Origin of the sequence: Thalassolituus marinus (genome assembly GCF_020320395.1) — a bacterium.
Lineage (GTDB): Bacteria > Pseudomonadota > Gammaproteobacteria > Pseudomonadales > Oceanobacteraceae > Venatoribacter > Venatoribacter marinus.
In genome coordinates, this window is the sequence record NZ_JAEDAH010000016.1 from 1 (window position 1) to 57,671 (window position 57,671).

General features: G+C 52.9%; 56 protein-coding genes (1 of these 56 running past the window's edge). 23 read left to right on the top strand and 33 right to left on the bottom strand.

The features are described 5' to 3' along the window. Positions 1-117: 117 nt before the first annotated feature. The gene (efpL, locus tag I9W95_RS03545; RefSeq protein WP_225671913.1) at positions 118-684 is read right to left on the bottom strand and encodes an elongation factor P-like protein EfpL; all 567 of its coding nucleotides are present in this window, start codon (positions 682-684) and stop codon (positions 118-120) included. 231 nt (positions 685-915) lie between these two features. Continuing rightward, complete coding sequence (gene ahpF / locus I9W95_RS03550) at positions 916-2,469, bottom strand: alkyl hydroperoxide reductase subunit F (protein ID WP_225671915.1); 1,554 nt, start codon at positions 2,467-2,469, stop codon at positions 916-918. A gap of 513 nt (positions 2,470-2,982) precedes the next feature. Between ahpF and I9W95_RS03555 the strand changes: the two genes are divergently transcribed. Then, complete coding sequence (locus I9W95_RS03555; protein WP_225671917.1) at positions 2,983-3,501, top strand: REP-associated tyrosine transposase; 519 nt, start codon at positions 2,983-2,985, stop codon at positions 3,499-3,501. 682 nt (positions 3,502-4,183) lie between these two features. Here the strand turns inward: I9W95_RS03555 and ahpC are convergent. Further along, positions 4,184-4,741 (bottom strand): alkyl hydroperoxide reductase subunit C, encoded by a 558-nt coding sequence (gene ahpC, locus I9W95_RS03560; RefSeq protein ID WP_225671919.1) that lies wholly within the window; start codon positions 4,739-4,741, stop codon positions 4,184-4,186. Positions 4,742-5,172: 431 nt separating this feature from the next. After that, positions 5,173-5,382 carry a 50S ribosomal protein L31 gene (gene rpmE / locus I9W95_RS03565; RefSeq protein WP_225671920.1) on the bottom strand — a complete coding sequence of 70 codons (210 nt, stop codon included), beginning with the start codon at positions 5,380-5,382 and terminating at the stop codon, positions 5,173-5,175. A 160-nt stretch (positions 5,383-5,542) separates the two neighbouring features. Between rpmE and I9W95_RS03570 the strand changes: the two genes are divergently transcribed. The 4 genes from I9W95_RS03570 (at position 5,543) to I9W95_RS03585 (ending at position 9,494) form a co-directional block, all read left to right on the top strand. Then, positions 5,543-7,753: a primosomal protein N' gene (locus tag I9W95_RS03570; protein WP_225671922.1), complete on the top strand. Its 2,211-nt coding sequence runs from the start codon at positions 5,543-5,545 to the stop codon at positions 7,751-7,753. A 58-nt stretch (positions 7,754-7,811) separates the two neighbouring features. Beyond that, positions 7,812-8,630 (top strand): chemotaxis protein CheW, encoded by an 819-nt coding sequence (locus I9W95_RS03575; RefSeq protein ID WP_225671925.1) that lies wholly within the window; start codon positions 7,812-7,814, stop codon positions 8,628-8,630. Beyond that, the gene (locus tag I9W95_RS03580; protein ID WP_404818737.1) at positions 8,627-9,124 is read left to right on the top strand and encodes a phosphatidylglycerophosphatase A family protein; all 498 of its coding nucleotides are present in this window, start codon (positions 8,627-8,629) and stop codon (positions 9,122-9,124) included. The genes I9W95_RS03575 and I9W95_RS03580 overlap by 4 nt, the downstream gene beginning before the upstream one ends. 115 nt (positions 9,125-9,239) lie before the next feature. Then, on the top strand, positions 9,240-9,494 hold the full coding sequence (locus tag I9W95_RS03585; protein WP_225671927.1) for a hypothetical protein: 255 nt from the start codon (positions 9,240-9,242) through the stop codon (positions 9,492-9,494). 16 nt (positions 9,495-9,510) lie between these two features. Here the strand turns inward: I9W95_RS03585 and I9W95_RS18580 are convergent, their stop codons facing one another. After that, a complete protein-coding gene (locus I9W95_RS18580) occupies positions 9,511-9,717 on the bottom strand; it encodes a phage integrase N-terminal SAM-like domain-containing protein (RefSeq protein WP_404818739.1) in 207 nt (68 codons plus the stop codon). A 339-nt stretch (positions 9,718-10,056) separates the two neighbouring features. Here I9W95_RS18580 and I9W95_RS03595 point away from each other — a divergent pair, with 339 nt between their 5' ends. The 9 genes from I9W95_RS03595 to I9W95_RS03635 all read left to right on the top strand — a co-directional run bounded on the left by I9W95_RS03595 (position 10,057) and on the right by I9W95_RS03635 (position 15,066). After that, complete coding sequence (locus I9W95_RS03595) at positions 10,057-10,803, top strand: sulfite exporter TauE/SafE family protein (RefSeq protein ID WP_225671929.1); 747 nt, start codon at positions 10,057-10,059, stop codon at positions 10,801-10,803. A 158-nt stretch (positions 10,804-10,961) separates the two neighbouring features. Beyond that, positions 10,962-11,324: a cupin domain-containing protein gene (locus I9W95_RS03600; protein WP_065761995.1), complete on the top strand. Its 363-nt coding sequence runs from the start codon at positions 10,962-10,964 to the stop codon at positions 11,322-11,324. A 126-nt stretch (positions 11,325-11,450) separates the two neighbouring features. Beyond that, on the top strand, positions 11,451-11,675 hold the full coding sequence (locus I9W95_RS03605) for an HTH-like domain-containing protein (RefSeq protein ID WP_225671931.1): 225 nt from the start codon (positions 11,451-11,453) through the stop codon (positions 11,673-11,675). A 681-nt stretch (positions 11,676-12,356) separates the two neighbouring features. Next, the gene (locus I9W95_RS03610; protein ID WP_225671933.1) at positions 12,357-12,638 is read left to right on the top strand and encodes a hypothetical protein; all 282 of its coding nucleotides are present in this window, start codon (positions 12,357-12,359) and stop codon (positions 12,636-12,638) included. After that, complete coding sequence (locus tag I9W95_RS03615; RefSeq protein WP_225671935.1) at positions 12,604-13,233, top strand: GNAT family N-acetyltransferase; 630 nt, start codon at positions 12,604-12,606, stop codon at positions 13,231-13,233. Before I9W95_RS03610 ends, I9W95_RS03615 begins: the two co-directional genes overlap by 35 nt. Before the next feature lie 17 nt (positions 13,234-13,250). Then, positions 13,251-13,688, top strand: a complete 438-nt coding sequence (locus I9W95_RS03620; protein WP_225671937.1) for a hypothetical protein — start codon at positions 13,251-13,253, stop codon at positions 13,686-13,688. Between the two features lie 89 nt (positions 13,689-13,777). Next, entirely contained in the window at positions 13,778-14,107 is a 330-nt protein-coding gene (locus tag I9W95_RS03625) for a hypothetical protein (RefSeq protein WP_225671939.1), read from the top strand. Next, positions 14,100-14,480, top strand: coding sequence for a hypothetical protein (locus tag I9W95_RS03630; RefSeq protein ID WP_225671941.1), 381 nt, complete (start codon positions 14,100-14,102; stop codon positions 14,478-14,480). The genes I9W95_RS03625 and I9W95_RS03630 overlap by 8 nt, the downstream gene beginning before the upstream one ends. Before the next feature lie 133 nt (positions 14,481-14,613). Further along, complete coding sequence (locus I9W95_RS03635; RefSeq protein WP_225671943.1) at positions 14,614-15,066, top strand: hypothetical protein; 453 nt, start codon at positions 14,614-14,616, stop codon at positions 15,064-15,066. A 151-nt stretch (positions 15,067-15,217) separates the two neighbouring features. Here the strand turns inward: I9W95_RS03635 and I9W95_RS03640 are convergent, their stop codons facing one another. Beyond that, the gene (locus tag I9W95_RS03640; RefSeq protein ID WP_225671945.1) at positions 15,218-16,213 is read right to left on the bottom strand and encodes a transposase; all 996 of its coding nucleotides are present in this window, start codon (positions 16,211-16,213) and stop codon (positions 15,218-15,220) included. A gap of 288 nt (positions 16,214-16,501) precedes the next feature. Here I9W95_RS03640 and I9W95_RS03645 point away from each other — a divergent pair, with 288 nt between their 5' ends. The 3 genes from I9W95_RS03645 to I9W95_RS03655 all read left to right on the top strand — a co-directional run bounded on the left by I9W95_RS03645 (position 16,502) and on the right by I9W95_RS03655 (position 17,915). Then, positions 16,502-16,861 (top strand): hypothetical protein, encoded by a 360-nt coding sequence (locus I9W95_RS03645; protein WP_225671947.1) that lies wholly within the window; start codon positions 16,502-16,504, stop codon positions 16,859-16,861. Positions 16,862-17,083: 222 nt separating this feature from the next. Further along, a complete protein-coding gene (locus I9W95_RS03650; protein WP_225671949.1) occupies positions 17,084-17,353 on the top strand; it encodes a hypothetical protein in 270 nt (89 codons plus the stop codon). 133 nt (positions 17,354-17,486) lie between these two features. Beyond that, positions 17,487-17,915: a hypothetical protein gene (locus I9W95_RS03655; RefSeq protein WP_225671951.1), complete on the top strand. Its 429-nt coding sequence runs from the start codon at positions 17,487-17,489 to the stop codon at positions 17,913-17,915. Positions 17,916-17,944: 29 nt separating this feature from the next. Here I9W95_RS03655 and nudC read toward each other — a convergent pair whose 3' ends face one another. From nudC to I9W95_RS03675, 4 genes are read right to left on the bottom strand one after another with little or no spacing between them, the layout of a single operon-like run. Beyond that, a complete protein-coding gene (gene nudC / locus I9W95_RS03660; protein WP_225671953.1) occupies positions 17,945-18,766 on the bottom strand; it encodes an NAD(+) diphosphatase in 822 nt (273 codons plus the stop codon). After that, the gene (locus I9W95_RS03665; RefSeq protein ID WP_225671955.1) at positions 18,763-19,584 is read right to left on the bottom strand and encodes a mechanosensitive ion channel family protein; all 822 of its coding nucleotides are present in this window, start codon (positions 19,582-19,584) and stop codon (positions 18,763-18,765) included. The genes nudC and I9W95_RS03665 overlap by 4 nt, the downstream gene beginning before the upstream one ends. Continuing rightward, a complete protein-coding gene (locus tag I9W95_RS03670; RefSeq protein ID WP_225671958.1) occupies positions 19,577-21,637 on the bottom strand; it encodes an ATP-binding protein in 2,061 nt (686 codons plus the stop codon). The genes I9W95_RS03665 and I9W95_RS03670 overlap by 8 nt, the downstream gene beginning before the upstream one ends. Before the next feature lie 47 nt (positions 21,638-21,684). Then, entirely contained in the window at positions 21,685-22,362 is a 678-nt protein-coding gene (locus I9W95_RS03675; protein WP_225671960.1) for a zinc metallopeptidase, read from the bottom strand. Positions 22,363-22,586: 224 nt separating this feature from the next. Between I9W95_RS03675 and ribA the strand changes: the two genes are divergently transcribed. Continuing rightward, positions 22,587-23,231 carry a GTP cyclohydrolase II gene (gene ribA, locus I9W95_RS03680; RefSeq protein WP_225671962.1) on the top strand — a complete coding sequence of 215 codons (645 nt, stop codon included), beginning with the start codon at positions 22,587-22,589 and terminating at the stop codon, positions 23,229-23,231. 66 nt (positions 23,232-23,297) lie between these two features. Here the strand turns inward: ribA and I9W95_RS03685 are convergent, their stop codons facing one another. From I9W95_RS03685 to I9W95_RS03705, 5 genes are all read right to left on the bottom strand, one after another. Then, positions 23,298-24,653, bottom strand: a complete 1,356-nt coding sequence (locus tag I9W95_RS03685; protein ID WP_225671964.1) for an HD domain-containing phosphohydrolase — start codon at positions 24,651-24,653, stop codon at positions 23,298-23,300. Continuing rightward, a complete protein-coding gene (locus I9W95_RS03690) occupies positions 24,643-26,313 on the bottom strand; it encodes a sensor histidine kinase (RefSeq protein WP_225671966.1) in 1,671 nt (556 codons plus the stop codon). The genes I9W95_RS03685 and I9W95_RS03690 overlap by 11 nt, the downstream gene beginning before the upstream one ends. Before the next feature lie 116 nt (positions 26,314-26,429). Beyond that, on the bottom strand, positions 26,430-28,322 hold the full coding sequence (gene dxs / locus I9W95_RS03695; RefSeq protein WP_225671968.1) for a 1-deoxy-D-xylulose-5-phosphate synthase: 1,893 nt from the start codon (positions 28,320-28,322) through the stop codon (positions 26,430-26,432). A gap of 146 nt (positions 28,323-28,468) precedes the next feature. Then, positions 28,469-29,350, bottom strand: a complete 882-nt coding sequence (gene ispA, locus I9W95_RS03700; protein WP_225671970.1) for a (2E,6E)-farnesyl diphosphate synthase — start codon at positions 29,348-29,350, stop codon at positions 28,469-28,471. A 1-nt stretch (position 29,351) separates the two neighbouring features. After that, on the bottom strand, positions 29,352-29,591 hold the full coding sequence (locus tag I9W95_RS03705) for an exodeoxyribonuclease VII small subunit (protein ID WP_225671973.1): 240 nt from the start codon (positions 29,589-29,591) through the stop codon (positions 29,352-29,354). A 227-nt stretch (positions 29,592-29,818) separates the two neighbouring features. Here I9W95_RS03705 and pomA point away from each other — a divergent pair, with 227 nt between their 5' ends. From pomA to I9W95_RS03725, 4 genes are all read left to right on the top strand, one after another. After that, entirely contained in the window at positions 29,819-30,577 is a 759-nt protein-coding gene (pomA, locus tag I9W95_RS03710) for a flagellar motor protein PomA (RefSeq protein ID WP_225671975.1), read from the top strand. Then, complete coding sequence (locus I9W95_RS03715; RefSeq protein ID WP_404818738.1) at positions 30,574-31,551, top strand: flagellar motor protein MotB; 978 nt, start codon at positions 30,574-30,576, stop codon at positions 31,549-31,551. The genes pomA and I9W95_RS03715 overlap by 4 nt, the downstream gene beginning before the upstream one ends. A 15-nt stretch (positions 31,552-31,566) precedes the next feature. After that, positions 31,567-32,121, top strand: coding sequence for a PilZ domain-containing protein (locus I9W95_RS03720; protein ID WP_225671979.1), 555 nt, complete (start codon positions 31,567-31,569; stop codon positions 32,119-32,121). A gap of 87 nt (positions 32,122-32,208) precedes the next feature. After that, positions 32,209-32,934 carry a 16S rRNA (uracil(1498)-N(3))-methyltransferase gene (locus I9W95_RS03725; protein ID WP_225671981.1) on the top strand — a complete coding sequence of 242 codons (726 nt, stop codon included), beginning with the start codon at positions 32,209-32,211 and terminating at the stop codon, positions 32,932-32,934. Positions 32,935-32,945: 11 nt separating this feature from the next. Here the strand turns inward: I9W95_RS03725 and I9W95_RS03730 are convergent, their stop codons facing one another. The 3 genes from I9W95_RS03730 to I9W95_RS03740 all read right to left on the bottom strand — a co-directional run bounded on the left by I9W95_RS03730 (position 32,946) and on the right by I9W95_RS03740 (position 35,255). Continuing rightward, positions 32,946-33,182 (bottom strand): TIGR02647 family protein, encoded by a 237-nt coding sequence (locus tag I9W95_RS03730; protein WP_225671983.1) that lies wholly within the window; start codon positions 33,180-33,182, stop codon positions 32,946-32,948. Positions 33,183-33,267: 85 nt separating this feature from the next. Further along, complete coding sequence (locus I9W95_RS03735; protein ID WP_225671985.1) at positions 33,268-33,933, bottom strand: Frag1/DRAM/Sfk1 family protein; 666 nt, start codon at positions 33,931-33,933, stop codon at positions 33,268-33,270. Between the two features lie 50 nt (positions 33,934-33,983). Continuing rightward, entirely contained in the window at positions 33,984-35,255 is a 1,272-nt protein-coding gene (locus I9W95_RS03740) for a bifunctional O-acetylhomoserine aminocarboxypropyltransferase/cysteine synthase (protein ID WP_225671987.1), read from the bottom strand. A 283-nt stretch (positions 35,256-35,538) separates the two neighbouring features. On the opposite strand from I9W95_RS03740, the gene radA reads away from it, so the two are divergent. Then, positions 35,539-36,909 carry a DNA repair protein RadA gene (gene radA, locus I9W95_RS03745; protein WP_225671989.1) on the top strand — a complete coding sequence of 457 codons (1,371 nt, stop codon included), beginning with the start codon at positions 35,539-35,541 and terminating at the stop codon, positions 36,907-36,909. Between the two features lie 12 nt (positions 36,910-36,921). On the opposite strand, the gene I9W95_RS03750 is transcribed toward radA, so the two are convergent. The 15 genes from I9W95_RS03750 to I9W95_RS03820 all read right to left on the bottom strand — a co-directional run. Then, entirely contained in the window at positions 36,922-37,281 is a 360-nt protein-coding gene (locus I9W95_RS03750) for a Na+/H+ antiporter subunit G (protein ID WP_225671991.1), read from the bottom strand. Between the two features lie 12 nt (positions 37,282-37,293). After that, positions 37,294-37,578 (bottom strand): K+/H+ antiporter subunit F, encoded by a 285-nt coding sequence (locus I9W95_RS03755; RefSeq protein ID WP_225671993.1) that lies wholly within the window; start codon positions 37,576-37,578, stop codon positions 37,294-37,296. Next, on the bottom strand, positions 37,575-38,057 hold the full coding sequence (locus I9W95_RS03760; RefSeq protein ID WP_225671995.1) for a Na+/H+ antiporter subunit E: 483 nt from the start codon (positions 38,055-38,057) through the stop codon (positions 37,575-37,577). Before I9W95_RS03760 ends, I9W95_RS03755 begins: the two co-directional genes overlap by 4 nt. Continuing rightward, positions 38,054-39,556, bottom strand: a complete 1,503-nt coding sequence (locus tag I9W95_RS03765; protein ID WP_318653588.1) for a monovalent cation/H+ antiporter subunit D — start codon at positions 39,554-39,556, stop codon at positions 38,054-38,056. Before I9W95_RS03765 ends, I9W95_RS03760 begins: the two co-directional genes overlap by 4 nt. Continuing rightward, positions 39,553-39,927 (bottom strand): Na+/H+ antiporter subunit C, encoded by a 375-nt coding sequence (locus I9W95_RS03770; protein WP_225671997.1) that lies wholly within the window; start codon positions 39,925-39,927, stop codon positions 39,553-39,555. Before I9W95_RS03770 ends, I9W95_RS03765 begins: the two co-directional genes overlap by 4 nt. Then, positions 39,927-42,716 (bottom strand): monovalent cation/H+ antiporter subunit A, encoded by a 2,790-nt coding sequence (locus tag I9W95_RS03775; protein ID WP_225671999.1) that lies wholly within the window; start codon positions 42,714-42,716, stop codon positions 39,927-39,929. The genes I9W95_RS03770 and I9W95_RS03775 overlap by 1 nt, the downstream gene beginning before the upstream one ends. A gap of 153 nt (positions 42,717-42,869) precedes the next feature. After that, positions 42,870-43,934, bottom strand: coding sequence for a uroporphyrinogen decarboxylase (gene hemE, locus I9W95_RS03780; protein WP_225672001.1), 1,065 nt, complete (start codon positions 43,932-43,934; stop codon positions 42,870-42,872). A gap of 161 nt (positions 43,935-44,095) precedes the next feature. After that, entirely contained in the window at positions 44,096-45,988 is a 1,893-nt protein-coding gene (locus I9W95_RS03785) for an Ig-like domain-containing protein (RefSeq protein WP_225672003.1), read from the bottom strand. Positions 45,989-46,150: 162 nt separating this feature from the next. Continuing rightward, on the bottom strand, positions 46,151-47,569 hold the full coding sequence (locus I9W95_RS03790; protein WP_225672004.1) for an FAD-dependent oxidoreductase: 1,419 nt from the start codon (positions 47,567-47,569) through the stop codon (positions 46,151-46,153). Between the two features lie 29 nt (positions 47,570-47,598). Continuing rightward, positions 47,599-52,050, bottom strand: a complete 4,452-nt coding sequence (gene gltB / locus I9W95_RS03795; RefSeq protein ID WP_225672006.1) for a glutamate synthase large subunit — start codon at positions 52,048-52,050, stop codon at positions 47,599-47,601. A 199-nt stretch (positions 52,051-52,249) separates the two neighbouring features. Next, positions 52,250-53,728: an SPOR domain-containing protein gene (locus tag I9W95_RS03800; protein WP_225672008.1), complete on the bottom strand. Its 1,479-nt coding sequence runs from the start codon at positions 53,726-53,728 to the stop codon at positions 52,250-52,252. Between the two features lie 15 nt (positions 53,729-53,743). Further along, positions 53,744-54,835: a 3-dehydroquinate synthase gene (gene aroB / locus I9W95_RS03805; protein ID WP_225672010.1), complete on the bottom strand. Its 1,092-nt coding sequence runs from the start codon at positions 54,833-54,835 to the stop codon at positions 53,744-53,746. 5 nt (positions 54,836-54,840) lie between these two features. Continuing rightward, a complete protein-coding gene (gene aroK, locus I9W95_RS03810; protein ID WP_225672012.1) occupies positions 54,841-55,356 on the bottom strand; it encodes a shikimate kinase AroK in 516 nt (171 codons plus the stop codon). Positions 55,357-55,359: 3 nt separating this feature from the next. Beyond that, positions 55,360-57,444 carry a type IV pilus secretin PilQ gene (gene pilQ, locus I9W95_RS03815; RefSeq protein WP_225672014.1) on the bottom strand — a complete coding sequence of 695 codons (2,085 nt, stop codon included), beginning with the start codon at positions 57,442-57,444 and terminating at the stop codon, positions 55,360-55,362. 4 nt (positions 57,445-57,448) lie between these two features. Next, positions 57,449-57,671, bottom strand: partial view of a pilus assembly protein PilP gene (locus I9W95_RS03820; protein WP_225672016.1) — the end only. The gene runs 314 nt beyond the window's last position; 223 of the gene's 537 nt are visible here — the last part of the coding sequence; the start codon falls outside the window, past its right edge; the stop codon is at positions 57,449-57,451.

Consider the following 57,671-nt stretch of genomic DNA (forward strand, 5'->3'; position numbering starts at 1 on the left):
GCGTTTCAGATTGAAAAACAGCAGCTGAGGAATGCTGCAGTTTGGAGTGACATCCAGTCACTCCAAACTGTGGGACAGCAGTGCGGCTGACGCCGGCTTTCCAGAATGGCAGCGGTATCAGGCGCGGCCAGTGAACTTGCACTCTTCAACGTTGATCTTCACGCGATCGCCGGTAGAGATATGTTCAGGCACCTGAATCACCAGACCAGTGGTCATGGTGGCAGGCTTGGTGCGAGAAGTTGCAGAAGAACCCTTCATAGACGGTGCTGTGTCGGTGATCACCAGCTCCACAGTGGATGGCAGATCGACACCAACAGCCGCTTCGTTCAGCACGATAGCCTGCAGACCCTGAGTATCGGTTTCGATAAAGGGTGCCTGCTCAGCGATGGTTTCTTTGTTCAGGCTGTAAGAGGTGTAATCCTCAGAGTCCATGAAGAAGTACTCATCGCCATCGATGTAAGACAGCGTTACCGGACGACGGATAACTTCAGCCAGCGTCAGCATTTCGCTGTCTTTGAATGATTCATCCAGCTTGGCACCAGTGACCACGTTGTACATACGCATGCGGTAGATGGAACCACCCGCGCGACCCTGCGGCACAGAACGCTCGATGTCCTTCACAAAATAAACAGCACCGTTGTATTCGATGGCAGCGTTCTTTTTGATTTCACTGGCCTTTGGCATACATGAACTCTCAATGTTGAAAAACGCGAGATTACTATATTCGCAGGCCGAAGCAAGCCTCCCGATAACGAGTTCTGGCTTGTTGCTGCAAAAAGAAAACCGGCCCGGGGCATTCATTGCCGCCGGGCCGGTTTGTTCCCATCCGGAGTGCCACACGACTGACATGGAGGGCCAGCCGTGCAGCACAAACGCGATAGCGCCGGGTGCTGCGGGATCGGGGTAAAACCTGACTCAGTTACGAATCAGGTAATCGAATGCGCCCAGTGCGGCAGTGGCACCTGAACCCATAGACACAATGATCTGCTTGTACGGTGCAGTCGTTACGTCACCGGCAGCAAATACACCAGCCATGCTGGTTTCACCGTGGCTATTCACCACGATTTCACCGCGGTTGGTCAGCTCCAGTGTGTCTTTCAGGAACTCACTGTTTGGCACCAGACCGATCTGAACGAAGATACCGGCAACGTCCACTACGTGGGTTTCGTCGGTCTTGCGGTCGGTGTATTTCAGACCAATCACTTTGCCGTTTTCACCCAGTACTTCAGTGGTCATCGCTTCTTTAATGATCTTAATGTTGGCAGTGGATTCTGCCTTCTTAACCAGCACCGCATCAGCGCGCAGGGTGTCACCAAATTCCAGTACGGTTACGTGCTCAACAATACCAGCCAGGTCGATGGCAGCTTCAATACCGGAGTTACCACCACCGATTACCGCAACAGGCTTGCCCTTGAACAGCGGGCCATCACAGTGAGGGCAGAAACACACGCCTTTCGCCTTGTATTCGCTCTCGCCTGGTACGTTCATTTCTCTCCAGCGCGCACCGGTCGCCAGGATTACCGTCTTACTTTTCAGGACTGCGCCGTTAGACAGTTCCACTTCTTTCATGCCATCGGCACCATCACGCAGAGCCACAACTTTCTGCGCTTTCATGATGTCCACGTCGTATTCTTTAACGTGTTCTTCCAGGTGCGCGACCAGCTTAGGGCCTTCGGTGTAAGGCACGGAGATAAAGTTCTCGATGCCAACGGTGTCAGACACCTGACCACCAAAACGCTCGGCGATCAGACCGGTACGGATACCTTTACGCGCAGCGTAAATGGCCGAGGAAGCACCAGCAGGACCACCGCCCACAACCAGCACATCGAAGGCTTCTTTTTCAGCCATCGCGGCTGCCGCTTTGGCATCCGCATCGTCGTCTACCAGGTTCAGAATGTCTGCCAGCGTCTGCTTACCGTTAGCCAGCAGTTCACCGTTCAGGTACAGCGACGGCACTGCCATAATTTCTTTTTCGGTCACTTCCTGTTGGAACACACCACCATCAATCATGGTGGCCGTCACATTCGGGTTCAGTGCGGCAATCAGGTTGATTGACTGCACAACGTCCGGACAGTTGTGGCACGACAGCGATACATACACTTCAAAGTTCAGTTCGCGGGTCAGACCTTTGGCCTGATCCTGCAGCGCCTGATCTTCCTTCGATGGGTGGCTACCCGCCTGCAGCAGCGCCAGCACCAGCGAGGTGAACTCGTGGCCCAGAGGAATACCAGCGAAGAATACGCGTGGAGCGTTGTCTTCTTTTGCAACTGCCATCACCGGCGCACGACCATTGATCGGCTCTTCCGTGATGGTCAGGGAGATCTTGTCATTCAGCTCAGCGATTTCAGTCGCCAGCTCTTCCAGTTCTTTAGCCTTTGGTGAACCGTCGGTGGCCACCAGCAGGGAAATAGGGTTACGCAGGTTGTTCAGGTATGCGCCCAGCTGTTGTTTCATAGTTGCATCAAGCATGATGGATTCCTTTTTGTGATCGGTTCAGCGCCAGACTTGAAGTTGCGCCGCTCAAATTCAAAGTACCTGATTATAGTAGCCAGATGATCTGAATAATTTAAATCAATCTTTTCTAACCAAGCGATAGGGAATAGCTAACAGATATTCTGGTGGGCAGTGCCCACCCTACGCAGCAGCGTATTTGGCTTCACCTGCAGGGTGCACATTACCCACCATCGACCAAGGCACCTGACTTCCCCCCGCAGGGTAGGCATTGCGCACCATCGACCAACGCACCTGACTTCCCCCTCAGGGTAGGCATTGCTCACCATTGACCAACGCACCTGACTTCCCCGCAGGGTAGGAATTGCTCACCATCGACCAACGCACCTGACTTCCCCCGTAGGGTGCGCATTGCGCACCTCTTGTAACTAAGATTGCCGACCGATTCATAACAGAACATAAGCAAGTACCATCATTGTAGGGTGCGCACCGCGCACCACTTTGTTCCAGATCATCACAGGGAGGTGATGCATGCCGGAGTACCGCCGCAGCCGTGTTTCAGGTGGAACCTATTTCTTCACGCTGGTCAGTGGTAGACGCCGCCCCATATTAACGGAGCAGCAAAGCAGATTGGCCTTGCGCTCTGCTATTGAAGAAATCAGAGAGTCGCTGCCATTTTCAATATCCGCCTGGGTTTTGCTGCCAGATCACCTGCACTGCATCTGGACACTTCCGGATGGAGATAGCGATTACTCAAAACGATGGGGAAAAATAAAAACCTGCTATTCACGCAGAATGGGAGCGCTCGGCATCAATAATCGCCACGAATCAGGCCTTTGGCAGCGCAGATTCTGGGAGCATCGGATTCGGGATCAGAACGACTTAAACAACCACATCAATTACATACACATTAATCCGTTGAAGCACGGCATCGTGACGGCCGTTAAGGACTGGCCTTACTCAACCTTTCATCGCTATGTTCGCGAAGGTATTTACCCACTAGACTGGGGAGGTGACGTCATCATTCCTGACATCAGTGCAGGGGAATAAATTTCTGGTGGGCATTGCCCACCCTACGCAATAGCGAATTTGGCTTCACCCGCAGGGTGCGCATTGCGCACCACACACAGAAACGGTTCACATAATCATCGGATATTGGTGGGCAGTGCCCACCCTACGCACCAGCGTATTTGGTTTAGCCCGCAGGGTGCGCATTGCGCACCACACACAGAAACGGTTCACATAATCACCGGATATTGGTGGGCAGTGCCCACCCTACTCAACAGCGTATTTGGTTTAGCCCGTAGGGTGCGCATTGCGCACCACGTACCGAAACGCTTCACATAATCACCGGATATTGGTGGGCAGTGCCCACCCTACGCAACAGCGTATTTGGTTTAGCCCGTAGGGTGCGCATTGCGCACCACGTACCGAAACGGTTCACATAATCACCGGATATTGGTGGGCAGTGCCCACCCTACGCAACAGCGTATTTGGTTTAGCCCGTAGGGTGCGCATTGCGCACCAGAAATAAAAAAGCCCCGATAAAATCGGGGCTTTTTTGTCTGGCCTAAAGAGCGTGATCCGCTCTCCGATAAGCCAGAGTGCTTACACAGGTTGTGGGATGAAATGCGCGGCGCGGTTTACGTGAGAGCCCGAGACATACCGTATTGGTAGGCGACGGGCCGAACGAAAACCGCAACAAAGCAGCTCGCCCACAAACGAAGTAAGCTTAGATTTTGCCAACCAGGTCCAGAGAAGGAGCCAGAGTCGCTTCGCCTTCTTTCCACTTAGCCGGGCAAACTTCACCTGGGTGAGCAGCAACGTACTGAGCAGCTTTCACTTTACGCAGCAGGTCGTCTGCGTCACGGCCGATGCCTTCAGCAGTGATTTCCATTGCCTGAATGATACCTTCTGGATCAACCAGGAAAGTAGCACGGTCTGCCAGGCCAACACCTTCGCGCATTACGCCGAAGTTGTTAGTGATGTTGCCGTTCTGGTCGCCCAGCATGTAGTAGTTGATCTTGCCGATAGTTTCGGAGCTATCGTGCCATGCTTTGTGACAGAAGTGAGTGTCAGTAGACACAGAGTAAACTTCTACGCCCAGTTTCTGCAGTTCTTCGTATTTATCAGCCAGGTCGCCCAGCTCAGTAGGACATACGAAAGTGAAGTCAGCTGGGTAGAAGAAGAAGATAGCCCACTTACCTTTTACGTCAGCGTCAGAAACTTCTACGAATTCGCCTTGTTTGAAAGCAGTAGCTTGAAACGGCTTGATTTCAGTATTGATCATGGTATCGCTCCATTGATTGCTTGAATGAGTGATTAGGAAACAGGGACCATACTAGGGGCTTATGATGCCTCTGTTAAATTGAAGTTCTTAAAGATAGGAATAGGTTTTACCTATAAAAGGTTTGAGATGCAATAGAGATGGTTTCGCAGGAAGGCCTGTGGTCGAGTTTGAGGCTTCTGACGCCTGACGCCTGACGCCTGACGCCTGACGCCTGACGCCTGACGCCTGACGCCTGATGCCCGACTTCCGACTTCCGACTTCAGACTTCAGACTTCAGACTTCCGACTTCCGACTTCCGACTTCCGACTTCCGACTTCCGACTTCCGACTTCCGACTTCCGACTTCCGACTTCCGGCTTCCGGCTTCCAACATCAAACAGCAAACATAAAAAAACCCGCACTCGGCGGGTTTTTTTCGAACGGTTCGGGCTATTACTTCTTGAAAGCACCGAAACGCTTGTTGAAGCGGTCGATACGGCCACCGGTATCAACAACTTTCTGCTTACCAGTGTAGAACGGGTGGCAAGCGGAGCACACGTCCAGGTAGATAGCGCCTGGCTTAGTGGATTTGGTCTTGATTACGTTGCCGCAGGAGCAGGTTGCTTCCAGCTCAGCGTATTCTGGATGAATACCTTGTTTCATGGGGTCACCTCATGGTCTTCACGCCGCTGCCTGAGGGACATCCGCAGGTACCGCGCTACTGGATTAACAAAAAACCGGGAAACTCAATGCATCCCGCACCCTTGCATGGGCAATAAGGACGCGCATAATACCAGAGCCGACCCACGCAGCAAGTCTTTTCATGTCCTTTTTTGTTGTTGAAACCGCTCTGCCACTGCCCTTACGCCGCGTATTTGACTATTTACCGCTGGCTGATGAGCCCGAATCCGCCTACCGGCCCGGTCAGCGCGTACGCGTTGAATTTGGCCGCCAGCTGCTTATGGGCATCGTTACCGGTACCCGTCAGCACAGCGAGGTGCCGCAGAATAAGTTACGTCCGCTGCTCGAACGGCTGGACGACGAACCGCTGATTGACGACAACGGCCTGGCGCTGTGCCGCTGGCTGGCAGACTACTACCACCACAGTCTGGGCGAAGTGCTGGAGCATATGATTCCCACCATGCTACGCCGCGGCTGCGCACTGAGCGAAGCCGATGAGCTGGTGTGGCAGGCAACCGGCAATGAACCCGCCAGCCCACTGCGTGGTGCCAAACAGCAGGCCTTGCTGCAACTCTTCAGTGACCAGCCACGCTGGCCGCACAGCGCCCTGACTGCTCAGGGCTTCAGTCTGGCGCAGCTGCGCCGTCTGCAGGATGCCGGTGTTATCAGTGAAAGCCAGCAACTGCCACTGCCGCCGCTGATGCTGGAACGTCAGCAGTTTCATACCCTGAACCCACAGCAACAGAGCGCACTGAAAACACTGAGCGCTGAGCTGGGTCACTTCCGCGCCTGCCTGCTGGAAGGCGTTACCGGTTCGGGTAAAACCGAGGTGTACCTGCGCCTAATAGAAGAAGCCATTCAGCAGGGTAAACAGGCACTGGTGCTGGTACCGGAAATTGGCTTAACACCACAAACCGTGCGCCGCTTTCAGGCACGCTTTTCGGTGCCGGTGGCGTTACTGCACTCCGGCCTGAATGATCGCGAACGTCTGCAAGGCTGGCGTCAGGCACGGGAAGGCGGCGCACGCATTCTGATCGGCACCCGTTCGGCAGTGTTTACCCCCTTGCCCGATCTGGGCCTGATCATCATCGACGAAGAACACGATGGTTCGTTCAAACAACAGGACGGCCTGCGCTATTCCGCGCGCGATTTTGCCTTAGTACGCGCCCACAAAGCCGGCGTACCGATTGTGCTGGGCTCGGCCACACCATCACTGGAAACCCTGCATAACGCCCTCAGCGGCAAGTACCTGCACGTCAAACTGACCCAGCGCGCCGGTAACGCCCGCCCGCCAGGCATGAAACTGCACAGCATTCTGCATCAGTCGTTAACCGCCGGTTTCGCTCAGCCGGTGCTGGCCAAAATGCAGCAGCATCTGGATAACAATAAACAGGTGCTGGTGTTTATTAACCGCCGTGGTTTTGCGCCGCTCCTGGCCTGTCGCGACTGCGGCTGGATGGCCGAGTGCCGCCGCTGCGATGCACGCATGACCCTGCACCGTATGCCACCGCACCTGCACTGCCATCACTGTGATTTCCAGCAGGGTATTCCCGCCATCTGCCCGCAATGTGGCGGCTCCCACGTGGAGGGTATAGGACAGGGGACCGAGCGTATTGAAGAACAACTGGCCGGACTGTTTCCCGCCACCACCATCCGCCGCGTCGACCGTGACACCGTGCGCAATAAGCAGGCGTTTGATGAGCTGTACGACGACATCCACGATGACGGCTCATGCATTCTGGTCGGCACCCAGATGCTGGCCAAAGGTCACCACTTTCCCGATGTGACCATGGTGGTGATTCTCGACGCCGATGCCGGACTGTTCAGTTCCGACTTCCGCGGCATGGAGCACAGCGCCCAGCTTATCTGCCAGGTGGCAGGCCGCGCCGGGCGTGAAGACTCCCCCGGCGAGGTGTGGATTCAGACCCTGTACGCCGATCACCCGCAACTGAACCTGCTGCTCGACAGCGGCTACCATGCGCTGGCGCTGTCACTGCTGCAGGAACGCCAGCACCAGATTCTGCCGCCCTACAGCCATATGGCATTGCTGCGCAGCGAATGCGAAGACCGCATCCAGGCTCAGCAACTGCTGCAGGAAGCCCGCGCATTTATGCAGAACTGGCTGCACCAGCAGCACCCCAACAGTCGCCAGGCGCCGGTCACCTTACTCGGGCCCTTCCCTGCCATTATGGAACGCCGCGCCGGTCGCTTCCGTTTCCAGCTGCAACTGTATGCCAACGAGCGCAAGGCACTGCACCAGCTGGCGCATGTGCTGGTGCAGTTTCTGGAAAGCCATAAAGGCCTGCATAAAGTGCGCTGGAATCTGGATATCGACCCCATCGACACCCTTTAAGCCCCGGATGCGGAATGCTCTTCTATACTGAAAGCTCCTGATTCTGAATGGGTGTCGCATGGATTACCTCAGCTTCCGTCACCAGCAGCAGCATTTCGCCCTGCCCATCGACTGCGTGCGCTTTATCGCCGCCGAAAATGCACTGACACCAACCAATGTCGCTACCGGCAACAGTCAGACATTCGACATGGTGGATTACGACGGCCAGGCCTGTGTGATTCTGTCGCTGGCGCGTCTGCTCAATCAGCCATCCGAGCGCACCAAAAACCGCAACCTCATTCAGCTGCTGCAGGAGCGTGAGCAGGATCACCTCAACTGGCTCAACGCGCTGCGTGAATCCCTGCAGAGAAACACCCCGTTTGATAAACAGCGCGACCCCGACCTGTGCGCCTTTGGCAGCTGGTACAAAAGCTACAAAGCCGATGACCCGCAACTGGCACACCTGCTAAGTCGCTTTGACCAACCCCACCGCCGCCTGCATGCGCTGGCCGGTGAACTGCTGACTCTGCGCGATGAAGAGCAGCAGGAAGAAGCACTGCATATTCTGCACGAACACGAACACTCCACCCTTGCCCGTCTGCTGGCGCTGTTTCACGAAGCACGCGACCTGGTGGCCAATAAAACCCGCCCCACGGTAATTATGGTGCAGGTAAAAGAAGGGCAGATTATCGGCCTTAAAGTCGACGACGTAGGCGAAGTATTCAGCTGCGGTCAGGGTCAGGAAGACACCATGACTGATTACCTGCCACACTTTGGCCGGCGCTGGCTGAAAGGCATTGCGATTGCCGGCAGCGAAGTCACCATCATGGAAATTAATCCGGCCCGGCTGTTATCATCCGCTTCCGCACCCATTGCCGAAGCGCTGGAAACACCGTGAGTAAACTGCCAAAACCCGATTTAAAAAATCCGATTCACCTGCTCGCCTTTGGCCTTGGTTCCGGCACGGCTGCCAAAGCACCCGGCACCTTCGGCACCCTCGCTGCCCTGCCTTTCTGGTGGTTTTTATTACAGGGCGTACCCACCCTGCCGTATATCGGCGTACTGATCGCCGGCTTCGCACTGGGCGTAGTGTTATGCGAAATCACCTCGCGTGATCTTGGTGTGCACGACCACGGCGGCATTGTATGGGATGAATGGATTGGCGTATGGATTACCCTGTTGTGGCTGCCAAACAGCGGCGAACTGATGACCGACCTCGGCTGGTTGCTGTATGGCTTTGTACTGTTCCGCTTTTTCGACATTCTCAAACCCTGGCCAATTAAATGGCTGGACGCCAAAGTCCATGGTGGTTTCGGCATTATGATTGACGACGTCATCGCCGGTATATTCGGCTGGCTCGTCCTGCAAGGGACGGTTCTGGCACTGGGTTGATCGGCGCAGCGACTATTCTGCAAAGAAAAACCCGATACACTCCCAGCGTTATTGTTTTAAGCAATGGCGCGCCAGATACCGACAATCCGCGGAAGCAAGGAGGCTACCGTAAACCATGAAATTCTTTCTGATCTACGCCGCAGGACTGGCGACATCGCTGTACATCATGGACATCCATTCGGACAACGTTGTGTTCAATCTGCTCGCCCCCATCGGCATTGCAGTATTTGCCTTTCTGATGCTCGCCTGGCTGGCAGCCAAGAGTGCTTCCGCTTCCGGCAGATCCGCCAGCGGCGATAGTACGCCGTTCTTTGGCGATAGCGGCGGCGATGGTTGTGGCGGTGGTGGCGGTGGCGGCGGAGACTGCTGACCGATTCGCAAGCCAGCTATCTGCCAGACCTTCCCCGTCGAAACCAGTACCTCATAACCTCATCAGAGCCCATATCCCGAGGGCGGCGATGATTGTTGTAGTGACTAAAACTTCTGATCCAGTAGATATATGTTTTCTCTGTACGCAGGCTCATTCCTCTGAGCCTGATTAATGCACATACTTCATTGAGAAATGGACTGCTTCCTATACCGATCTTTCTTATGAAAAAACACTGTACGCATAATCAGTATATTTCGGTAGTTTGGAAAATCAGTGCGCGTTTACATGACATCAGACTTGCGCCGTGGCTCGCTTTGCAATCCATCAGCAAGGAATAAGACATATAAATCAGTAAGTTATGATGGACTGAGGCGTGATAACAGGCCAAATGTAAAGACGACGCAGGTGTGTAAACGCGCACGCATACTTTCACACTGGCAAAAGGCGTCGCCTCAGGAACTTTTCATAGTGGTGACAGGGAGTTATGCTCGAAACATCGAAAGGAAGCGGAGCGTCAAAATGCGCACGCTCACGAATAAACTGTTAGGCTATAAGGTAAAGTATGCACTTTGATTTAGAAAGCTTAATTCTTGCAGGTTTATTATTATTTGCTGCTCTGCTTTACTCTTCCGTGGGTCATGGGGGCGCATCAGGTTATCTTGCCGCAATGGCTTTGGTTAATGTTTCACCAGAAATCATGAAGCCCACTGCATTAACCCTAAATATAATTGTTGCCTTAATCGCGACTTATAAATTCTATCGTGTCGGCTCATTCTCTTGGAAAATATTTTTACCTCTTGCCGTATCTGCAATACCGTTAGCATATATTGGCGGCACTCTTTCTTTGCCAGCAAATATCTATAAACCAGTTGTTGGTATTGTTCTTATTTACGCGGCATGGCGTTCTTTTAACACAGCAAGTAACGCATCAAACTATAATGTGCAAGAACCATCAATCGTTTTCTTATTATTTGGTGGCGCCTCACTAGGGTTCTTATCTGGGCTTACTGGTGTGGGTGGCGGGATTTTTCTTAGCCCACTTTTGTTGTTTCTCCGTTGGGCGCCAATTAAAGTAATTTCTGGTGTAGCTTCTGCATTTATCTTAGTTAATTCCATTGCAGGTCTTCTAGGTGTAATGTCAGTATCAACCACATTTCATTCGGCACTACCTCTGTGGGGAGTAATGGTACTAGTAGGGGGGTATCTAGGTGCTGAGTACGGTAGTAAACGTTTAGGTAACCCAACCATTCAGCGTCTGCTGGCATTAGTTCTTGTCGTCGCCGGCGCCAAAATGATAGCTACAGCCTAACAAGTGCATCTTGCCGGATTTGGGTAAACTGTCACCCGTTTTGCAAAAAAACGCAAAACAGTCGCCAATTCACCCAAACCGCAAATGCAGGCGTTAGAACGTCCAGGCGCAGTTGCGTTTTTAGTACGTGTCCAATCAGTTTTAAATGAGGTGTGAACATGAAAGCAGAAACGGAATCGCGGATTTTTTCGGTGGATGAATATGTCCGTCCGTCTAACGGCGAACCGATTCGTTCGGTTGTTCTGGAAACCAACGACTCCGTCATTGTTGTTTGGCACGCCCACCCTGGGCAGGAAATAGCTGCCCATGTCCATCCTCACGGCCAAGATACTTGGACGGTTATCTCAGGAGAAGCCGAGTACTATCAAGGTGACGGCGTAGCCACTCATATTAAAGCTGGAGATATTGCCATCGCAAAACCTGGGCAAGTACATGGTGCAATGAACTCTGGCCCAGAACCTTTTATATTTGTCTCAGTGGTTGCGCCGGCCAATGCCGGTTTTGCGTTGGCTGAAAAATAAACAGCCACATATGAGTGCCAAGTTACTACGTTCTAACAATCGGCTGCACGGCGACCGGTTTTCCGCTGCTTCGCAGCTACAAACCGGCGCGTGAGCCGGGCGTTAAAAGCCTCAAGGAGGTTCCAAGTGGATGAGAAAGATTTATCTGACAAATTGAAAGAAATGTATTTCAATTCAAAGAAAGGTGAAACTGCGACAATGGTTCACCTATTTGGTGTGAAATATGCCAAAGAAATTTCAGAGTGTGATTGCTCTCCAAAAGAAATTGCAAGGCTAGCAGGCATTCCTGAAACCTATGGTACAGAGATCAACAAAGGTCGTAATTTATCACGATATGTGGTTGTAAAATAACTTAACGCTGAGTGTATTTAGGCTGATAGGGGAGATAGGCCAAGGTTCGATTCCTTGGGCGTTTGTTGGCTCCGTAGCCCTTATTTTTGTGCTTATTCGGTACGTAAGTATCCAACTGGTTCTATCAACCACGGCAGACAACGATGAGGAGGTGTCTATGGTAAAAACATTAAAAGCTCGTGCTCGTATTCTTTTCAGTTCAGTGTTCGAAACAACCTGGGCTACTGGAGTCGGCTACGCTGCTGGTCACCTATCGACCTAAGTGCATTCGGCATTTAACAAGTTGCAGCACTTTAGCCGCTATGCGGCTCGGACCTCAATAAGCTACGCTTATTTCGTCCGGTGTGCAAAGCGTTGTACGGATTAGAGGACGTTCAAGGTGCTGTGGGAAAATATTTTATGGTTTCCATTTAGACTGACCTGGAATCTCATAGTCACCGCATTGATCATCGGCGGATTCGTCTTATGGTTTGGATTCCTATTTGGATCAGTCGTTGCCGTAGTGCTTGTTCTGATATTTGCACCGCACTTGTTCCTTCTTCCAATGATTCTAGGAAAGATGTATACGAAGATATGGGATTAAATTTGAAACCGTACAACAAGCCGCTCAAAGGCGCTTCGGCCACAAAAAGCGTGGCCTTCACTAGGACTCGCTTCGCTCTCCCTTTAGCGGAGCGTTAAATGTCTATGATCTACGAATACGATTGCAAAGAGGTTCTTTCCAGGCTCAAAGGCCCACTAAAAGAAATTCTCGATGCTGAAATAGCTGCGGGTAACGAGATCTTAGAAATATCAAGCAAGTGGCCAATGCCCGAAGTAAATGTGTGGTTTAAGAACCCACTCACAGATAAGTATGAAAAAGCATATCCGTCTCTTCAATACAGCTTTCTAGGGGACCCCAAGAATTGGCTAGAAGAGTACGTAGACGATGTTAATGGAGCAATGGTGGCGGCAAAATGCTAGTCCAACATTTAACAAGCGGCTGTTGTTTGCCGCTGAAATACGCGGCGGGACGCGCAAAAGACGCGCGCCACAAAGCCGGGCGTTATGCCATCCTTGGAATAAAGTAATGTCTATAGTCGAAATATCAGAAAAGTCATGGCAAGGAATCCTTAAGGTGCAAGAGGAAGCATATACAGGAGTTCCACCAGAGGAAGTCGATGTACTTAAAAGCAAATGGAAAGCATCGCCTGAAACCTGCTTTGTGTTTCAATCCAGCAGCAATGAGATTTTAGGGTACTTGCTCGCTCACCCTTGGAATTCCGATGAGCCACCTAAATTATTTGAAGAGCTTCCTCGTAAGTCTGCTGGTGATACCTTATATCTTCACGATTTGGCGGTAAGTAATAATGCAAGGGAGTCAGGTATTGGGAAGCAACTGTCAAGTAAGCTCATAGAAGTAGCTAAATTGAGGCAATTCAATCGTGTACTTCTTGTCGCCGTTCAAGGATCAGGGGGTTATTGGTCCAAGTTTGGCTTCCGAGAGGTTCATAATGCATCTATTTGTTCAAGCTACGGCACAAATGCCAAGCTAATGTCGCTCAATGTTCAGGCATAACAAGCACAAGCACGCGGATGTCAAAAGCTACGCGCCTTTGTGTATTTGCTGCGCAAATTTTAGCACAAAGCCGCTCCGCTTTTGCCACCGGTGTTGCGGGCGTTAGGTTGCATATGAAATTAGTTGTCAAATTCGTCAGAGCAATGATTGATTTGCGGTTAAAGGTTTTCAATCTAGCCATAATTCAAGATATTGAGACAAAGACATTTAATACGATAATGGAAGAGCAGTTAGATACAGGCTGGAAGAAAGCCTATGTGTATGATGGTATCGATGCTTGGATAGATTATGGAAGGCTAATTTTAAAAAAGCGTGGTAGAAAATTAAAATTTGAGTGGGATAACTGGGATGAAGGTGTTTTAGTTGGACCAGCTTCATTACTAGAAAAAATTGCTAAAAAGCATGGTCTAACCGTGAGGCGAAAGGTTAAGTGGCCTGTACTTCCTACAACCTAACAAACTAAGTCAGTTCGCCAGCGAACTGGCAGGACAAATTAACGCGCTGCGAGCTAAAAACAAATTTGCCTCTGCTTAGGGGCGTTAGGTTGCAAATGAATCCAAGTCCTAGAGAATTTAACGAAGCTCTTGAAGAATATATTGTGACCTTCCCGAATCATTCTCGTCTTATCGAATATTTGGTAAAAAGATATGATGTTGAGACTCAAAAAATTATAGAGAGCGAGTTGTCGGCGGCTGTCAAAACAACCGAAGATTACTTGTGGTCTCAGTCATCTGGAGTTGAATGGTCCGAGGTTTTTGAGCTGAAATTATTTAATCATGTAAAATCAAGCCATTCTTGGCTTGAAGCTAGCGGGTTTTCACGATTGCTTAGTTTTTCAAAATGGCTATGTTGGCATGAAGGTTTAAATGCGTAAAAACAACCTAACAAGCAAAGGCAGTATCGCCCCTTCGGGGCTGGACCTCGCTACGCTCGGCCGCTGCTTTGGGCGTTACGCGTCAATCGCTCAGGGGGGCGCTGTGAGCACATATGAAGAAGAAATAGGAATTCTGCTAAAGGAAATGAAATACGAGCAAGCTTACTCCGTAGGAAAGGCGACCCTGGACCGAGAGCCAAATAACTCGGCGGTAGTAGAATCTCTAAAAAAGGTTTCAGCGGCACTCAGGTCACAATGTATGGATATGGCATGCAGAAAACAAGATTGCACTCCAGCATACTTCGAGTTAGAAGACCTATTACGCAAAGTAAATGAACTTACCAAACAAGACATGTATGGTCGTCAAGTATAAAACACATAACAAGCGCATATTGATCAGCCGCTTCGCTGCTTAGACCTCTCTTGGGGTGTCTCAATCGAAAAACAATTAACACTGTCTTTCAGTACGCCACACGTGCTGCACACAGAAACAGGAAAACAGGACAATGAAAAATTCACCTGCTTTATTAATCAGCGACTGGATTGGCCTCGGACTTGGTACTCTGTGCGGGCTCATTCAGGGCATACTGTTCTTTCACAGCGAGCTAAGCCATAGCGCTGCGATGCAAAGCCCATGGCCGGGTGTGGCATTCGGTTTAATCGCACCAGCAATGCTGGCACTGCTATCACGCGGTGTGACCATGCCCATGCAGAGTATCCATCTGGCGCTGGGAAAATATGTGAATACGTTATTTTTTGCTATTGCCGCGCTGATCAGCGCAGGGATTTCTGCGCTGGCTTACTATTTTATTGTCGGTGTTACGCACGGAGGCTTGGATGCTCCGGCATTTTTTATCGCCGCTGGTATCGGTTTTATTTTTGCGTATCTGATTAACCCCGCACTGGCATTTGGTACAAAAAGGACAGCCATGTTAGAAAGAGCTACTTCAACACTCTAAATGGCGCGTCCAAAAAAACTGATGGTGATCGGTTTCGTTAAGATTCAGCAAGATAATAAAAACGGCTTATATAAAAAGGCTGATGTGTGAATGCCGGGTAAGCAAAAGCACCAGATGATCTGGTTATGTGAAGTTAAACGATATTGATGGGCTAGCCGAAGGCTGTTTTGCAGCGATTTAATCCTGGCGGCCTTTGGTAGTTCAGTCGCTCGCAGATAGAGCGTAGTTTGACTTCATTACCAGCGAACGTGCCGAAGCTCTTTTCAAAGTGCTGGGTCATGGCTAACCAGCGTTCTTCGTCCAGGCCAAGTCGGTCGAGAATTTTTGCTGAGCGTTCTGGTATAGAGCCTCGTTTATCATCCCGAATGATGCGCCCTGTTGCATCCACCAGCTCAAGGTAGTCCGTAAGTTTCATAGCAATGCCTTTGGGCATGTTCTGACGCGGGTTTCCGGCAAACGGCAGCAGCTCTTTTGGCTGTTGGTAAAGATGGTTGGGGGCTTGTACTGCTTTCGCTTTGTCTGCTCTGGCTTTAATTGAAGTGTGTTCCGATGCTTCCGGTGTTTTTGCCATTCTTGCCCGAACCGGATTTAAATCGACATATGCCATACAGGCAGCCAGTGCTGCTTCGTCCAGCAGCGCCTGAGATTTAAATCGACCTTCCCAGAAGCGCCCGGTGCAGTCATCTTCCTGATTGGCTTCCCGGGCAATCGACTCGTTCAGCACCCGCATAAACCAGCTAATGTCAGTGAGCCGCGAGCGCCATTCCGTGATGTATATATGCAAGCGGGCAAGATCAGCTTTAGTCAGTTCATCACCGCGTATAAAGCGCTGAGACAGAAGGTTGCCTTTGAATAATGAATGCCAGCGCTCTATGACATCCTCATCAGTCCATCTTTTGCTTGCTTCAGCATCCACATACAGCACCACATGGTAGTGGTTACTCATAATGGCGTAGGCGGCAATCTGAATAGCGAAAATATGAGGAAGTTCTAAGAGCCTATTCTCAAGCCAGCCGCGACGATGTTCGTAGCATTCCCCGGTCGATGAATCCGTGCCGCACAAAAATGCCCGGCGTACACAGCGTGAAACGCAGTGGTAATAAGGTGTTTCTTCGATGGATACTTGCTGCTCTCTGGGCTTAGGCATAATCCGGCTCTGACTGATGGCTGAACCTTCAGGTTAGTTAGCATCCAGAGATTGCTCAATCGGAAGAATGTGTTAGCGAGGGTGTCTCAATAATGTTTGTCCACGAAAGTGGTAGCAGATCAAGCGCGGTTTATGTGAGCGTTAGCACTCTATAGAGATCGATGATGATACCAAGTAAGTCACAAACTGTGTTAGCGTGGGTGTCCTGACCGTAGATTTTTTTCGGTTTAACGCTAGGCGACCGAAAAAGAATCCACTACTAAACTGATTGCTTAATTAGGGGATAGTATGAAAAAACGGAAAAGCATTTTCACAATATCTACAATATTATCCTCTCTAGGTTTGATCATGTCAGGTGGGCTGGCTCTCGAAATATTTCACTATGTTATTTCAGGTGAATACAAATTCGGAAAACTGGGTTATTCGTTATTGGTTCTGGTGGTAATTCCTTTAGCGTGGTTTTTTTATTTCGATATTGCTTTTAAGTGGGTCGAAAACAAGCCAGTGCCATTGAAGGTTAAGGTGTTTGGTTCCATATGTGGCATTGCAGCGGTAATTCTTACCGCTGGATTTGGGGTGTTACTTTGCTTTCCTGCAATCTTGTTAATGCTATATATATTTGTCTCCGGAGAGGAAGTAAATACCTAGCAAGAGCATACCGTCCCCCCGCTTGGGTGGGGTGCGACGAGTTCAACCAAAAATAAAACGGACGGCCACTTCAGTACACCAAGTGCCGTGTCCAAAAATAGCTAACAATGCCATTATGGAAGGACGCAAAAAGCTTGGCTGCGCTCCTTCGTCGCTACTCTTAGCCAAGCTTTATTGCGCCTCATATGGCGGCGTTACGCGTCAATCGCTCAGGGGGGCGCTGTGAGCACATATGAAGAAGAAATAGGAATTCTGCTAAAGGAAATGAAATACGAGCAAGCTTACTCCGTAGGAAAGGCGACCCTGGACCGAGAGCCAAATAACTCGGCGGTAGTAGAATCTCTAAAAAAGGTTTCAGCGGCACTCAGATCACAATGTATGGATATGGCATGCAGAAAACAAGATTGCGCTCCGGCATACTTCGAGTTAGAAGACCTATTGCGCAAAGTAAATGAACTTACCAAACAAAATATGTATGGTCGACAAGTATAAGACACATAACAAGCGCATATTGATCAGCCGCTTCGCTGCTTAGACCTCTCTTGGGGTGTCTCAATCGAAAAACAATTAACACTGTCTTTCAGTACGCCACACGTGCTGCACACAGAAACAGGAAAACAGGACAATGAAAAATTCACCTGCTTTATTAATCAGCGACTGGATTGGCCTCGGACTTGGTACTCTGTGCGGGCTCATTCAGGGCATACTGTTCTTTCACAGCGAGCTAAGCCATAGCGCTGCGATGCAAAGCCCATGGCCGGGTGTGGCATTCGGTTTAATCGCACCAGCAATGCTGGCACTGCTATCACGCGGTGTGACCATGCCCATGCAGAGCATCCATCTGGCGCTGGGAAAATATGTGAATACGTTATTTTTTGGCATTGCCGCGCTGATCAGCGCAGGGATTTCTGCGCTGGCTTACTATTTTATTGTCGGTGTTACGCACGGAGGCTTGGATGCTCCGGCATTTTTTATCGCCGCTGGTATCGGTTTTATTTTTGCGTATCTGATTAACCCCGCACTGGCATTTCGCCCGACCGGTGAGCCATCTTAAACTCAGAGGCTGGGGCAGAGCTGGCCCGGCTAACAATCGCGAATCAGCGTTACCGCCGCATCAATCAGTTTGCGCGCTACCGTCTGGGATGCTGGCAGTAAGGGTAAATCATCAATATCAAACCAGTCGGCGCTGTTGAGCTCGGTGGTGTCGATATTCAGCTCGCCACTGTCGTATTCGCATAAATAGCCAAGCATTAACTGATGCGGAAACGGCCATGCCTGTGACACCAGATACTGCGGATTTTTTACCTGTATTCCGGCTTCTTCGAATATTTCCCGCGCCAGTGCTTCTTCCGCACTTTCGCCAGCCTCGATAAACCCGGCTAAACAGGAGTACATAGCGGTGCGATGGCGGTTGGAGTTGGCCAGCAGTAGCTGGCGGCCTTTGCGCACCACAGCAATCACACAGGGCGATATTTTAGGATAGGAGCGGTACTGGCAGGATGGGCACAGCAGCGCCCGATCGTTGGCAATGGTGACTAACCCGGTGCCACAGCGTGAGCAGTAATTCTGGGTGCTGCGCCAGTATTTAAGCTGTGCCGCGGCATTAACCACACGGAAATCCTGTTCGCGGCTGTTCATCAGGTAATCACGCAGACTGATGGTCTGCCAGCCGTCCTGCGCCTGTGTCAGTTCAGCAATACGCAGCGTTTCGCCATCCACAGTACCCAGCACCATTTCCAGCGTGCGCTCCCCTGCCAGGGTTTCCTTGCTCCACGGCACGTCACTGTCGGGCTGATCGATCAGCCTTTGCGGCAGCAGCAGTTGCTCGCCCACAAAGTACAGGGTCAGAGTGTCTTCGCTGTCCTGCCCCGCTTCAATGGCAGGATGATATTCAAACTCAATCACAGGCTACCACCCGGTTGCGGTCGGGCAATACCATGTTTGGCCAGCAATGCGGTACCACGCTTTACAATATCGGACTGAAATGTTTTTTCGTAACGTACATCCAACACGTAGGCTTTAACCCGTAAGCGGATCGCCAGCATACGGGCGACCTCTACTTCTTCCAGTGTAAAATTAACCGGCTTTTTCAGATATGCATAACGGCTGGTAACGACCACTTCTTCAATTAACGCCTGAGCTTTATTGATATCAGCAGCCAGAGCCAGGTGAAAGTCGGTGACGACCATCATGTCCAGCTCACCGGCATTGCCTGACGCGACGACATCGGTAATAAAACGTGAGTTAGGTATGGTTACCAGATTGTCATCCAGAGTATTCATGCGCACCGTACGCAAGCCAATCGATACAATCTCGCCGTAGGTATCGCCAAACACGACACGGTCTCCAACCCGGAAGGGACGGTCAAAGAGCAGCAGAATGCCGGCAACCAGCGAAGCTGCAATATCTTTCAGGGCAAAACCGAGCGCAACAGCAACAGAACCGGCGGCGGCATACAGTAGTTCTTTCGGCGGTTGCAGTACGGCAATGACCAGTCCGACAGAACCGAAAATATACAAGCCGAAACTCAGCAGTGTGGATATCTGCAAAATAAGAAAGCGCCGTGCGGGTATTTTTTCCATCAGACGCTGGCTTACGGTGCTTAATCCCTGTGCCAGCGCCCACAGTAAAAAGCCACCCAAAATCAGCAGCAGGATTGCATACAGATTAAAAATACCTGCAATGCTCAGCAGGCCATCAACTAATCCATTGGTGTCATTCATTGAGCATGTTCATCCTGTTCAGCGTGCTGGTAACAGTGTAGTACCACAGCGCGGTGATGCTGTAGCGGCCGTCGTTGCCTTTCTCGATAACATCGTCCTCCTGTGCCGACTTCAGAGCATAACGAACGACATTTTCTGCCATGTCAGTTACCCGCATAATTTCTGCGGTTGAGAGACGGCCATGGGTTACCAGTGCGGCATACACAAACATATTATTGGCGCTCGATTTTTCAATGCGCGCACTGGCCGGCAGACGTGGAATTCTTACCGTTGCCACATTGCGTAACGTGGATACCGATTCTTTCCACAGTTTAAGTGCTGTCACCGGGTTGCCGCGACAGGCATCCCAGAGCAAACTGAAATAGCGCTGTTCTGCGTTGCGTACGGTTTGTGTTGCCTGTGAACGGGTATCAATGAGAACCTCATCGTATAGCAGCCGGTAACCGCTTTTCTGATTTCTGGACAGAATCAGTGAGCGAATGTCTGACTGGCTCCAGCGTTTTGCCCGAATGACATTTTTAATCTGGTAGTCCCGACCAAATACATTACACAGATATGCCCAGCTCTGATTGTTAATGACAATAACCCAGAAGACATTCTGCAGCTGCGCATTGGTTAACGACAGCAGGCTGCGCCAGCCATCAAATGCCCCCACCTCGGCCAGAAACAGGTTTTCAGCGTCGTTAATAATAATCAGCGTTGGTGATAAATGTTTATCGGCTTCAACCAGTGCTGCCGGACCTCCTGCCAGGTTCTCATTGAGGGCCTCGCCAAGGAGCTGATACAACGCATCGGCCGAGATAGTTTTCGCTGGTACATCAATGAGCCGGATCTGCGTTTCACTCTTTTCACTGGTTAATGTGTTAGCAAAGCGGCGCGCTGCAGAATTTTTGCCGATACCCGGTTCCCCACAGATCAGCAATACATTTTCATTACTGCGTTCTTCATCCCAGAGGTCAAAGTTTTTGCGTATTGCGGCACTCAGTCCGGTGTCGATAATCGGGTATTCCCATTCGCCGTCGTCACTGAACCAGTGCAGGTAATCATCATCGATACGCTCTGAGACATCATCATCCGCTTCGTTTTCCGCGTTCTGGTTCTTCATGCGGAACCAGCGGGCATTCAGCTTCTGGAACCAGGAAAATTCCGCCAACAGCTGGCTGACAAATGCCTTGATAAACAACAGCAGGTTGAATGGTATCCACAGAGGCAAAGTGATTGTCATGAGCTTACCGTGACCGACTTTTTCGATCAGTGGATCCATGCTTTGCGGCAGCAGACGTTTCAGATTCAGGATCAGCTCTTCGCGGTAGAAATACAGCAGGCGACAGATCACCAGCCAGCTGAACAGCCAGACAATAGCGCCAACCAACTGGCCGATCACCGACTGGGTGAACAGATAGCTGGTCAGGGCGATCAACACCCAGGGCAGCAGCAGCCATGAAGTTGAAGATCGGGTACGCAATTCCAGTAAGGAGGTACTTTCGGCATTCATGTAATTACCGGCACCCTGACAAATGCTCTGCAGAAACCATTCACTGGCCAGTTTCAGCAGTACGTATAGAACATACACCTGAAACAGGATGAGCAGCGCACCGCCCAGCCCCATTTGCTGCTTATCCGGCGCTGGCACCAGTGTACTGAGCCACAACAGCATCCCCCAGGGCAGCAGCGGAGTGACACCAGACGCCAGCCTGGCCATGGCTCTTGCGCCCTGATGACGTAAGCCGCTGCTGACGATCTGGTTATGCCAGTGAATGATGCCATTCACCAGATAGCGCGCCAGAAATTTGGTCAGCCAGCGTAGTGGAAAAATCAACAGCAGTGGCAGGCCGGAGTGCATAACAACCTGCCACAACCCGCTGTTGTCACTGCCGTGCAGCAGGGCGTGCCAGGCTGAGGAGACATTGAGCAACGCCGCCAACAGGGCATCCCCCTCCTGTTGCAGATGCTGGAGCCAGTGCAGCACCGGTAAACTGTCGGCGGCCATGACCACCGACACGGAAGCAAGAAACAGCAGTGTGACCTGCAGCAGGCCATATCCTTTTGACATCAAATCAGATTCCTTCGGGTTCGTGGGCACAGAGCCACGTTGTCGTCTCAGCGGCGCAGGTAACGCAACCAGCGGCCAATATTCAGCAGGCTCATTAACGACGCTGCCACGTAGGTCATGGCGGCGGCCAGCAGAATGCTGCGTGCGGCGCGCATGTCTTTTGGCTGCAGGTATTCACCATCACGCAGCAGTGGTAACGCTTTGCCGAAGCTGGCATCCCACTCTACCGGCAGGGTGATCAGATGCACCAGCGTCCCCAGCAGCATGGCTCCCACCGCCACCACCAGCGCCAGTCGTGAAAAGCCCGGCGATACCCCGGCCAGCAAAGGGGCCAGCAGCAGCGCCGCCGGTGCGATGCGTTGCATCCACATGGCCAGTACGGCGAATACCGTGCGCGCCTGGAACATGCCTTCGCGCCGCGCATGCTGCAGCGCATGCCCTACCTCGTGTGCCGCGACCACGACAGCCGTCAGGCTTTTGCCTTCGAATTTGTCGCGGGTCAGGCGCACAGCGCGGCTGCCCGGGTCGTAGTGATCGCCCGCCTCCGTGGCTTCGACCTGTACGTTTTCCAGACCCATTTTGCTCAGCAGATGGCGCGCCATATCGCCACCAGTACCGGGGAAATCCTTGCGCAGACCGCTGTGGCGTTTCAGTACATGCTGTACCCAGATGCCGGGCAGCAGCAGTATTGCCAGTAGCAGCAGTCCCAGCAGTAGCCAGATCATTGTTGTCCTGTCCTGTACTCTGTGTTGTTGATATCTATTCTACTGATGCCAGTGCGGCCGGGGAAAGCGCCGTTTCATGCGGGCCGTGGCGCACAGCAGTGCTGAAAGCCCGGCGCTGACCAGCAAAACCGTCATATCTGACCGCTCTGCTGGCGTTATCGGATTAGGCAGGGCTGGCCATCGCTGCTAGAATACGCGCCCTGTTTGATCCCGGAGTACTCCCATTGAGTATTAACTACATCGCCTCATCCAAACTGCCGACGCCGTTCGGTGTGTTTACTATGCATGGTTTTGAGGACAGTGAAACCGGTAAGGAACATGTTGCTCTGACCATGGGTGATGTCGCCAGCGGAGAGCCTGTTCTGGCCCGCGCGCATTCCGAATGTCTGACCGGCGATGCGTTATTCAGCATGCGCTGTGACTGTGGTTATCAGCTGGAAGAAGCACTGCGTTCGGTATCCGAAGCCGGTCGTGGCGTGGTGCTGTATCTGCGCCAGGAAGGTCGCGGCATTGGCCTGCTGAACAAGATTCGTGCATACAATCTGCAGGACCAGGGTGCCGATACGGTTGAAGCTAACGAACGTCTGGGCTTTGGTGCCGACATGCGTGATTACAGCATGTGTCAGCCAATGCTGGGCCATCTGGGCATCAGCGCAATTCGCCTGATGACCAATAACCCGCGCAAGGTGAAAGCCCTGTCAGAGGCTGGCGTTACCGTTGCCGAGCGTGTGCCGCTGCAGGTTGGCCGCAACCCGCATAACGATGGTTACCTGAAAACCAAAGCCGCAAAACTGGGTCACTATCTGCCGCTGGACACCCAGGCCGATACGTTACCAACCCATCAGGATGACGAGCCGGAAGGCGCCTGATACCTGATCTGCGTGCATAAAAAAACAGCCTCTTGCGAGGCTGTTTTTGTTTGTGGCGGGTATCTTTTATTCAGGCTGACTGTCGGGCTCAGCCGTGTTTTCGCGACGAATGTGCAACTTGATTTCGTGCCCCTCAAACTGCAGCTGCATGGCCAGTAATTTATCCACATGACGCTGAGTCAGCTGAGTGCCCTGCGACAACAGCACCACCCCAGCCGGACTGATCAGGTTATCCACCAGCACCATGCCAACCCGTGCTTCCTGAATAGGGATGCGTTCAAAATTTGATACCACGCCTTCGGTGTACTCTTTCAGTACATCCATAAAGATATCGACCAGCTCCCGGTCGTAGCGTTGTCCGGATAGTTTCAGCAGATACGCTCTGGCTGCATCCGGTTCCAGTGCTTCACCGAGAAAGTTGTGTTCACGCTGGCTGTCGACGTAATCACAGACGATGCGCAGAATACGCGCTTCTTTCGGGATGGCGTCACCGGCCAGCTTATCGGGGAAGCCTTTGCCGTTATACAGCTCCATATGCGAGCGGATAATATTGGACGCATTCTGCAGCGGCTCGAGCAGCATCAGCGTTGTCTGACCGTGAATCGGAAAATGCGCGTATTCCTGTTTTTCCACCATGCTCATTTGCGACACGGCTTTATCCAGAACGGCATCCGGCAGCGGTACCTTACCGATATTGCGCAACAGTGCGGCGTAATACACATCCTGAATCTGCTGTCCCTCAAGGCCGGCAAATTCAGCAAATTCTTTGGCCAGCCGCGCCAGTTTTTCCGAACTTCCTTCTTCTTCGCCATTCCTGCGCTCCATGATGCCCACCAGAATATGCACCATGCTGTTAAATTCCTGACGCAGAGTGCGGTAGGCATCCTGCAATTTGGCTTCGGCCTCACCCACCTGGTCGGATTTTTCCTGATACTTTTCCTGCAGCTGACGATTAAGTCGTTCCAGCTCTTCGTTCTGAGTAACGATATGCGCATTGAGCTTCTGATTCGCATCTTTTAAATCACGGGTTTCAATCGCTTCAACGATTAATGCGCGCAGCATATCGTTGTCCCACGGCTTAGCAACGTAGCGGTAAATATTGCCTTCGTTTATAGCCTTAATCGCAGACTCAAGATCGGAGTAGCCTGTCAGCAATATGCGAATCATCTGCGGGTATAGTTCAAAGCAGTTTTTTAACAGCTCTGCACCGTTCATTCCCGGCATCCGCATATCAGAAATAATGACGTCGAAGCGTTCGTTTTGCAGCTGTTCCAGTGCTGCGGCACCACTTGTATGAGTGACCACATCGTACTGGCGGTGAAACAGCCTGCGCAGTGCCTGCAGCACTGATTCTTCATCGTCCACTATTAACAGGCGCCCATGTTTTTCACGGGCCATTTCTGAATAACCATCACTCAGCATGAGAATCTCCTGCAGAAACGTCTGACGTACCCAGCGGCAACCAAACGGTGAAACAGGTTCCTTTGCCCTTTTCTGTTGCCAGTTCTATACGCCCCTGATGGGCTTCAATTAACTGATAACACAGCGCCAGCCCCATGCCGGTGCCCTGACCTTCATCTTTGGTGGTAAAGAAAGGTTCAAATACCTTGCTGGCGGTTTCTTCGTCCATGCCGGGGCCGTTATCACAGATCGACATTTCCAGCTGCTGATCGTGCACCACCTGACGCAATGTAATTTCTCCGCCCTTATCACTGCCGATGGCCTGTATCGAATTCACCAGCATGTTCAGAACGACCTGACCAATCTGCGATGGGTTGCAATGTACTGGCGGCAGCGCCTGCAATTCGGTAATCAGCTGGATGTTGCCCTTCAGCCGGCTGCGGGCAATATTGAATACGCTTTCCAGCTCGCGGTTCAGGTCACAGGCACGCATACCGTCGTTTGCTCCACGACTGAGCTTGCGCATGTCCTGGATGATTCTGGCCACCCGTTCAATGCCTTCAGAGGCATCGTGGATGCGTTCTGGTGCCGAACCAAGTGCGTCTGGCACATCTAGCGACTGATAAGCCTTTAACAGCGCCTGGTAGGCTTCTGAGTCTTTATCCAGTAAGTCGGTGGCTTTATCCACTTGCTGAATAAACTCAGTCAGTACCGACAGGTCTTCCTTAAGTGTGGATAAATTGCTCAGGCTGTACGCCACCGGGTTGTTAATTTCATGGGCAATACCCGCCGATATTTCTCCCAGCGCTGCCAGACGCTCCGACAATTCCATACGGATACGGGCTTTTTCCAGATCATCGTTCAGGCCTTTTACCTGTTCCGACGCTTTTTTCAGCATGCGTGAACGAGCCTGATTCTGTTGCTTCTGTCGTTGCAGATCCAGGCTGGTACGCTCCAGTACCTTTTGCAGGTTGCGCCCACGAAAATACTGACGCCACAGCCACAGCAACAGAATGGCTTCCGGAATCGACACCATGGCCGCCACCAGAATTGCCAGCGTGTACTGGTTAAACAGTTCAAGAATCTCATTGTGGCTGAGATACAGGCTGAACTCGGGAATCAGGAAATCGTTGAACAGAGTCATGGACTGCATGTCGCCATCGTCCAGCTGAGGCAACGCATTTCCACGCCAGGTAACGGTAAACGGCAGTAACCCCAGACCAAGGTCTTCCGTGGTCTGATGAATCCAGTTCTGCATATCAATGCGCAGCGCCAGGCGCTGATTGGAATAGCGGGAATACAGATCCAGCAACAGCCCGGCTTTGTCGTGCGTATCCAACGGCACGGCTACCGAGGACGACAGCTCTTCCAGACTAACGCTGACCTGCCAGTCACCTGGCTGACGCAGCTCGTCCAGCGATGGGCCTGCCTCAAGAAAATTAGATAACGGGGATCTTTGCTGCAGTGTGAGCAGCATATGGGTGCCGCCGTCCCGTTCAATAGAGGTACGGGCATCGGCAAGCAGCGCGTAATACTCGCGCATCGTGCGGCTGTACACACGCTCCAGCAGATGATTGCTGATCGCCAGCACACGGCTGTTCTCATAACGGAACACGCCGTCGTATACCACCGCTGCGGTGGCAATCACCAGTAACAGAATGACTGCGAGATAACGTCTCAAGCCTACCCCTCCATTGTCAGCCTTACTCTCTGCATCTGCCCGAACGCAGATGCCAGTTCCTTAAGTAAAGCAGTTTTTGGCGAGGTTTGGCCGATTAAACGTCGGCGGGAGTGGAATCAGGCGCAGCCGCTGGTGCTGTCAGGCCAGTGAGGTTTTACCGCATCCACAATAGTCTGAGCCGTCAGACCGATATCCACCTGCTGCTGCGCCGGTGACGCATGCTCGATGTAACGATCCGGAATGCCCAGTGTCAGCACCGGAGTCTGATGCGCCGTTGCAGCCAGAGATTCCAGCACGGCACTACCGGCACCGCCCATCACTGCGTTTTCTTCCAGCGTAACCAGCAGATCATGAGAGGCAGCCAGCTCCGCCACCAGCGCATGATCGAGAGGTTTAACGAAACGCATATCGGCAACGGTGGCGTTCAGGGTTTCTGCCGCTTCCAGTGCTTGCTGCAATGGTGCACCAAAGGCCAGCAGAGCAACGCGGAAACCGTTCTGAGCGCCCTGACGGCGGACAATGCCTTTGCCCATTGGCAGGGCCTGCATTTCGCTGGCGGGTTGCACACCGGTGCCGCTGCCACGCGGATAGCGTACCGCCGCCGGGCCTTCGTGCTGATAACCGGTATACAGCATCTGGCGACATTCGTTCTCATCCGATGGCGTCATGATGACCATATTCGGAATGCAACGCAGGTAGCTGATGTCGTAAGCACCGTGGTGTGTCGGTCCGTCTTCGCCCACCAGACCAGCACGGTCGATGGCGAACAGTACGTCGAGATTCTGCAGGGCAACATCGTGGATCAGCTGATCGTAGGCGCGCTGCAGGAAAGTCGAGTAAATCGCGACCACTGGCTTGCAGCCATCGCAGGCCAGACCTGCAGCCAGAGTAACGGCGTGCTGTTCAGCAATGGCAACGTCGAAGTAACGGTCCGGAAATTCTTCCGAAAAACGGATCAGGTCAGAGCCTTCGCGCATCGCCGGGGTAATCCCCATCAGGCGACTGTCGGCAGCGGCCATATCGCACAGCCACTGACCGAAGATATTGGAGTAGCTGACTTTTTTCACCGCACCGGCGGCTTTCGAGCCTTTCAGTGCGTGGTATTTGATCGGGTCCTGTTCTGCTGGCGCAAAGCCTTTGCCCTTGCGGGTAACAATGTGCAGGAAACGCGGGCCCTTGAGCTTTTTCAGGTTTTCCAGGGTGAGCACCAGCTCATCAAGGTCGTGACCATCAATCGGGCCGTAATAGTTAAAGCCCAGCTCTTCGAACATGGTGCCCGGAGCCACCATGCCTTTCATGTGTTCTTCCGTGCGACGGGCAAATTCCCACGCCGCCGGGATTTTCTCCAGCACACGCTTACTGCCTTCGCGCAGCGCGGAATAGGTGCGGCTCGACCAGATGCGGGTGAAGTATTTGTTCAGTGCACCCACGTTGTTGGAGATCGACATGTCGTTGTCGTTCAGGATCACCAGCAGATCGGCTTTTTCGTGGCCGGCATGGTTCATCGCTTCGAATGCCATTCCGGCAGTGATGGCGCCATCACCGATAACCGCCACAGCTTCACGTTCGATACCCTGTGCACGAGCAGCCAGTGCCATACCCAGCGCAGCACCGATGGAGGTACTGGAATGGCCCACACCGAAGGTGTCGTACTCACTTTCGCTGCGCAGCGGGAACGCGGCCGGACCTTCGGCACTGCGAATCAGAGGCAGTTGCTCACGACGGCCGGTAAGAATTTTGTGCGGATACGCCTGATGGCCCACATCCCATACCAGACGATCGTCCGGCGTGTTGAACACATAGTGCAGGGCTGCGGTCAGCTCGACTACGCCCAGACCGGCGCCGAAGTGCCCGCCAGACTGCCCGACACTGTAAACCAGATACTCGCGCAACTCTTTGCACAGCTCCGGCAGCTGTTCAGGCTCCAGTTCCCTGAGGTCTGCCGGGGACTGAATGGAGTCCAGCATAGGGGTTACTGGTCGGGTGGTCGGGATATCGGTCAGAATCATCAGCTACTTCAGCGTGGTCGCTTCGTTATATACGGAATGGTCTGCGCCATGCCGTCGAAAAGTGGGCCATTCTACCGACTGTCGGCGCTAAAGAGTAGCGTTGTGCGCCCGCCGGAACGAATGACCGGCGGTATGCAGAGGCATAATCAGTGGTCGCGACTGATTATGTAGTCGGCCAGCTGGGCGAGAACCGTGGTGTCACCGGACACCTGCTGCAATGCTGCATGGGCTGTGGCAATCAGGTCCTGAGCCTTGGTCCGGGCGCCTTCCATACCCAGCAGCGCCGGATAGGTTGGTTTGTTTAATGCCAGATCAGCTCCCTGCTGCTTACCCAGTGTGGCGGTGTCACCTTCGATATCGAGAATGTCATCCCATACCTGGAATGCCAGACCAATGGCGTTGGCATAAATTTCCAGTGCCTGCGTGATAGCGGCATCCGGCTGCTCACTGGCAACCACCGCACCCATCTGCACCGCAGCACGGATCAGAGCCCCGGTTTTGTGACGGTGCATGGTCTCCAACTGCTCAAGGCTCATCTGTTTGCCGACATTGCCCAGATCAATGCACTGCCCGGCCACCATGCCTGCGCCACCAGCAGCGGCAGACAACAATCGAATCAGCTTAAGGCGCTGCACATCATTCTGATGCGGGGCATTAGCCAGCACATCGAAAGCGGCGGTCAGTAAGCCATCCCCCGCGAGAATGGCGGTGGCTTCATCAAAGGCGATATGGCAGGTCGGTTTACCACGGCGCAGATCGTCGTCGTCCATTGCTGGCAGGTCGTCATGCACCAGGCTGTAGCTGTGTACCATCTCCATCGCAACGGCGGCGCAATCTGCCTGTTCGCGACGTCCACCCAAGGCTTCCGCGGTGGCGTAAATCAGGAACGGACGCAGGCGCTTACCACCATTCAGCACACCATAGGTCATGGCATCGGCCAGGCGCTGGTCAGCCAGACCAAGCAGCGAAAGCTGGTGAGTGAGTTGCTGCTCAACACGCTGCTGAACTGCGATCAGCGCATCACGCATGTTATTCCCCTTGCGGTTGGAATGGCTGAGCAACGCTTTCACCATTCTGCTCAAGCAGGATCTGCACACGCTGTTCTGCGCTTGCCAGAGCTTGCTGACACTGGCGGGTCAGACGGATGCCCTGCTCGAAAGCCTGCAGGGAATCTTCCAGCGACAAATCGCCGCCTTCCATCTTCGCGACCAGCTGCTCCAGCTCGCCAAGCGCCGATTCAAATTCAAAAGGTGTTTTGCTGTCAGACATAACTGTGATCCGGTGAAAGAGCGGCAACACTAAACCCAGAGCCCCCGGGGGTCAAGGCGGTGCAGGGCGCTTGCACGGGCAATGGAACGGAGATGCATGGACAAGCGTTAATGAGCTCCATCATCAAAGGGGCAGATTGCTCTGATTATTCATCTTCTCAACAGGAAGATTACGAATGTTTGTCTAAACTCTTTCTCAGTGAGGGATTTTTTCTGCAAGGAGTTCCGGTGGATCTCGCATCTTTAGTTGGCTTAGTCGGCGCCTTCGGTATTGTGATCATGGCGATGATTCTGGGCGGCGACCTGGGTATGTTCCTGAACATACCGTCCATACTTATCGTGGTTGTCGGCAGTATCTTCGCGGTGATGATGAAGTTTGAACTGGGCCAGTTTCTGGGCGCGGTGAAAGTGGCCGTCAAAGCCTTTTCATTCAAAATGTCCAAACCAGAAACCATCATTGAAGAGGTGGTTGAGCTCGCAGGCCTGGCACGTAAAGGCGGTCTGTTATCGCTGGAAGGCAAGGAAGTCAGTGATGACTTCCTCGGCAAAGGTATTCAGCTACTGGTCGACGGTCATGACCCTGACGTCGTGCGCACGCTGATGAGCAAAGAGCTGAAGCAGGCCAGCGAACGTCACACCATTGGTATCTACATTTTCAAGGCCATTGGCGACGTCGCACCAGCGATGGGCATGATCGGCACCCTGATTGGTCTGGTAGCCATGCTGGCCAATATGGACGATCCGAAAACCATCGGCTCGGCCATGGCGGTGGCGCTGTTAACCACGCTCTATGGCGCCATGATGGCCACCATGTTTGCCCTGCCCGTCGGCGACAAGTTGACACTGCGCAAAGATGAGGAAGATCGCCTCAAGTCGATGATCATTGATGCTCTGCTCGCTATTCAGAGCGGTCAGAACCCGCGTGTGATTGAAACCATGTTGCAAGCCTACATTCAGGAAGGCAAACGAACCACGTCAGGTGATTGAGCATGGAAGAAGAACAAGAATGTCCACCCTGTCCCGCGATACCTGGTTGGCTGGCCACCTTTGCCGACCTGATGTCGCTGCTGATGTGCTTCTTCGTACTGCTGCTGTCGTTCTCCGAAATGGATGCCATGAAATTCAAACGACTGGCAGGCGAGTTGCGCCAGGCGTTTGGTGTGCAGACCGTTGTTAACGTCAGCGATCCGCCGAAGGGCACCAGCGTTATTGCTCGTCACTTCAGCCCGTCTATTCCGGAGCCGACGCCGATTAATGAAGTGCGCCAGAAAACCAGTGACATCACCAAAAGCTCACTGGAAGTTCTGTGCCAGGACGAAGTTACCCAGCAGGAAGAACGTCAGGGCGACCAGGGCCAGAAAACCCGGGAGATTGTAGTCCCGGCTGCGCAACTGGAAGATAAGAACACTGAAGCTCAGGCAATGGAGATGGCCAGCCAGCTGGAATCTGAAATTGCTCAGGGGCAGGTCGAAATCGAAACCGTGGGTAAGAAAATTATCATCCGGATTCAGCAGCGTGGGGCTTTCCGTTCCGGTTCGGACTATATCGAAGACCGTTTTCTGCCGGTCATCGACAAAATCCGCGAGGTGCTGGTCACCGTTCCTGGCCAGATTTCCGTTGAAGGTCACACCGATGACATTCCGGTTGGCGGTGGGCGCTTCCGTTCAAACTGGACGCTGTCGTCTGCCCGCGCTGCAGCCTTTGCCGAAGAGCTGTTTATTGCACCAGAAATGGATGAGCAACGCTTTCAGATTGTCGGCCATGCAGATACCCAACCACTGGTGCCCAATACCGATGCGGCATCCCGTGAACGTAACCGTCGGGTCGAAATCGTCATTCTGCGCTCACAACCAAACGACGATGATAACGTTCCGGAAATCGAAACCGACGACAACCGGGTTGAAGAGGCTGTTAATGCAAGACCGGAAGATTTTGAACTCCGGCCCAATGAAATTTTCTGATCAGGAACACACTGAATGGAAGACAGACGACGTTTTTTTCGTTTAGACGATGAAGTGGTGATGGACTTCCGGGCCATCAGCCAGGATGAATTCAGTCACTGGAAAGAAAACCAGAACCTGCAGAAAAGTGAGCTGCGCGAACTGGAAGACGAGATTGGCATTCTGGTGCATCAGCTGCGAACCTCGCACCCGGCACTGGGTAAGCTGATGGAGTTATTTAACCGTAAGCTGAATCTGCTGAACGGCCAGGCAGTGATTCATCCCGAGCTGAATCTGACATCAACAGAAGCACGGGTACGGGTTAACCTGAGTGCCTGTGGCATGGCATTTCAGACCAGTGCCGACCTTAGCAATCAGAGTCATCTGCTGTTTAATCTGCAGTTGAAGCCCTCGAATGCCACGCTGTCTCTGGCCGGTAATATTGTTGGCATTGAAAAAAGCACAGACCCGGACGAGCCATATCTGGTACGGGTTAACTTTGAGGATCTGAAAGAGTCCGAACAGGAGTTGTTGATTCAGCATCTGTTCCAGCTGCAGGGGCGTACGCTGCGCGAGCAGCACAACCACTGATCACCACTCTTTTCACACCCCACAGGCCGGCTCATTTATGCCGGCCTTTTTGTTATCATGCGCCTTTACCCACAGCAGGATAACTTCATGAGCGGCCCGCGCATTTACTGTCCCCAGCCTCTTAGCACACAGCAGACCATCGAACTGGACGATCAGGCCGCCACCCATCTGGTGCGCGTACTGCGTATGGGCGATGGTGAACCTTTGCGCCTGTTTAACGGCGATGGCCATGAGTATGCCGCCAGCCTGTGCAACGTCAGCAAAAAATCCGCCAGCGCACTGGTTGGCGATATTCTGCGCAGCGATGCGGTTCAACCTCTTAATCTGCATCTGGGTCAGGTAGTTTCCAAAGGTGACCGTATGGACTTCACCATCCAGAAGGCCACCGAGCTCGGCATTGCAGAAATCACGCCGCTGTGGAGTGAGCGCTGTGAAGTTCGCCTTAAGGGTGAGCGACTGGAAAAAAAGATGGAGCACTGGCAGAAAGTAGCCATCAGCGCCTGCGAACAATCAGGACGCAATTACGTACCGGTCATTCAGCCACCACAGCATTTTTCTGACTGGGCCAAGGCCAGCACACAGGATCTGCAGTTCATTCTGCACCCCCATGATCAGAAGCCACTGAGCGAATATCAGGCACCGCAATCGGTTGCGTTACTGGTCGGGCCGGAAGGTGGATTCAGTGAAGATGAAGTGAGCCAGGCGATTGCTGCCGGCTTTAAGGGGCTAACTCTGGGGCCACGCATTCTGCGCACTGAAACTGCGGCACTGGCAGCCCTGAGTGTTTTTCAATATCAATGGGGCGATTTCTGATCGCCCTGCATTCAACCGCTTTTCAGAATTTGCAGCAGATTCTGCACATGCTCAGCCGCATCGTGGCCAAGACTGGTCAGGTAACCGCCATCGTCGCGGTCAGTAAGGCCTTTATCGTGCAGACGTTTGGCCGCTGCCACCAGCTCATCACCGGCATCAGCGTGCACCTTAATTCCCTTTTGCATGCTGTGCAGATCAAACTGCGCCAGCAAATTCATTTCATGCACCAGGTCTTGTGAAATCGGCATGCGGTGTACTCCGTGTTGTTGAAATCACAGCATACGACCAGCAGACGCCAGACGCGAATACGACTTCAGCAGAAAGTGACTTCAGTCACTTTCCGGATGACTCACTCACACTCAGCTGAATGCCTTTCCAGTCCCACCACGACGACAGGAAATACAGGCCAATAAACAGGGTTGCCCACCACTCGATAATGCGCTTGCCGTGGCTCATTTCGACCCCGACCGTGACACCGGCAAAGCCGATAAACATAAACCACAACACCGCGATCAGAGAGGATTTGAAGATAAATGACGGCACCACAAAACCACGCCTGCGGGCACGGAAAATCAGTACGTAATTAATCGTCAGCGCAAACAGCATGCCCTGGAAAAACAGGTTAGCCCCGCGCACATGAACCCCCCAGTGGGTGTCGGCTTTTTCCGGCAGCAATACCGCCGTACCGGCCAGCAAACCCAACGCTGCCAGTACGCCGAAGAACTGCATAAAGCTCAGTGCGATACGGTTGCTACCCACCAGCCAGACGCGCATCACCATCCACCAGATCACGAAAAATGAGCAGGCGGCGATCATGCCACCGCGAAAAATAAAGCCAGCGTCCCCCTTCATACCGGTATGGGTAATATCGGTGCAGCCATCAAAAAACGGATTGCACAGTACAGCACTGCCTTCGGCGGTTCCTACGGCATAGGTAAGCGCGATGGTTCCCATCGACAGAACGAAACTTGCCAGCGCAATAAACTGACCAAATGACATGCACAATCTCCACAATAAAAAAGCCGGGCATCACTGCCCGGCGATCATTATCAGCCCGCTGCGTTCAGCGCCTGTTCAATATCGGCAATGATATCGTCTGCGTGTTCGATACCAATCGACAGACGCACCAGATCACGGCTTACGCCGGCGGATGCCAGCTCTTCATCGTTGAGCTGACGGTGCGTGGTGGTTGCCGGGTGACAAGCCAGGCTCTTGGCGTCACCGATATTCACCAGGCGCTTGATCAGTTGCAGCGCATCAATAAAGCGTGCACCCGCTTCCGCGCCACCTTTAATACCGAAACTCAGAATCGCTGAAGGTTTGCCCTGCACCATGCGTTGCGCAACCTCAAAATAAGGACTGCTGCTCAGACCGGCGTAGTTCACCCAGCTAACCTGATCGTGAGCCTGCAGGTATTCAGCCACTTTCTGTGCATTTTCGGTATGGCGATCCATACGCAGCGCCAGCGTTTCCAGCCCCTGCAGAATCTGGAAAGCGTTAAACGGCGACAGAGCAGCCCCCATGTTGCGCAGCGGTACGACGCGGGCACGACCGATAAAGGCCGCTTCTGCAAACGCATCGGCATACACCACACCATGATAGGAAGGATCAGGCTGATTAAAGTGCGGGAAGCGCGGATTATCTTTCCACGGGAATTTACCGGAATCGACAATAATACCGCCCACGGATGTACCGTGACCGCCAATGTATTTGGTCAGTGAGTGCACAACAATATCGGCACCGAATTCAAACGGACGACACAGGTAAGGTGTTGCTACTGTGTTATCCACGATCACCGGCACACCGTGTTTGTGCGCCATCGCCGACAGCGCCTGCAGGTCAACTACGTTACCGGCCGGGTTGCCGATGGATTCACAGAACAAGGCTTTGGTGTTGTCGTCAATCAGGGCTTCCAGCGCGGCCACATCATTACCGGAGGCCATGCGCACTTCAATGCCCTGTTGCGGGAAGGTATGCGCGAACAGATTGTAGGTACCGCCGTAAAGCTGGCTGACGCTGACGATGTTGTCGCCGGCTCGCGCCAGTGTCTGAATACTGGCAGTAATAGCCGCCATTCCGGATGCCATACACAGCGCACCAATACCACCTTCCATGGCCGCTACGCGCTGTTCCAGTACGGCGTTGGTAGGGTTCATAATGCGGGTGTAAATGTTGCCTGGTTCTTTCAGATCGAACAGATCAGCGCCGTGCTGCGTATCACGGAAGCTGTACGAAGTGGTCTGATAAATCGGAACCGCAACGGCGCGGGTTGTCGGGTCATCCTCAAATCCGGCGTGGATTGCCTGTGTCTCTATTTTCATTGTGCTTGTTATCCTTTCTGACAGAGCCTTGGTGCACGGCAGTGTAACAAGAGCTGTGTACTATCACAGTAAAAATCCGTCAGTTTCTGTCGCACCGGCAAGACACAATTTTCTCAATACCAGACGGTAAAATTTTTCCATTAACTGCCACTGATCAGCGGGCTTTAAAAAACCTTTGTATCACTCCGACCGCCTCACAATGGCAGCAGCCGATAAACAGAATTGTGCACCGGCACGTTAAGCCTGATAACCTTCCGTTTTTACGCGGCAACGACACTTCGCTATGGCTAAAAAGAAAACCGCTTACGTCTGTAATGACTGTGGCTCAGAACATGCCAAATGGCAGGGACAATGTAACGACTGTGGCGCCTGGAATACGCTGCAGGAATTCGTTGTTTCAGCGGCTAAATCACCGGCGCGTGATGCCAGCTACGGCGGTTACGCCGGTGGTGCCGGCGGCCAGTCAATCCAGCGTCTGGCCGACGTTGATCTGGCAGAAGTACCACGTATCAGCAGCGGTATGCAGGAATTCGATCGGGTGCTGGGCGGCGGTCTGGTGCCGGGCTCTGCCATTCTGATTGGCGGTCATCCGGGTGCCGGTAAATCCACTCTGCTGCTACAGACTATGTGCACACTGGCTGCCAGCATGCCTGCGCTGTACGTCACCGGTGAAGAAAGCCTGCAACAGGTGGCCATGCGCGCCAAGCGTCTGGGCTTGCCAACCGATCAGCTGAATATGCTCAGTGAAACCAGTGTCGATCGCCTGATCAGCACGCTGCAGCAGCACAAACCGAAAGTGGTGGTTATCGATTCGATTCAGGTTATGCATGTCGACGGCATCGAATCCGCGCCCGGCAGTGTTTCCCAGGTACGGGAGAGTGCCGCCGCCCTGACCCGCTTTGCCAAACAGACAGGCACTATTTTGCTGCTGGTTGGCCATGTCACCAAAGACGGTACCCTGGCGGGCCCCAAAGTTCTGGAGCATATGATTGACTGCTCGATCATGCTGGAAGGCGACGGTGACAGTCGCTTCCGCACTCTGCGTGGCATTAAAAACCGTTTTGGTGCCATTAATGAGCTGGGTGTATTTGCCATGATCGATACCGGCCTTAAAGAAGTGAAAAACCCCAGCTCTATCTTCCTCAGCCGGGGGGAAGAAGCCGCGGCCGGCAGTGTAGTGATGGTGATCTGGGAAGGTACCCGGCCGTTGCTGGTCGAGATTCAGGCTCTGGTCGATGACAGCCACTTCGGTCACCCTAAACGCGTAGCCGTTGGCCTTGACCAGAACCGTATGAATTTATTGTTGGCTGCCCTGCATCGCCACGGTGGTATTCACCTCGGTGATCAGGACGTGTATATCAACGTCGTTGGCGGGGTAAAAGTCGGTGAAACCGCTGCTGACCTGGCCCTGCTGTTGGCGGCGCTGTCGAGCTTCCGCAACCAGCCGTTACCACAGGATTTAATCGTCTTTGGTGAAGTGGGGTTATCCGGTGAAATTCGCCCGGTACCGTCGGGACAGGAAAGAATAAAAGAAGCCGCGAAACACGGTTTTACCCGTGCCATTGTGCCGAAAGCCAATGCACCACGACAGCCGGTGCCGGGTATGACCATTATCGGTGTGGATAAACTGCAGGATGCAATTAATTCTGTTTAAAAAAACGCCGGATTACTCCGGCGTTTTCTGTTGCGCGATACGCTTCATTAATTCGCGTTTATGCGTGTTTTTCAGCGCCGTGACTTTTTTATGCAGCGCTGCCTTGGCCATCATATGTGCCGAAACCGGGGCAGTAATAAACAGGAACAAACTGATCACCAGTTCGTGAATACTGATACCGCCGTCACGCATGGTGGTCAGCAACATAGAGCCTAACAGTACCGCACCGACGCCGAGCGTCGTCGCTTTGGTTGGCGCATGCAGGCGGGTGTAAAAATCCGGTAATTTTGCCAAGCCAACAGAGCCCACAAACAGGAAGAAGCCACCGGTCAGCAGGCAGATAACCGCGAGAATATTTACGATATCGGTCATGGTCTGCATTCCTTATTCAATAATGTCGCCGCGCAGCAGATACTTGCTGAGCGCCGCCGTGCTGACAAAGCCCAGCATGGCAATCAACAGGGCGCCTTCAAAGTACAGTGGCGATCCGTTGTACAGACCCAGCAAAATAATCAGCGCGATGCTGTTAATGTACAGGGTATCCAGCGCAAGAATGCGGTCGGTTACCGAAGGGCCTTTCAGCATACGCCAGACATTCATCAGCAATGCTATCAGCACCATCGCGGATGTAACGAGAATGGCAGCATCCAACAGGCTGGCGGTCGTCATGAGAAAATCTCCTGCAGGGGTTGTTCATAACGCTGACGAATTTCCGCAATCATTTCCTGCTCGGTAGTGATGTGCAAAGCGTGTACATACAGCCACTTACGGTCTTCGGAAAAATCCACGCTCACAGTACCCGGCGTCAGCGAGATGGTGCTAGCCAGAACTGTCAGTGGAAAGTCTCCCTGCAATGCCAGCGGGTAGCAGATAAAACCCGGATTCAGAGAGCGGTTGCTACCCAGAACCTTAAGCGCTACATCAACGTTGGATACCACAATGTCACGCAGCAGACGGGCAACATAAGCAGCTATTTTAAGTGGCTTACCGGCACGGCTCTGGTGATCGGTATAGGGCCAGGTAATCACCGGAATTAACCAGGCCAGAATTAATCCCAGTACCAGCTGACCGACAGAAAAACCATTCAACAATAACCACACTGCCAGCAGCATCAGACTGTGTACCGGCATTGGCAGAATATATCTCATGGGGTTACCTCCACGACTGCCACAGGCACTTTATACAATTCACTGACCGCACTCTGCGTCAGCTCGGTTAACGGACCACCGAGCACGACCATCAGCGGCGACATCAGCAGCAACACCAGCACCGCTGTTAACTTCAGTGGATGCACTGCATCTGACGGCTGAGCAGCGCCCTGCACCCGCCAGAAGATCGTAGTACCGGCACGCGTCAGCATGAGCATGGCGGCCAGACCAGAAATCAGCAGCGGCGCCCAGATCCAGCTGGCCTGATAACCGGCGGAGGAAGCCTGCAGCAGCAGCAGCTTGCCAACAAAACCAGATAATGGCGGCAGACCAATCACCGCCAGCGCAGCAATAACAAACAGAACGCCGAGCAGTCCTTGCTGACGCAGCGGCCGACTGCGCACCAGCCGATCCTGCGCCTGACCGCGTTGCTCGGTAATCAGGCCGGCGACCATGAACAAGGCTGCCGCGATCAGAGTGCTGTGAATAAGATAGTAAAGCGCTGCGGCTGCCGATTGTTCAGTGCTGATCGCCAGCATCAGCAGCAGCGTTCCGGCGGATACCACCACCAGGTTAGCCACCAGCATTTTCAGGCTCTGACTGGCCAGAACCGCCAGCGTACCGGCCACCAGCGTCAGCCAGCCCAACGGCCACAACCAGTCGCTGGCAACATTAGCCAGCACACCGGCATGATCACCAAACACCGCCGTGTGAATGCGCCAGATACTGTAGATACCCACCTTGGTCATGATGGCGAACAAGGCTGCTACTGGTGTCGAGGTGTAGGCGTAGGTGCGTGGCAGCCAGAAATGCAGTGGCAGTAACGCCGCTTTCAGACCGAACACCACCAGTAATAACAGCGCACCGGATTTCGCCAGTGCCAGATCTTCGCTTTTCAGGTGCGGTGCTTTATACGCCATATCGGCCAGATTCAGCGTGCCGAATACCGCGTAAATAATCGCCAGGCCAATCAGGAAGAAAGCCGAACCCGTAAGGTTAAGCAGTACATAATGCACAGCCGCCTGCGTGCGCTGCTTGCCACCACCGTGAATGAGCAGAGAGTACGAAGCAATCAGCAGAATCTCGAAAAACACGAACAGGTTAAAGGCATCGCCGGTCAGGAAGGCGCCGTTAATACCCAGCATCTGAAACATAAATAACGGATGGAAAAACGGCCCGCGCTGGTCATCCCCTGCCGAAGCATACAGATGCGCAGTCAGTCCGAGTATGGCAGCCAGAATGAGCATAATGGAGGACAACTGGTCGCTGACCAGCGCAATACCGAACGGCGCCTGCCAGTCGCCCATCATATAAGTGCGCATACCGCCCGCGCTCTGCTGCAGCAGCATAATTGCTGACAACAACATGAGTACATTGGCAGCAAAACCGACCAGCCGCTGACGCAGAACCTGCTGATGCAGACCCGGCAACATCAATGCGATACCCGCCAGCAGCGGAATCAGTACCGGAAAGAAAATCAGATGATCCATCAGGGTCATGCATCATCTCCTGTATTCGAACGCTGACGCTGAGGTAAGTCGTCATGAATCTCAGTACGGCCATCAACCTGGTCATTGCCCAGATCAGAGCGCGCCCGCAGTGCCAGAATCAGAGCAAAGGCAGTCATAGCAAAGCCGATGACAATCGCGGTCAATACCAGAGCCTGTGGTAATGGGTCTGCGTAACGCTCACTTTCACCGAGAATCACCGCGCCATTTACCACCAGGCGGCCACTGGCAAAAATAAACAGGTTTACTGCATAGGAAAGCAGCGTCAGCCCCAGTACCACAGCGAAGGTGTAACCGCGTAAAACCAGGAAAATGCCGCCGGCGGTCATTGCGCCGACGCAGATTGCATAAATTGTTTCCATTATTCCGCCCTTGGTCGTTCGCTGGTCGTTAGCTGGCCAAGGTTGGCCAGAATCAACAGAGTTGCGCCAATCACTGTGAAGTACACGCCCAGGTCAAACACCATGGCACTGGCCAACTCAAATTTGCCGATCAGCGGCAGATAGAAATAATCAAACCAGGTGGTGAGGAATGGACGGTCAAACAACCAGCTGCCCAGACCAGACCCCAGCGCCAGAATCAGGCCCACTGCGATCATCACGTGGTACGGGAAATTCATGCGTGCTTTCATCCAGTCCACACCGTGTGCGACGTATTGCTGAATCAGCGCAATAGCCGTGATCAGGCCGGCAATAAAGCCACCGCCCGGCAGATTGTGCCCACGCAGGAAGATATAGGCCGACACCAGCAAAGCGAGCGGCAGCAGACTCTGGGAAACCACCGCCAGCATCATCGGGTTTTTATCTTTCGCCCAGCCAATACCATTCTGATCAGCCGCCGGAACGAACAGACGCATTCCCGCCAGCAGCTTGTAGATACCCAACGCGGCAATGCCCAGCACCGTGATTTCACCCATAGTGTCGAAGCCACGGAAGTCGACCAGAATCACGTTCACCACATTGGTACCACCACCACCGGTCTTACTGTTGGCAATGAAGAAATCAGAAATACTGGCCAGCGGCCGTGTCAGCATGGCGTAACAGATGGTACCCACCACCGCACCGATTGCCGAGGCCAGCCCCAGATCACGCAGAATGCGTCGCGTTGAGCTTTCTTTCAGCGGCGTCGTCTGCGGCAGGAAATACAGCGCCAGCAGGAACAGAATAATGGTCGCTACTTCCACCGATAACTGTGTCAGAGCAAGGTCAGGAGCCGAGAACCAGGCAAAGGCGACAGCAACGATAAGACCGACAATCGACACCATAACCAGCGCCAGCAGACGCTGATGACTGAACACTACCGTTGCCACGGTGCCAATCAGCAGCAGCACGGCGGCCACCAGTACCGGCAGGTCCACCGCCTGCTGCGGCAGGCTGCCGGCGGCGGATTCCATTTCCAGCAAAGGTGCACCTGCTACAGCCAAAGCAATCACCACCAGCCAGGTGGTATAACGCTGCAGGCGACCATTATCGAACCATGCCTGTAAACGAACGGCACGGGCTGTCAGCCACTGTACCGCACGTTCAAATTCATTCTTGGCATCAATCTCGGTGAACTGCCCCTGAAACTGAAACAGATAACGCCGATTCACATACAGAATGCTACCGCCGACGACAGCCAGCAGACTCATTAACAGCGGAATGTTGAAGCCATGCCATACCGCCAGACTGAACTCAGGTAACGGCGCCTGCAACACTGCGGAAGCCGCAGCATTGAGCAAATCGCCGACAGCAAATTCAGGCACGATACCAACCAGCAGACACAGCACCACCAACACTTCTACCGGCACGCGCATATAGCGTGGCGGCTCATGTGGCGTACGTGGCAGGTTAATGGGTTCACCATTAAAGAAGACGTCGTGAATAAAGCGCAGAGAGTAAGCAACCGCCAGGGCGCCGCCTACAGTCGCCAGCACAGGGATTACCCAGGACAGAGAACCCAGTGTTGCCTGGTGCAGGGTTTCGGTGAACAGCATTTCCTTCGACAGGAAGCCATTCAGCAATGGCACACCCGCCATAGAAGCAGCAGCAACCATGGCCAGCGTGGCAGTGTATGGCATGTACTTCCACAACCCATTCAGCTGACGCATATCACGCGAGCCGGACTCGTGGTCAATGATACCGGCTGCCATAAACAACGATGCTTTGAAGACCGCATGGTTAATGATGTGGAACACCGCGGCGATGGCAGCCATGCGCGTATCCAGACCGAATAACAAGGTGATCAGACCCAGATGACTGATGGTTGAATACGCCAGCAGGCCTTTCAGATCGTGCTTGAACAAGGCGGTGTAAGCACCCACCAACAAAGTCGCCAGCCCCACCAGACTGACAATGCCAAACCACATATCGGTGCCGGATAGCACCGGATAAAAACGCGCCAGCAGAAACACCCCGGCCTTAACCATGGTGGCTGAATGCAGGTATGACGAAACGGGTGTTGGTGCTGCCATAGCGTGCGGCAGCCAGAAATGGAACGGAAATTGAGCCGACTTAGTGAAAGCTCCGAGCAGGAAAAGAATCATCACCGGGACATAGACGCTGCTTTCACGCAACGCATCTCCACTGGCGAGAATGGCGCTCAGACTGTAAGTGCCGAGGGTTTCACCCATCAGAATGAAGGCACCGAGCAGAGCCAGACCGCCAGCACCGGTAATCATTAACGCCATGCGCGCGCCTTTACGCGCCTCGGTTTTATGCCACCAGAAACTGATCAGCAGGAATGAGCTGACACTGGTCAGTTCCCAGAAGAACCACAACTGGAGAATGTTGTCGGACATCACCACGCCCAGCATGGCCGTCATAAACAGGATCAGAAAAGCATAGAACCTGCCCATATGATCACGCTCGGACAGATAGTAGCGAGCGTAGAGAATAACCAGTAAGCCAATACCAAGAATCAGCAAGGCGAACAGCAAGGCCAGGCCGTCAAAGCGAAAGGCAATACTCAACCCGGCCGCTGGAATCCAGTCTGTTTGCCAGACGAATGACTGGCCATTGAGAATATCGGGGATGTAGGTGAACACCAGTGCCAGAGCACAGGCAGGCAGCGTTGCTGTTGCCAGCAGAGTAGCCCGGCGGCCAAAGCGGTAGGCCAGCATGGGTAGCAGGGTTCCCACCAGAGTCAGCAGGGGAATCCAGAATAGTTGCATCAGTTAGTCGCCTCTCTCCGTCAGCCTGACTGTCCGTTTGATCTGAATCAAAGAAAGATAGCATGGTACTCGCTGGCGCGACACGCTACAGCAGGGTGTGATGCAAAGAATTGTCAGACAAGGGCCGCTATCGCGACCCCACTTCTATTGGTCTCAGCCGTGGTAAGACGGGCTAAGTTCGGTAACCGCTTCGACGAATGCCTTAGCGTGCTCTGGATCGACAAACTGGTGAATACCATGACCCAGGTTAAACACATGCCCAGTGCCATTACCGTAGCTGTCGAGAATACGCTTCACTTCGGCACGGATAGTCGCCGGTGACGCGTACAGTACAGAAGGATCCATATTGCCCTGCAGCGCAACACGATTGCCAACACGGCTGCGTGCGTTGCCGAGATCTGTTGTCCAGTCGATACCCAATGCATCAGCCCCCGTATCCGCCATAGCCTCCAGCCACTGGCCACCGCCTTTAGTGAACAGGATAACCGGAATCTGCTGACCGTCGTATTCACGAATAAGACCGGCAACGATCTGCTGCATATATTTCAGCGAGAACTCGCGGTAAGCCACATCACTGAGGTTGCCACCCCAGGTATCGAAGATCTGCACGGCCTGCGCACCGGCTTTAATCTGTGCGTTCAGGTAATCAATAACGGACTTCGCCAGCGTATCCAGCAGCTGATGCATCACTTCCGGCGTGTCGTACATCATGGCTTTAACGTGACGGAAATCTTTGGATGAGCCGCCCTCAACCATATAGGTTGCCAGCGTCCATGGACTACCGGAGAAACCGATCAGCGGCACACGACCATTCAGCTCACGGCGAATAGTGCTGACGGCTTTCAGTACGTAATCCAGATCCGCTTCCGTGTTGACCACAGACAGGCTCTGCACATCGGCTTCGGTACGGATGATTTTATTGAAACGCGGGCCTTCGCCAGTCTCAAAGTACAGCCCCAGCCCCATCGCATCCGGAATGGTGAGGATGTCAGAGAACAGAATCGCAGCATCCAGCGGGTAACGATCCAGTGGCTGAATGGTCACTTCACACGCCAGCTCAGGGTTTTTGCACAGCGACATAAAGTCACCGGCCTGAGCTCGGGTCGCACGGTACTCTGGCAGATAACGTCCGGCCTGGCGCATCATCCACACAGGTGTACGGTCAACTGGCTGGCGCAACAGCGCCTTCAGGAAGCGATCATTTTTCAATTCAGACATGGAGTACCTAACGAGCACCAGAAAATTTGCCGGTATCATACCAAAAAAACGGCCACGCGCTTTTTGACTTTACGCATTAAAGCCATGAACAGTCGCTATGGCCGCAGAAAACAGCAGGCACAAAAAAGCCCGGCGAAGGCCGGGCTTTTTTGTGGAGCCGATCAGTTCAGCTCGTAACTATTAACGGAATCACCGGAAGTTGCCGTAACTTCAATCGAGATTGGCGATGTTTCCGCACTATAGTTGACGGTATAAAAAGCGCCAAAACTTGGCAGCCCCTGAGCACCTGTAGGATCAAGAATACCGATACTGTTTGGCACAGGGCCTGAGGTACCGGTAATTTTGTAACCGTCACCACTTGCACCCATAATCGTGCCAGACGCAGGGATATTGCCGTTTGCATCCTGCAGCACAACATAGAAGGTACCACTTCCAGCCAGGGTTGGAGTGTTTTCAGTGTAAGCAGGTACCGTCACACCATTAACAACTACAGTACCACTCTGTTCAAAGAAACGAATTGTTGGAGCTACCGTAGCGGTAGACTGCATCAGACGAATGTTTGCACGCACGTTCATCAGTGAGCCACAGTGGCTGAGACCTTTAGCAGCATCAGTACACAGCGCCCCCTGATAAGTCGCTGGTGCAGCATCGTAGGAACCGTCGTAATCGAAATCTGCAAAGAATTCGACTGGCAGAGACGACGTGCCTCCAACATCTACTGCGCCATCCCAGTCATCGTCGCGGAAAGCTTCCGGATAGGTTACAAACGGCTCATTGGCATCAAACAGACCATTATTGTTCTGATCAGTAAAACCACTCTCACCCATGGTGTAGGCCATAATAGTGGTCATGCCATAAACCGTGCCCGCTGTCTGCTGATCAACTTCATTCACGCGATTCAGTCCTGCGGCATGTTGCCCCGGGCGATCACCCGCACTGTACCAGGTCACAGAACAGCGACCACCTTCGGTAGCGCAGTATGATTCAATCGCACCGCTTTCTGCCGTGAAGTTGATTACTGTGCCGTCCGGTACCGGGTTCTGGAACTGGTCTGCGGCGAAAGCTGTCACTGAGACTTCGGTCCCTGATACATCAAATGCTCCCGGATTAAAGGTATCCAGAGCGATACTGAAGCTATCCTGATCTGCCAGACCGGTTGTGATAGAAACCGGCTGGGAACTGGTTGAAATTTCAGTGACGCCGTCATTAGCAAGCGTTGTAGCAACAACAGAAGTCACGCCATGCGTGGTACCAGATTGCAGAATAGCTTTAACTTCGCCATCCTCATTGGTAACACCCTCGCCCAGAGCAAGGCGCGCCCCACCAGGCGTGTTACTCAGCGCAAAGGTAACTTCTTTGCCACCAATCGGGTTATTAGTGCGATCCAGCACGCGGAACACAACCTCTGACAGAACAGGCAACACCGGGTTAGCGATTGTTGAAATAGAAATCGCTGGTTCTGAGTTCTCAACGAATGTAATCGCACCCACTTCCGGAGCCTGCACAGTAATAGTTCCACTTGCGGCATCAAGGACACTATCCAGATCTATCTCACCATCGTTTGTCGCATACAGCTTGAATGACAGTACATCGGTACCACTACAACCCTCGGCTGTGTAGGTAACAGATATCTCGCCGCTGGAGGTGACGACTTGCTCTCGGCTGAAAGAGGCTTTTGCAGGATCTGATTCTGCACAAATAGATGTGAAGACCACACCGTATTGCTGAGAAACAACTTTCGCATTGCCGTTATCACCGTCAACAATAGTCGCCGTGATATTCGCTGTGCCACCGGCACTGAGAGACGTTGAGCTGATATTTAATGCACCGGATACAAAGCTGGAGCCACTGCCTGTACCAATTAACGGATTGGTAATATCAGTACTGGTGGTCACATCGTCGGTTGTTCCGTCACCGTTATCAACGGTGGTGGTATCGCCGGACGAAGAACTATCATCATTACCAGCAACAACAGAATCGCCACCGCCACCGCCACCACAGGCAGTCAGGAAAGCAGTTAACAGCAGGGTGAGCAACGAGGCAGGCTTTAACATTCGAGTGCACTCCATCTCAGAATTGTCCCGTGGTCAATTGTTATAGCCAGCTAGGATAGCATCCTCAATGTCGTGGAGGCCATAAACAAAAACGCGGCAACCCACCGGGTATGCCGCGTTTTTTGCCGTCTGTCACATAATCTGCGACAAAGGGGGAGCAGATCAGACGTTCAGGTAGTCAAGGATACCTTCAGCAGCTTCACGACCTTCCCAGATCGCTGTTACTACCAGGTCTGAGCCACGTACCATATCACCGCCAGCGAATACTTTTTCGTTGGTAGTCTGGTACTTGAACTTCTGTTCGGCTGGTGCAACCACACCATCCCAGCTGTTCAGTTCGATACCGAAGTCCTTGAACCATGGCGCAGGGCTTGGACGGAAACCGAAGGCAACCAGCACAGCATCAGCCGGCAGGATTTCTTCAGAACCTTCAACCACCTGAGGACGACGACGGCCATTCTCATCCGGTTCACCCATCTCAGTGGTAACCACTTTAACGCCTTCAACCTTGTCATCACCCACGATGGCAACCGGCTGACGGTTAAACAGGAAGTTAACACCTTCTTCGCGAGCGTTAACCACTTCGCGCTTGGAACCCGGCATGTTTTCTTCGTCACGACGATACGCACAGGTAACGTGCTCAGCACCCTGACGAATAGACGTACGGTTACAGTCCATCGCGGTGTCACCACCACCCAGAACAACCACTTTCTTGCCTTTCATGCTGATGAAATCAGCCGGGTCTTTCTCGAAGCCCAGGTTGTGATTCACGTTAGCAATAAGGAAATCCAGTGCGTCGTGTACGCCTGGCAGGTCTTCACCCGGGAAGCCACCTTTCATGTAGTTGTAGGTACCCATACCCAGGAACACAGCATCGAATTCGTCGATGATGCTCTGGAAATCGATATCCTTACCCACTTCGGTGTTCAGACGGAATTCCACACCCATACCTTCGAAGACTTCGCGACGGTTAGACATCACGCTCTTTTCCAGTTTGAACTCTGGAATACCAAAGGTCAGCAGACCACCGATTTCCGGGTATTTATCAAAGACCACCGGAGTAACGCCATTGCGCACCAGAATATCGGCAGCGCCCAGACCCGCAGGGCCTGCACCGATAATCGCAACGCGCTTACCGGTTGGCTTAACCTTGGACATATCCGGACGCCAGCCCATGGCGAATGCTGTATCGGTAATGTACTTTTCAACATTACCAATGGTCACAGCACCAAAACCATCGTTCAGCGTACAGGAGCCTTCACACAGACGGTCCTGAGGACATACACGGCCGCACACTTCCGGCAGCGTGTTGGTCTGGTGGCTCAGTTCTACGGCTTCCAGAATGTTGCCTTCACTGGCCAGTTTCAGCCAGTTAGGAATGAAGTTATGAACCGGGCATTTCCATTCGCAGTATGGGTTACCACAAGCCAGACAACGGTGTGCCTGATCGGTTACCTGCTCCTGCTGGAACGGTTCATAAATTTCCACGAACTCCACTTTACGTGTGTCGATGGACTTCTTGGTTGGGTCCTGACGACCCACCTCGACAAACTGAAAGTTATTGTTCAGACGTTGTGCCATCTTGAATCTCTCTCCTCATCCTGCGCCGATTACTCAGGACGAGCACGGGTGTTGTTCAGCAGTTGCTGCAGGTCTGCAGCCTTTGGCTTAACCAGCCAGAATTTACCGATGAAGCCATCGAAATCATCGAGGATTTCCTGACCCCAGGCACTGCCAGTCTCTTCTACGAACTCACGCAGCACACTGCGCAGGTGACTGCGGTGGCCTTCGGTCATTTCGTTAGAGATACGGTGAATATCTACCAGCTCGTGGTTGTACTTATCCACAAAGCTGTTATCCATATCCAGTACGTAGGCGAAACCACCGGTCATACCAGCACCGAAGTTGTAGCCGGTTTCACCCAGCACACAAACCATACCGCCAGTCATGTATTCACAGCAGTGATCGCCTGCACCTTCAACCACAGCGTGAGCACCGGAGTTACGCACACCGAAACGCTCACCAGCACGGCCTGCTGCCAGCAGCTTACCGCCGGTAGCACCATACAGACAGGTGTTACCTACGATGGACGTGTCGTTGGTCTTAAAGGCCGAACCTTTTGGCGGGAAGATAACCAGCTTACCGCCAGTCATACCTTTACCCACGTAATCGTTGGCATCACCTTCCAGAATCATTTCCAGACCGCCAGCATTCCATACACCGAATGACTGACCAGCAACGCCGGTCAGGTTCAGGCGGACAGGCTTGTCAGCCATGCCCTGGTTGCCGTGACGCTTGGCGATTTCACCAGACAGGCGAGCACCGATAGAACGGTCGCAGTTGGTAACGCGGAAGCTGAATTCGCCACCGGTTTTGTTTTCGATTGCAGACAGAGTTTCCTCAGCCATGCGCTCGGCCAGCAAACCTTCATCGTAAGGCTTGTTGCGCTCAACCTGAACAGTATGAGGCTTGTCAGCCGGGATGTGGTCATTAGCCAGAATCGGAGTCAGGTCCAGATTACGCTGTTTGGCAGTAGCACCTTCCAGAACTTCCAGCAGATCGGTACGACCTACCAGCTCTTCCATGGTGCGGATGCCCAGTTTTGCCATCCAGCCACGAACTTCTTCTGCCACGAAGCGGAAGTAGTTCTTAACCATGTCTTTGGTACCGATGTAGTGCTTATCACGCAGGTCATCGTTCTGCGTTGCAACACCGGTCGCACAGTTGTTCAGGTGACAGATACGCAGGTATTTACAACCTACCGCAACCATTGGCAGCGTACCGAAACCGAAGGACTCAGCACCCAGAATGGCCGCTTTCACAACGTCCAGACCAGATTTCAGACCACCGTCAGTCTGTACACGAACGTTGCCACGCAGGTCGTTGGCACGCAGCGCCTGATGCGCTTCCGACAGACCGAGCTCCCACGGGGAACCAGCGTACTTAATAGAGGTCAGCGGAGATGCCGCAGTACCACCGTCGTAACCAGAAATAGTGATCAGGTCAGCGTAGGCCTTGGCAACACCAGCAGCAATGGTACCGACACCCGGTTCAGATACCAGTTTCACCGACACCAGAGCCGCAGGGTTAACCTGTTTCAGGTCGTAAATCAGCTGCGCCAGATCTTCAATCGAGTAGATATCGTGGTGCGGCGGAGGCGAAATCAAAGTTACACCCGGAACGGAGTAACGCAGGGTCGCAATCAGGTCGTTAACCTTACCACCTGGCAGCTGACCACCCTCACCCGGCTTGGCACCCTGCGCAACTTTAATCTGCAGCACTTCAGCGCTGGACAGATAGTGCGGAGTTACACCAAAACGACCGGAAGCGATTTGCTTGATCTTGGAGTTACGAACAGTGCCGTAACGCAGCGGATCTTCACCACCTTCACCAGAGTTCGAGCGACCACCCAGTTCGTTCATCGCCATTGCCAGCGCTTCGTGTGCTTCCGGAGACAGCGCACCGAGCGACATAGCAGCGGTATCGAAACGCGGGTACATGGCTTCTGCTGGTTCTACTTCGCTGATATCGATAGGGGCGATATCTTTGCGCAGGGACAGCAGGTCACGAATGGTCGCAACAGGGCGCTCGTTAACCAGTTCCGCAAAACGGTCGTAAGCTGCCTGACTGTTGGTCTGTACAGCTTCCTGAATGTTCTTAACAACATCCGGGTTGTAGGCGTGATATTCGCCACCGTGTACATATTTGAGCAGGCCACCCTGTTCAATTTTCTTGCGGGTCTTCCAGGCGTTATCACGAGTCAGTTCCAGATCGGCCTGAATATCAGCGAACGTAGCACCGCCGATACGGCTGGTGACGCCACAGAAGCACTGATCCACAATTTCTTTGCTCAGACCAACGCCTTCGAACAGCTGAGAACCACGGTATGACGCGACGGTAGAAATACCCATCTTCGACATAACCTTCATCAGGCCCTTACGGATTGCCTTGCGGAAGTTCTGCTGAGATTTCAGCGGATCACCCAGCAGTTCGTTGGTACGGTGCAGGTCAGTCAGTACGTCGTATGCAAGCCATGGGTAAACGGCGGTCGCACCAAAGCCCAGCAGCACAGCAAACTGGTGTGCATCGCGCGCGGAACCGGTTTCTACGATGATGTTACCGTCGGTACGCAATCCCGTCTGAACCAGACGGTGATGTACAGCACCGGTAGCCATTACCGCCGGAATCAGCAGCTGCTCTTCCGTTACTTCGCGGTCAGACAGAATCAGTACAACGTAACCGTCACGGATTGCCTGCTCTGCTTTATCGGCCAGTTCTTTAACCGCCTGCTGCAGACCTGTCGCCGGATCAAAGGCCATAGACAGAGTTACGTGACGGAATGCATCCAGACCCGTCGTTTTCAGCCCCTGGAACTTCAGCGGCGACAGCACCGGCGAGGTCAGGATGATACGGTTGGCATGATCTGCACTGGTTTCAAATACGTTTTTCTCGGCACCAATACAGGTTTCCAGAGACATCACGATGGCTTCACGCAGCGGGTCGATTGGCGGGTTAGTAACCTGCGCAAACTGCTGGCGGAAGTAGTCTGCCATGTGACGAACACGCTGAGACAAAACCGCCATAGGGGTGTCATCACCCATAGAACCAGTGGCTTCCTGGCCCTCTTCGCCCATCGGACGCAGAACCTGATCACGCTCTTCATTGGTAATCAGTTGCAGCTTCTGATGAGTGTTCAGTTCATCACCGCTCAGCGCTTCAGCGTCATCAACCTTCTGCAGCAGCAGCTGGCTTTCCAGGCGGATGGCGTTTTCTTTCAGCCATTGTTTGTATGGCTGCTCAGCTTTCAGCGCGTTGTCGATATCTTCGGTGGTCAGCAGCTTGCCTTCCAGCGTATCGATGGCCAGCATCTGACCCGGGCCAACACGGCCCTTGGCAACCACATCTTCAGGCTTATAGCTGTAAACACCCACTTCGGATGCCACAGTAATAAAGTTGTCTTTGGTGATTACCCAACGGGATGGACGCAGACCGTTACGGTCCAGACCACATACCGCATAGCGGCCATCAGTAATTACCAGACCAGCCGGGCCGTCCCACGCTTCCATATGCATGGAGTTGTATTCGTAGAACGCGCGCAGATCCGCATCCATGGTTTCAACATTCTGCCAGGCTGGCGGAATCATCATACGCACAGCGCGGAACAGGCTGACACCGCCGGTAACCAGCAGTTCCAGCATGTTGTCCATAGAAGAAGAGTCGGAGCCGGTGGTATTCACCAGTGGCGACAGATCGGTCAGGTTCGGCAGGCGGTCACTCTGGTACTTACCGCTACGGGCATTGGCCCAGTTACGGTTGCCCTGAATGGTGTTGATCTCACCATTGTGAGCCAGCATGCGGAACGGCTGAGCCAATGGCCAGCGCGGCATGGTGTTGGTCGAGAAGCGTTGGTGGAAAACACAGATCGCAGTTTCCAGGCGCTCATCACCAAGGTCCAGATAGAAGTTCGGCAGGTCTACCGGCATCATCAGGCCTTTATAAGACAGAACACGGTCTGACAGGCTGGCGATGTAAAAATCCGGATATGCAGTCAGCGCTTTCTCGGCGTAACGACGCGCATAGAATTGCTTAACACCAAACTCGACTTCGTCCATAGCGGACGCAGGGGCAATGAATACCTGCTCAAAACGTGGCAGGCAATCCAGAGCCATCGGGCCGAGGCAGTCATTGTTGGTTGGAACTGTACGCCAGCCCAGAACCGTAAGGCCCTGTGCAGTCACAGCCTGTTCAACAGCATCTTTCTGCTTGCTGTATACAGCATCATCAAGATCCATGAACAGCATGCCCACAGCATATTGTTCTGGCAGTTCAATACCCGCTTCCGCCGTTACGGCGCGCAGGAATGAATCCGGCATCTGGATCAACAGACCGCATCCGTCACCGGTTTTCCCATCCGCAGCAATACCGCCACGGTGTGTCATACAGGTCAGGGATTCGATCGCTGTTGTTAACAGCTTGTGGCTCGGCTGACCTTCTAAGTGGGCCAGCAAACCGAATCCACAGTTGTCCTTAAAGTCGCCTGGAGTGTACAGACCAGTTCTCATAGAACAGCTCTCATCAGTAAAAACTATTTATATATCAATGGCTTACGCCGATCTTGTGCGCAAAAAACAAGCAGCATCGAGACAAAAGGACGCCCATTCTACACATCTGGGGCCCCTGCCACAAATAAAGACACATTCTGGTTATTATGTGCGGCACCAGCGGAAAGGCGGTGCCGGAGGGTTTTTCAGCGACAGCAGCTCAGCGAATCGCCTCCTGAACAGCCGTAATATCACGAATCCATGGTGACTGTTTACGCAGGGTCTGAGGCATAGCGTTTACCGCCGCCTTTGCTTCGTCACGTGAACCATAGGTACCAGCAACCACAACAAACCAGGGCTTACCCTGATGAATGGTTTCGTACCGATAAAGTGTCCCTGCAACCTTATCCGTCCAGGTTCCGACAAAGCGCTCGGCACTTGCCTGCTGATAGGAGCCAAAAAGCTGCACCACAAAGCCGCTGCGAATATTCAGTAAAGGCGACGCAGGGAGCGTCTTCGCTACAGGAGACGGAGATTTTACCGACTCCAGCAATGGCTCCGCTGCGACCGACTGCTTTTCAACAACCACCGCATCGACGGCAGGTGCGATGGATTGCTCAACCGGCGCCGCAACACTTTCGCCCGCATCATCACCGGGCTCCGCATTATTCGGAACGTAATTGTAATCCGGCTCGGCAGCAACCACTGGCGGATTAATAACCGCAGTCTCAACCTCTAAAGTTGACAAAGCTTCTGATTCAACCTCGGTTGACGTTAACTCTTCTGCTGGCGCAGCCAGGGATGGATCAGCAGCAATCGCAGATGCATCATCCGGCGCACTGTTGTATCCACTGTAGAGAAACGACATCACCAGTGCCGCCGCTACCGCAGCAATTGCCAGGAGGTGGGTCAGAGGAAAACGCGTCGTTTGTGCTGGCACACTGTCTTTGTCAGCAGCCTGAGTATCAGCACTCAGAAACAGATCATCGGCAGTACGCAAAACGTCTGCTGGCCAACCGTGGCTTTGCTGAAATACATAATCAATATCGGCGGAGGAAAGCTGCAACGCATTACCCGGACTGTAAACCTGCTGAATTAACAGCTGACAATCGTCCCGATTCAGCGGTTCAATCTCGTGCCGATGCACCGGCGCATTAGCAGGACTTTCGCGAATTTCGTCTTCAAAGCCTGCACGGCCAAACAATGTGAATGACAACGCCTGAGGGGCGATCAGAGCAAAATTGGCAATGCTATTCAGTGTTTCGCTGTCCAGCTGTTCAGCCTGATCAATAATAACCAGCAAGGATTCACCCTGCTCCTCCCGACTTGCTGCCTGCGCCCGGATTGCATCGCGCGCTGCAACTATATCTTCCGGGAGTTGTGACATATCCCAGTGAATGGCAATGGCGTTCAGAATGGCTGGCATGCCCAGCATCAGGTCGCCGGTCAGAAACAAACTGGTTTCCGGCTCCTCGCGCTGCGCTGCCAACGCACTGGCGAGAACCGTTTTCCCTGAACCTTCGTGCCCGGTCACGGCGACCAGCAGCTCGCTGTAAGATGCAAGATGCGACAGCAGCTCCAGCGCTTTCACCTGGGATGGCAGCAATACCGGAAGCGGGACAGAGTAATACTGTCCGGCCGGATCATTCACTTCCTGCTCAGCAAGAAAATCCTTTTCCAGATCGTAATCGGTATCCATAGCTGCCTCCGGCGCTCAGGCTAAGCCCAGTTTATCGCCTGCTGTCAGGGTTTGAGTCAATAGGTCTTTCGGCACATCAGAGGTCATGTATGCCTCACCGATGCGCTTCAGCAATACCAGACGGATGCGACCATCCAGCACTTTCTTATCAACCAGCATGCGACTGATATAATCATCGGTCGACATATCCGCCGGGCCAACAACAGGCAAACCTGAAGCGATCAGCAGATCCCTCAGAGCCGTCAGCTCGTCGCTACTGATATGTTCCATGCGCCAGCACAGGTCTGCCGCCTGCAGCATTCCGGTACCAACCGCTTCACCGTGCAGCCACTGCCCATAGCCCTGATGTGCTTCAATAGCATGACCAAAGGTATGACCAAGATTCAGAATGGCGCGAATACCTGATTCTGTTTCGTCCTGCGCAACCACTTCGGCCTTATTCTGGCAGGATCGTTCAATCGCATACGCAAGTGCTTTTGGCTCTCGCTTCATCAGTGCCTGAATATTCTCTGTAATCCACTGATAAAACGGCTTATCACAGATCAGGCCGTACTTAATCACTTCCGCAATACCCGCCGACAACTCGCGCTCCGGCAATGTATTCAGTGTATCTGTGTCCGCTATCACGCACTTCGGCTGATGAAAGGCACCGATCATGTTTTTGCCCAGCGGGTGATTCACGCCAGTCTTACCACCTACTGACGAATCGACCTGTGACAGCAAGGTCGTCGGTACCTGAATAAAATTCACGCCGCGCTGATACGATGCCGCGGCATAACCACACATATCGCCAATGACACCACCGCCCAGAGCCAGTAGTGTGGTTGTGCGATTATGTTGTTTTTCCAGCAGTGCGTCATAAATGAGGTTGAGGGTTTTCAGGTCCTTATAAGACTCACCATCCGGCAGAATCACCTCATCAACCTGAAATCCCTGCAACGCGCTTTTTACCTTTTCAAGGTACAGCGGTGCGACGGTCGTATTCGTCACGATCATGACCTGGCGTCCCGTAATATACGGCGCATACAGATCCGACCTTGTCAGCAAACCATTACCAATAAAAATGGGGTAGCTACGCTCCCCCAGATCAACCGTCAGCGTATTCATCAATATCAGCCTTTCAATCTTTTCTGCAGTTCCTGCACAACCCACCGGGGATTACGGCGATCCGTCTGGATAACGATATCAGCCACCTCGCGATACATTGGGTCACGCTTAGCAAACAGGTCACGGAGAATCTTCTCCGGGTTGTCGTTTTGCAGCAATGGTCTGTTTTTGTCTTTTGCGGTGCGAGCAAGCTGCTGTTCTACAGAAGTACAGAGATAAACAACCATGCCACGCCCGGCAAGATGACGACGATTAGCTTCGCGCATAACAGCGCCGCCACCGGTCGCCAGTACAATGCCATCAAGCATTGTCAGCTCATCAATAACCTGCTCCTCACGCTCACGGAAACCAGCTTCCCCTTCCTTGTCGAAAATCCAGGGAATATTGGCGCCACAGCGCTCTTCGATCACTTTGTCGGAGTCAATGAATTCCAGTTTCATTTCACTGGAAAGAAGACGGCCAATGGTGCTTTTACCAGCACCCATTGGCCCTACGAGGAAAACTGAGGTCGTTCGCTTCATAAATTAACGATTACTGAGCGAATCCTTCACCAGCCTTGGCGTAATGAATACCAGCAGTTCACTCTTATCTACATATTCGTTTTTGTAGCGGAACAGAGCCCCGATCAGCGGCAGATCACCAAAGAAAGGGGTTTTGCTGATGGAGGTCACTTCTTCCGAGCGGAAAATACCACCCAGCACCACAGTCTCGCCATTGTCGACCAGTACCTGAGTCTGCACCGCATTGGTATCAATAGACGGACCAGCGGAGGTCAGCTCGCCGACAGAGTCCTGGTTAATCATCAGGTCCATAATGATGCGATCATCCGGTGTAATCTGTGGCGTTACTTCCAGCTTCAGCACTGCAGACTTAAAGGACACGGATGTTGCACCACTGGAACTTGCTTCCTGATAAGGGATCTCGGTACCAGACTCAATGGTTGCCGTCTGGCCATCAGCGGTAATAACACGCGGCTGAGAGACAATCTCAGCGCGACCATCGGTTTCAATCGCCGCCAGTTCAAGATCCAGCAGGTAGTCAGCAGTCTGATAACCTACAGCAAAGGTTGTTGCAGCAGCGTTGGTCACACCAAAGTTCACGATGTTGGCAGAATTCAGATCGACCGCCGAAGGATCGGTACCTGTGGCACGGTCAAAAAGGATCTGGTTACCTTCCGCGATAGTGCTCTGGCTACCGCCGACAGTGGTCCAGTTACTGCCGTTGTTCTTGTAACCAGCACCCCCCCATTTCACACCCATCTCTTCACCAACACTGGTGGCAGCGACAACGATACGCGCCTCAATCAGCACCTGGCGAACAGGCACATCCAGCATGGCCAGCGCTTCGCGGATTTTTTCCAGGTTATTCGCGGTATCTTTCATCAACAGTGTATTCGTGCGTTCATCAACCACCGCAGAACCACGTTCCGACAACAGGCCCTGTTCAGAAGTCAGCAGCGCAGCCAGATCACTTGCCTTGGCGTATTTCAGCTGCATATATTCAGTGATCAGTGGTGCAAGATCCTCCACCTGTTTCACTGCTTCAAGTTCGATCTTTTCACGTGCTGCAATCTCTTCAGATGGAGCAATCAACAGTACAGATCCCATCTGACGCTTGCCCAGGCCCTTGGTTTTCAACACCAGATCCAGAGCCTGATCCCATGGCACATTTTGCAGACGCAGCGTAATGCTACCCTGAACGGTATCAGACGCAACCAGGTTCAAGCCGGTAAAATCAGCAATCAACTGCAGTACGGCACGCACTTCAATGTTCTGGAAGTTCAGCGACAGTTTTTCGCCAGTGAACGGGAATTTTTTCTTACGTTCTTCGCGCTCTTCTTTCGGCGGTTCAGATACGTTAATCGACAGTAACTTATCGGTCTGATAAGCGAGGTAATCGAAGTCGTCGATACCCGGCTCGATCACGATACGCGCACGTCCTGCGTCTGTTTTCGCATCAACAAAGCGTACCGGCGTGGAAAAGTCGGTAACGTCCAGACGACGACTGAGCTCTTCTGGTAAACGTACCCCCTCAAAATCAGCGATGATGCGGTTACCTTCACGACGGATGTTGGCGGCTGCACGAGCGTCGTTCAGCATAATCTGGATCTGACCTTCGCCCTGATCACCGCGACGGAAGTCAACATTCACCACCTTCAATTCAGACATCGATGCTGCAGCGACTGAGCCTTCACCGTCGAATACCTTGTTGCCTTCATTCTGGCCGACACTGATCACCAGCGTATTACCACTTACGGCGGTGGTATAACCCACCAGGCGAGACAGATTAACCACCAGTCGTGAACGATCCTTGGTAGTCACCAGAGTTGCGCTGCGAACATTACCAGACCCCACGTCATGACGTTTGGTTTTCAGCTCACTGCTGACCCCCGGAAGATCAATGGCAATCCGCGCAGGCTTTTCAATGGTATAACCACTGACCTGTGGTGGAATGTCATCAAATTCCATACGAATTTCAGTCACATCACCAGGGAGTGAAGAAAAACTCATATCCTTCAGTGTTGCTGCGGAGGCAACGGAAGCCAGTGCCGCCATGAAAAGCGCCGGCAAGGCTTTGCAAGCAACCTGCATGCTGTTCACCATTTTCATAGAATTATTCTCCACCCAGTCCTTCCAGGGCCAGGGTGCGCGGCCGCTCAATCCAGCCTCCCTGTCCATTTGGTACGATTTCAATCAGGTTAATTTTATAATCTGTTACTGCAACGATACGGCCGTGGTTCTGCCCCATAAACTGGCCAGTTTTCACTTTCACCACACCGCCATCACCATCACGAACCAGCGCCCAAAGTGCGCCCTCTTCGCGCATCAGGGTGCCC

Coding starts and splice junctions, on each gene's coding strand:
- I9W95_RS03790 (WP_225672004.1), bottom strand. CDS start 47,569: ATGGCACAACGTCTGAACAATAACTTTCAGTTTGTCGAGGTGGGTCGT.
- I9W95_RS03750 (WP_225671991.1), bottom strand. CDS start 37,281: ATGACCGATATCGTAAATATTCTCGCGGTTATCTGCCTGCTGACCGGT.
- I9W95_RS03720 (WP_225671979.1), top strand. CDS start 31,567: ATGGAAGACAGACGACGTTTTTTTCGTTTAGACGATGAAGTGGTGATG.
- I9W95_RS03600 (WP_065761995.1), top strand. CDS start 10,962: ATGAAAGCAGAAACGGAATCGCGGATTTTTTCGGTGGATGAATATGTC.
- I9W95_RS03635 (WP_225671943.1), top strand. CDS start 14,614: ATGAAAAATTCACCTGCTTTATTAATCAGCGACTGGATTGGCCTCGGA.
- ispA (WP_225671970.1), bottom strand. CDS start 29,350: ATGCGTGATGCGCTGATCGCAGTTCAGCAGCGTGTTGAGCAGCAACTC.
- aroK (WP_225672012.1), bottom strand. CDS start 55,356: ATGAAGCGAACGACCTCAGTTTTCCTCGTAGGGCCAATGGGTGCTGGT.
- I9W95_RS03645 (WP_225671947.1), top strand. CDS start 16,502: ATGAAAAAACGGAAAAGCATTTTCACAATATCTACAATATTATCCTCT.
- I9W95_RS03755 (WP_225671993.1), bottom strand. CDS start 37,578: ATGACGACCGCCAGCCTGTTGGATGCTGCCATTCTCGTTACATCCGCG.
- I9W95_RS03725 (WP_225671981.1), top strand. CDS start 32,209: ATGAGCGGCCCGCGCATTTACTGTCCCCAGCCTCTTAGCACACAGCAG.
- I9W95_RS03770 (WP_225671997.1), bottom strand. CDS start 39,927: ATGGAAACAATTTATGCAATCTGCGTCGGCGCAATGACCGCCGGCGGC.
- I9W95_RS03570 (WP_225671922.1), top strand. CDS start 5,543: ATGTCCTTTTTTGTTGTTGAAACCGCTCTGCCACTGCCCTTACGCCGC.
- I9W95_RS03640 (WP_225671945.1), bottom strand. CDS start 16,213: ATGCCTAAGCCCAGAGAGCAGCAAGTATCCATCGAAGAAACACCTTAT.
- radA (WP_225671989.1), top strand. CDS start 35,539: ATGGCTAAAAAGAAAACCGCTTACGTCTGTAATGACTGTGGCTCAGAA.
- I9W95_RS03585 (WP_225671927.1), top strand. CDS start 9,240: ATGAAATTCTTTCTGATCTACGCCGCAGGACTGGCGACATCGCTGTAC.
- I9W95_RS03730 (WP_225671983.1), bottom strand. CDS start 33,182: ATGCCGATTTCACAAGACCTGGTGCATGAAATGAATTTGCTGGCGCAG.
- I9W95_RS03615 (WP_225671935.1), top strand. CDS start 12,604: ATGTTAATGGAGCAATGGTGGCGGCAAAATGCTAGTCCAACATTTAAC.
- hemE (WP_225672001.1), bottom strand. CDS start 43,934: ATGTCTGAATTGAAAAATGATCGCTTCCTGAAGGCGCTGTTGCGCCAG.
- I9W95_RS03620 (WP_225671937.1), top strand. CDS start 13,251: ATGTCAAAAGCTACGCGCCTTTGTGTATTTGCTGCGCAAATTTTAGCA.
- I9W95_RS03685 (WP_225671964.1), bottom strand. CDS start 24,653: ATGCTGAGTGATGGTTATTCAGAAATGGCCCGTGAAAAACATGGGCGC.
- gltB (WP_225672006.1), bottom strand. CDS start 52,050: ATGAGAACTGGTCTGTACACTCCAGGCGACTTTAAGGACAACTGTGGA.
- I9W95_RS03610 (WP_225671933.1), top strand. CDS start 12,357: ATGTCTATGATCTACGAATACGATTGCAAAGAGGTTCTTTCCAGGCTC.
- I9W95_RS03675 (WP_225671960.1), bottom strand. CDS start 22,362: ATGATCTGGCTACTGCTGGGACTGCTGCTACTGGCAATACTGCTGCTG.
- pilQ (WP_225672014.1), bottom strand. CDS start 57,444: ATGAAAATGGTGAACAGCATGCAGGTTGCTTGCAAAGCCTTGCCGGCG.
- dxs (WP_225671968.1), bottom strand. CDS start 28,322: ATGATTCTGACCGATATCCCGACCACCCGACCAGTAACCCCTATGCTG.
- I9W95_RS03775 (WP_225671999.1), bottom strand. CDS start 42,716: ATGCAACTATTCTGGATTCCCCTGCTGACTCTGGTGGGAACCCTGCTA.
- rpmE (WP_225671920.1), bottom strand. CDS start 5,382: ATGAAACAAGGTATTCATCCAGAATACGCTGAGCTGGAAGCAACCTGC.
- I9W95_RS03765 (WP_318653588.1), bottom strand. CDS start 39,556: ATGACCCTGATGGATCATCTGATTTTCTTTCCGGTACTGATTCCGCTG.
- I9W95_RS03595 (WP_225671929.1), top strand. CDS start 10,057: ATGCACTTTGATTTAGAAAGCTTAATTCTTGCAGGTTTATTATTATTT.
- I9W95_RS03670 (WP_225671958.1), bottom strand. CDS start 21,637: ATGTCAAAAGGATATGGCCTGCTGCAGGTCACACTGCTGTTTCTTGCT.
- I9W95_RS03705 (WP_225671973.1), bottom strand. CDS start 29,591: ATGTCTGACAGCAAAACACCTTTTGAATTTGAATCGGCGCTTGGCGAG.
- I9W95_RS03555 (WP_225671917.1), top strand. CDS start 2,983: ATGCCGGAGTACCGCCGCAGCCGTGTTTCAGGTGGAACCTATTTCTTC.
- ahpF (WP_225671915.1), bottom strand. CDS start 2,469: ATGCTTGATGCAACTATGAAACAACAGCTGGGCGCATACCTGAACAAC.
- efpL (WP_225671913.1), bottom strand. CDS start 684: ATGCCAAAGGCCAGTGAAATCAAAAAGAACGCTGCCATCGAATACAAC.
- I9W95_RS03760 (WP_225671995.1), bottom strand. CDS start 38,057: ATGAGATATATTCTGCCAATGCCGGTACACAGTCTGATGCTGCTGGCA.
- I9W95_RS03630 (WP_225671941.1), top strand. CDS start 14,100: ATGCGTAAAAACAACCTAACAAGCAAAGGCAGTATCGCCCCTTCGGGG.
- I9W95_RS03785 (WP_225672003.1), bottom strand. CDS start 45,988: ATGTTAAAGCCTGCCTCGTTGCTCACCCTGCTGTTAACTGCTTTCCTG.
- I9W95_RS03665 (WP_225671955.1), bottom strand. CDS start 19,584: ATGAATGACACCAATGGATTAGTTGATGGCCTGCTGAGCATTGCAGGT.
- I9W95_RS03800 (WP_225672008.1), bottom strand. CDS start 53,728: ATGGATACCGATTACGATCTGGAAAAGGATTTTCTTGCTGAGCAGGAA.
- I9W95_RS03735 (WP_225671985.1), bottom strand. CDS start 33,933: ATGTCATTTGGTCAGTTTATTGCGCTGGCAAGTTTCGTTCTGTCGATG.
- aroB (WP_225672010.1), bottom strand. CDS start 54,835: ATGAATACGCTGACGGTTGATCTGGGGGAGCGTAGCTACCCCATTTTT.
- I9W95_RS03575 (WP_225671925.1), top strand. CDS start 7,812: ATGGATTACCTCAGCTTCCGTCACCAGCAGCAGCATTTCGCCCTGCCC.
- ahpC (WP_225671919.1), bottom strand. CDS start 4,741: ATGATCAATACTGAAATCAAGCCGTTTCAAGCTACTGCTTTCAAACAA.
- I9W95_RS03740 (WP_225671987.1), bottom strand. CDS start 35,255: ATGAAAATAGAGACACAGGCAATCCACGCCGGATTTGAGGATGACCCG.
- I9W95_RS03655 (WP_225671951.1), top strand. CDS start 17,487: ATGAAAAATTCACCTGCTTTATTAATCAGCGACTGGATTGGCCTCGGA.